We start from the raw sequence: 57,671 nt of genomic DNA, 5'->3' as shown, positions 1-57,671 counted from the left end.
CGGTGGGACCCGTTTTTCGAGGACTACATGACGTTGGCCGATGTGTACCGCTTTCCGACACAGCACTTCGACTTTCATCGGCAGCAGTTGACCCTCAGCAGCAGCCCTTGAGGTAGGTCTGGAGGTCGGCGAGGGCTGCGCTGGCACCGTCGCGGTCGGCTCGGTAGAGGACGGTTTTGCCTTCGCGGCGGGAGGTGACGATGGCGCCCCGGCGGAGGATGTCGAGTTGCTGTGAGGCGGTGGACTGGCCGATGCCGGCTTGTTCGGCGACCTCGTTGACGGACAGTTCGGCGCCGCGGGCGAACAGGAGCATGATGCGCTGGCGGGTCGGGCTCGACAGGGCCTTGAGGAAGTCGTGCGTGGCGGTGCGCAGTTCCGCCGGTTCCTGTAGCTCTGCCATGTCACCAGGGTAGCTAATATCGACGTTTCGTCATATCGGGATATTACGATATATTGTCTGTATGAGAGACGACTCCGTGGTGATCATTGGTGGTGGGCAGTCAGGGCTGGCCGGCGGGTACGCGGCGCGGGAGGCGGGGCTGCGGCCGGTCGTGCTAGAGGCCGGCGAGCGTGCGGTCGGGTCCTGGCCGAAGTACTACGACAGCCTGGCCCTCTTCTCCCCCGCCCGCTACAGCGGCTTCCCGGGCACACCGTTCCCCGGCGATCTGGAGCGCTACCCGACCAGGGACGAGGTGGTCGCATATCTCGACAAGCTCGCGGCCGGCCTCGACGCCGAGATTCACACCAACACGCGCGTCAAGACCGTCGAGACCCAGGGCGCGGGCTTCGTTGTCCGCACGGCGGAGAAGGAGTTTCAGGCGGGCGCCGTCATCTGCGCGAGCGGCTCGTTCACCAACCCGTACATCCCGGACCTCCCAGGCGAGTTCACCGGCGAGCTCCTCCACGTTGCGGACTACCGCAGCCCGAAGCAGTACGCCGGCCACCGGGTCGTCGTGGTCGGCGCCGGCAACTCCGCGATCCAGGTCGCGTACGAGCTCGCCGAGGTCGCCACCACGACGCTCGCCGTACGGCGACCCGTCCAGTTCGTCCCCCAAGTCCGCGGCGGTCGCGACATGCACTACTGGCTGCACACCCTCCGCCTCGACCTCCTGCCGCCCTCAGTCCTGAAGCGCCTGATCCGCGGAACACCGGTCTTCGACACCGGCACCTACAGCAACGCCATCAAGTCCGGCCTGCTCGACCAACGACCGATGTTCACGCGCTTCAACGACGGCCAGGTCGAGTGGGCGAACGGCACCCGCGAGCACGTCGACACCGTCATCTTCGCAACCGGCTACCGCCCCAACCTCACCTACCTGCAAGACCTCAAAGCACTCGACAGCACCGGCATGCCGCTCCACAAACGCGGCCTCTCACTCACCCACAAACGCCTGGCATACCTCGGCATCGAGTTCCAGCGATCGTTCTCGTCCAACACACTGCGTGGCGTCTCCCGCGACGCGAAATACGTCGTCCGCGCTATCGCAGGAAAGTAGGCCCCGGCAACAAGGCCCGCAGCGTCTGCAGCTGTTCCGGCACGATCGAGTACCACGACCACAGACCGCGCTTGTCGCGGGCAAGGATCCCGGCACTGACGAGAATCTTCAGGTGGTGGCTGATCGTCGGCTGGCTGAGCTCCAGAGGCTCGGTCAGATCGTTGACGCACGCCTCACCGTTCGGGCTCGCCTCGATCATTGCCAGCAGCTGCAGCCGGGTCGGGTCGGAGAGTGCCTTCAGTACGCCGGCCAGTCGCTCGGCCTCGTCCCGGTCGATCGCGACGCCGGCCACCTGCTGAGCACTCCCGATGCTCGCAGCGCTTCGACGTGGACTCACCAGAGCAGTGTAAGTCGCCCACGCCCCCGGAGGTTGTATCGGTCTCGAAGATGTTCATCCAGCAGACATCATCCTGAGAAGCGGCTGAGCGGGCCCCGGCCGGCTCAGCCGCGACTGATGTCAGGCGCCGATCTCGCCGCCGTCAGGCCGCCAAGTCACGATCACGGCCGGCCGCGCGAAGTCGCCGTTGGGCCAGGTGCTGGCCGGCTTGTCGACCGACGCGCCAATGATCTCGCCGGGGTGCTGCACGGACACGACGACCGACTTGTTGTCCGGTACGACGTACGCCGACGCCTGCTCCGCGCAGCGCGGGTCCGAGAGGAACTGCTTCGCCTTGCCCGTTCCGGTCCCTCGACCGCAACCGCGAAGAGACCGTCGTTGAAGTTCGTCCCGGCGTGCTCGACCAGGGCGTTGCCGTAGGTGGAGATCCACAAGTTGCCGTGCGCATCGAAGTCGAGGTTGTCCGGGCAGGAGATCGGCGACACCTTCGTCTTGTCGCAGCCGACGAAGTACGTCGACGAGTCGGCCGGGTCACCGCAGACGATCGGCAGCGACCAGATGAAGCTCTCGCTGGCGTGGTTGCCGCCATCCTCGACGATCTCGAGGATCTTCCCGTGCTTGTTGCTGTTGCGCGGGTTGGCCTCGTCCGCCGCGGCTTGACCGTTAGGCCCGCGGTTGCTGTTGTTGGTGAGCGCCACGTAGATCTTGCCGGTCACCTTGCTGACCTCGATGTCCTCGGGCCGGTCCATCTTGGTCGCGCCGGTCTTGTCGGCGGCGAGCCATCTTCCTGGTCACCGGCGAGCTGCCGGCACCTCAGTCGGCAACCGCTGTACGAGGAACAGCAGCAGACCCGCGACCGCACAGGCTGCGGCGACCAGCAGAACGAGCGTCCGGTAGCCGAGTGTGGCGGCGAGCAGCGCGCCGCCGAGCGGCGCGATGGCCTTGGCGCTGAGGATCGGCGCGGCCAGTGTGCCCGCGATCGTGCCGTAACCGGTCGCGCCGTACCGCTCGAGCAGGATCGCCGGCGTCGCGATCGAGGCAACACCGAAGCCGAGCCCGAACAACACCAGACAGGCGATCGCGCCGGGCAGCTGGTGCCCCAAGACCGGCAGCAGCGACATCGCCGCGCCTTGCCCGACGAGGATGAATCCGACGATGGTCGCCATGGGCAACCATCTTGTGGAGAGCGTGGTGACGACCCGACCGGTCACCGACAGCAGCCCGAGCAGACCGGCCAGTGTCGCCGCGACCACGGCCGGGTGGCCCAGGCTCATCAAGTACTGCACAAGGTGTACGGCGATGACGGCCAGCGCCGCGCCGTGCAGGACGAAGGTCGCGGCGAGCAACCAGAACGCTGGATCCCGCAGAACCCAGGCCGGCGAGGTGCGGAGCCGTCGTTCGTGATGACGCGCTGTGGAAGCGTGCCGCAGCCCGATGCCGTGCAGTGGAATCGTGAGCGTCGCCAGCAAGATCGCGAGTGTGACGAGCGCCGGCCGCCACTCGATCCGGTCGACCAGCTGCCCGGTGAGCGGGATGAAGATCGAGCTGGCGAATCCCGCGACCAGCGTGATGCCGAGCAGCGCCTTCGCCCGCCGCGCCGGCTCCATGGCCGCTACGACCACCGTGAACGCGGGCTCGTACAGCACCATCGCCGATGCCACGCCGATCAGCACGAACACGCCGTACAGCTGTACGGCGTTGTGGACCTGCGACCAGCCGAGCACCGCCAGCGAGCCGACAAGCGACCCGACCGTCATCAACCCGTGCCCGCCGCGGGCGTCAAGCCAGCGCCCGACCGGGATCGACAACAGACCTGACACCAGAACCGCGACCGTCAGGGCACCCGCGGCCGTGATGTGAGGGATCCCCAGGTCGGCGCTCATCGGGCCGAGGATCACGCTGAACGCGTAGTACAGCACGCCGTACCCGACGGTCTGGGTGACGGCGAGCGCGCCGACCAGCCGTGTGGGGCTGACCGCTGCGCGAGTGGTCAGCCCCGTGGTCATCAGTTGCAGCAGCCGGACTGGGTGGTCGGCTTGGCCTCGACGACAGTCAGGAGGCCACCGCTGATCCCGGTCGCCAGCCCACGGCTCGCCGGCGCCTCGATGCTGACCGGCGCCGGGCCGCAGCAGCCACCCGAGGCCTCGTCGTCGGAGTCGCCGTACGCCAGGTTCGAGGAGCACACACCGGTCTCCGGCAGGTTCAGCTGGACGTCGCGCGCGGCGTCCCAGTCACCGGCCAGCGCGGCCACGACCGACCGCGCCTGCTCGTAGCCGGTGGCCAACAGGAACGTCGGTGCCCGGCCGTACGACTTCGCGCCGACCGCGTAGTACCCCGGCTCCGGGTGCGTCAGCTCGTCCACGCCGTGCGGCGGAACGGTCCCACAGGAGTGCTGGTTCGGGTCGATCAGCGGCGCCAGCGCCCGGGTCGAACCCAGAATCGGGTCCAGGTCCAACCGCAGCTCACCCACCATGTCGTGGTCCGGTCGGAACCCGGTCGAGTTCACCACCGTGTCCGCGACCACCTGCTGGTCGCCTGCCGTCAGCACGATCCGGCCATCCGCCGTAGGCGCCATCGCCTCGGTCCGGAAGCTGCTCACCAACTCCACCCGGCCCGACTGCACCAGTCGCTTCAGCCTCGCTCCGAGCGCACCGCGCGCGGGCAGTTCGTCAGCGTCGCCACCGCCGTACGTCCGTGCCTGGTCCGTGCCGCGAACAACCCACAGCACCTCCGTGCCCGGCTCGTGCTCGGCCAGCTCACCCAGCTCCAGCAGCGTGGTCGCCGCCGAGTGACCAGCACCGACGACCGCCGTACGGCGACCCACGAAGCGGTCACGGTCACGCCCGAACACGTCCGGCAGCGCCCGCGAGATCGCGTCGGCGACCTCGGCCTCGCCACGCGCCGGGATACCCGACGCACCGAGAACATTCGGACGGCGCCAGGTCCCCGCCGCGTCGATCACGGCAGATGCCAGCACCTCCTCACCGTCGGCCAGGCGCACCAGGAACGGCGCCGTCTCACGGCCCGCCGTACGGATGCGGTCGTATCCGACGCGAGTAACCGCGGCCACCTCAGCGCCGTACCGGATCTTGTCCTCGAGGGTCTTCGCCAGCGGCGCCAGGTACTCGTCGATCAGGTCGCCACCGGTCGGCAACGCGTCCAGGTCCGGCTCGACCCATTCGCCCTGCTCCAGCAGCCGGCGCGCGGCACCGTCGATGTCGTAGCGCCACGGGCTGAACAGCTTCACGTGCCGCCACTCGTCGATCGCCGCGGCCGCGCTCGGACCCGATTCCAGGACCAGGAACTCGAGGCCACGTTCGACCAAGTACGCCGCCGCGGCCAGTCCCACCGGCCCTGCTCCGATGACTACCACCGGCTGTGTCACGCTCATCCTCCGCCACCCATCTGCGCTGTCTAGAAGTTCATCTAATCAGGAAGCTTGCCTCTTGATTCGACAAGAGTCAAGATAGACACATGCCTAAACAGGAACTGCCGGTTCTCACCACCTGCTGCACGCCGATCTCCGAGGCCGCCCTCGATCCGGCGCAGGCGGCTGACGGCGCCGCGGTCTTCAAGGCACTCTCCGACCCGATCCGGCTCCGGCTGATGTCGATCATCGCCTCAGCCGGCGAGGAAGTCTGCGTCTGCGACATCACGCCACACTTCGAGGTGAGCGGCCCGACGATCTCGCACCACCTCAAAGTGCTCCGCGAAGCAGGACTCGTCGACTGTGAGCGCCGCGGCACCTGGGTCTACTACTGGCCGATCCCCGAGCGCCTGACCTGGCTCTCCACCCTGCTCTCGGTCCCGGCGGCTGTCTGATCAGCGACACGTCACCGGCTGTTCATCGATACCTGTCAATCTAGGGCCTCGAGCAACAACCGACGAGCCGAGGAGTACGCATGCCCACGTCCGCGGAGGATCTGGCCCTGCTCGATGTCGACATGGTGCTGACCCGGGCCGCGGAGCGGCTCGCCGACCGGTTCGCCGGAGTCTTCGGTTTCGAGACCATCGACCGGCACGTGCACGAGTCGTACGTCGCGCTGTTTCGCACCGCGAAGATCCGCCGCCATCTCCCGGCGCTCGCCGAGCACTTCGCCGCCGATCGACTGAACGCGCTCGCACATGCCAAGGGCGCGATCATCAGCCCGGTTCCGCAGGTCCTGTTCCTCTGCGTCGCCAACGCGGGCCGCTCACAGATGGCAGCTGCGCTGCTGTCCCACTACGCCGCCGGAAAGGTCGTGGTCCGCTCCGCCGGTTCGCAGCCGGCCGCCGAGATCGAGGAACCCGTCGAGCCGCTGCTGACCGAGCTCGGCGTCATCATGCCCGACGCCTACCCCAAGCCGCTGACCGACGATGTGGTCCGCGCGGCCGATGTCGTGATCACGCTGGGCTGCGGCGACGCTTGTCCCGTACTCCCCGGCAAGCGGTACTACGACTGGGCCATCGACGATCCGGCCGGCCGACCGGAGGACGTCGTACGCCGGATCCGCGACGAGATCAACGCCAAGGTGCGGGCGCTGGTCGCCGAGTTGGTGCCGTCGTGACCTTGCGTGCGGTGGTGATCGGCGGCGGACAGGCCGGGCTTGCGACGGGGTTCTACCTGCGCCGGTCCGGTCTGGTTCCCGGCGAGGACTTCGTGATCCTTGACGCAGCGGCGGAGCCGGGTGGTGCGTGGGCGCGGATGTGGCCGACGCTGCGGACCTTCTCCCCCACCCAGTACTCGTCGCTGCCCGGCTGGATGATGCCGCCGTGGACCAGCGACAGCGGGTACCCCTTGGCATCTCACGTCGTCGACTACCTGACGCGGTACGAGGAGCGCTACCAGCTCGACGTACGGCGATCCGTCGCGGTCGGATCAGTGAGGCGTGGCGTCGAGCATCTCGTTGTACATAGCGACAACGGGGAGCTGCGCGCGGAATACGTCATCTCGGCGACGGGGACCTGGTCGCGGCCGTTCATCCCACGGTATCCGGGCTCGTTCGCCGGACAGCAGCTCCACACCGCCGGCTACCGGCGGGCAGCTGATTTCGCCGGGCAGCGGGTGCTGATCGTCGGCGGCGGCAACTCGGCCGCGCAGATCCTCGCCGAGGTTTCGCTGGTGGCTGCTACCACCTGGGTCACGATGCGCTCGCCACGATTCCTGCCCGACGAGGTCGACGGCCGCGCGTTGTTCGAGATCGCGACCAGACGGCACCAGGCACGTCAGCGCGGCGAGACTGATGCCGGTGGGGTCGCCGGACTCGGTGACATCGTGATGGTGGCGAGCGTGCGCGAAGCCCGCGACCGCGACGTACTGCATGCCCGCCGTCCGTTCACTCGCCTGGTCGACCACGGTGTCCGCTGGGCCGACGGCACCGAGTCGGCCTTCGAGACGATCATCTGGTGTACCGGGTTCCGTCCCGCGCTCGGCCACCTCGCCGGCCTCGGGTTGCGCGGGCCGGACGGCCTGATCCCGACCGATGGCACGCAATCGATCAAGGAACCGCGACTACATCTGATCGGGTACGGCGACTGGACCGGGCCGGCCTCCGCAACACTCATCGGTGCCGGCCGCACCGCCCGGGACCTTGTCCGCGGACTCTGATCAGAGCTTGACGAACAGCTCGGCGACGAGATCCTGGACCTGCCGCTGGATCTGGTCTCGGATCCGCCGCACCTCCATCAGCGACTTCCCCTCCGGGTCCTCGATCGGCCAATCCAGGTAGCGCTTGCCGGCGTACACCGGACAGGCGTCGCCGCAGCCCATGGTGACGACGACGTCAGCCGCCCGGACGATCTCATCGGTGAGCGGCTTCGGATAGGCGGCACCGAGGAACACCCCGACCTCGTCCATCGCCGCGACCACGTTCGGGTCGACGAGTGCCACCGGCAACGAACCGGCCGACCTGACCAGCACGCGATCACCGGCCAGCTGGCTCAAGAACCCCGCGGCGATCTGCGACCTCCCGGCGTTGCGCACGCACACGAACAACACCTCGGAGACGGTTCCGTGTGTCCTGCCCTCGGCCTTCGCCAACGCGGTCAGACGTTCGGTCGCAAAGCTGGCGGTCAGCGACGGGAGGAAGCGGCGCACCCGGGACCGAGACGCCAACATGTCGAAGCTCTCGCCCACGTAACGCCGCACCGTCGCGGGCGAGAACACCCCGGTGAAGCGAGTCGCCAGCTGGTCTGCGATCTGCTCCAGCTGGCGGTCGAGCACCGCCGTACTCAGATCGAGGGCCCGGCTCCCGGCCTCGCTCGGGTGATTCCACACCGAGCAAGGTCGCCAGCTGTGCCACTGCGTGATGGGTCGGCCGGTAGTAGCTGGCCGAGTGCCGCCGCTGTTTCGTCAGCAGATCCACGTCGCAGAGCAGCCGCAGATGCTGAGCGACCACCGCCTGCGGCTCCTCGATCTCCACCGCGAGCTGACCGGCGCTGACCTCGCCGGCCGGGTGCGTCAGCACCAGACTCAGCAGACGTAGGCGCGTCGGATCCGCGACGACGCTCAGCTGTGCTGCCCGTCGCTCGGCGTCCTCCCTGGACAACGGCACGACGGTCCGCTGACCCGCCGGCTTCGACATCACTCTATATTGACAATCGTCTATGTAGACGTCAACGCATCAGGCTGCCTGCAGTTCGCCGACGAGCTTCTCGACCCGGCCGCGGATCTCGTCGCGGACCTGGCGCACGACCTCGATCGGCTGCCCGGCCGGGTCGGTGAGCTCCCAGTCCTCGTACCGCTTCCCCGGGAACACCGGGCACGCGTCGCCACAGCCCATCGTCACGATCACGTCACTGGTCTTGGCCGTGTCGTACTCCAGCAACTGCGGGACGTTGCCGGTGATGTCGATTCCGACCTCCCGCATCGCCTCCACGGCGATCGGATTGATCTGATCCCGCGGAGCGGATCCGGCCGAGCGGACTTCCACACTGCCCCCGGCAAGGTGCCGCAGCCAACCTGCGGCCATCTGGGACCGGCCGGCGTTGTGAACACAGACGAAGAGGACGACAGGCTTGCTCACGAGGTGACTCCAGAGTCGGTGGATTCGGCGGTATCGGCGTGCGGTACGACGACGTCGGCCGCACTGCCGAGAGTGGGGTAGAGCACGACCACGAGCCCGGCGCCGAGGATCGCGCCGAACACCTGGAAGAAGACGAATCCCAGGACGGATGACGGCGCGATACCGGCAAAGGTATCGCTGAACATACGGCCGATCGTGACGGCCGGGTTGGCGAACGATGTCGACGATGTGAACCAGTACGCCGCGCCGATATAAGCGCCGACCGCGGCCGGCGCGATCGCCGCCCGGCCGGACCAGACCAGCGAGAAGATCAGCAGGATCAGACCGGCGGTGGCGACCGTCTCACCGATCCACAGGTGCGGCTCGGATCGGTCCGTCGTCGACCACGAGACGGCTGCCTCGCTGTACATCAGGTTGGCCAGGACGGCACCGACGATCGCGCCGATGATCTGGGCCGGAACGTACGCCGCGAGTTCGCGGAGGCTCAGTCCGCTCCCGTCGCGCTGTCCGAGCCACCAGTCGGCCGCGGACACGACGGGATTGAAGTGCGCACCCGAGACCGGTCCGAACATCAGGATCAGCACGGCAAGGCCGAGCGCCGTCGCGAACGAGTTCTCCAGGAGCTGCAGGCCGACATCGTCGGGTGACAGCTTCGCCGCGGCGATACCCGATCCCACGACGACGGTTACGAGGAGACCGGTTCCGGTGCCCTCGGCAACCGCCCGTCGCCACAGGGGCGTCGCGCTCACCGGCCGCTCACCACAGGTACGGCGAGTTCTCCGAGCAGACCGCGTACGCGGCGCTCGATCTCGTCACGGATCGGGCGGATGTCGGCCACCTCCAAGCCAGCGGGATCGTCCAGATCCCAGTCCTCGTAACGCTTTCCGGGAAAGATCGGGCAGGCGTCGCCGCAGCCCATCGTGACCACGGCGTCGGCGGCGCGAACCACCTCGTCGGTCCACGGCTTCGGGTACTCCGTCGAGATGTCGATGCCGCGCTCGGCCATCGCGGCCACCGCTGCCGCATTTACCTCGATGCCGGGCTCCGAACCGCCCGACCAACCGACCGCCTGGTCACCAGCCAGGTGCTCGAAGAACCCCAGCGCCATCTGGCTGCGCCCGGCGTTGTGCACGCACAGGAACAGCACCACCGGCCGTCCGTCGTCGTGGTGCCCCTCGACCTTCGCCAGCGCGGTCAGCCGCTGGCGCGCGAACCGCTCGGCCAGCAGCGGCAGGAAGTTCGGGATCGTGCTACCGGTCGCGAACTGGTCGTAGCTCGAGTGCAGGAAGCGCTCGATCGTCTCGGCTCCGTAGAACTCGGCGAACTGCTCCCGCAGCCGGGTGGCCGCCGTACGCAGGGCCAACTGCTGATCGATCGACAGGTCCTCGCGGTGATACCTGATCTCGGTCATGATTTCCCCTTTGAAACCAGCGGCGCCAGCCGATCGATCCGGCCGGCGATCTCGTCGTACGCAGCCTCGAAAGCGGCGTCCGTGTCCGGCGGCGCCGGATCCGGCACCGACCAATGCACCCGCGGCCGCGCCTCGGCCGGCAGATGCTCGTACGCGATGTCGCACACCGCGATTACCAGATCGTCCGGTTCCACCACGTCGGCAACCTGGGCAGTCCGCCACTCCCGCGGATCCAGGCCCCGCCGACGCGCCACCTTCACCGCCCGCGGATGCACCCGCTCTGCCGGACGCGTCCCGGCCGACACCGCCGGCACATGACTACGCCGCGCCCAGATCGCCGCCGCCAACTGCGAGCGCGCCGAGTTCTGCGTACACACGAACACCACTCGCGGCACGTCCTGCAACGTCGGACTCACCACCGAGGCCAGCCGCTCCGGCACAAGCTGCACGTACGTCCGGCGATGATCACCCTCCGACCGGCCCCGCACCACGAGCCCGGCCTCCTGCAACACCTTCAGGTGATGCGCCACCAAGTTCGTCGGCATCTCCAGCAACGCACCCAGCTCGCCCGGCGCCGCATCCCCGACCATCAACGCGTCCACGATCGCGAGCCGCGCCGGATCCCCGAGCGCCGCATGCACCCGCGCCCGCTCCGCCAGAGATATCCGCTCAACGTTCATTGCCTCAACCATCACTGAGGCAATCGCGCCTGTCAATCCGGCGGACTGTCGCAACCTCTCAGGGCACTCAAATCGGCGGAACAGATGCCTACCGACCGGGCCGTTGACTACTGACAGCGATGCTGGCACGCTGCTGGGGAGCCCGTTCACGGGGTCTGTCCGGCAGGGGTGGCCGGGCACGGGGCGGACGTGACACCACAGTGCTCCGGTGGCGTCACGGATGGGGGGAGCATTGAATACGCATGCACGACGGCGCCGATGGGGCGCCGTACTCGTCGTTGTCGCGATCCTGTTCGGCATCGCACCTGTAACCGCCGCGGCGCAAGGAAGCGCTGCGGCGCCTGTTGTTCTCACACCGTCGACTGCCACCGCCGGCGAGTACGTCAAGTGGTCTGGCACTGTTCCAGGCAAGTCGCGGCGTGTCTCGCTGCAGCTTCGGCCCACGAAGAGCTCACGGTGGCTTGCGGTGGCCTCTCTGACGAGTTCGTCGTCCGGCACGTACAAGACGCAACTCCGGGCGCCGGCCGAAGGCCGCTATCTGGTGCGTGCCGTCGCGCCGGCGAGCGGGTCCGTTCTCGCGTTCGTGTCAGCGACGTGGCAACTCGACGTCGTTCGCCGGCAGGCGCTTCTTGAACTACCTGAGTCGGTCACGGCGGGCGAGGCTGTCACGGCGCGGCTCCAGTTCAGTCCTGCGAGAACCAGCCGTCCAGGCTATCTGCAGGTACTGCGAGCGGGCACTTGGCGAAACGTTGCCAATGGCCAGCAGAACACTGCGGGCGTGGTCTCGCTAAACCTGAGCGCCGGTGCTCCCGGCATGTACCTCTACCGGGCCTACACACCTGCCTTCAACGGCGCCGCGGCTGTGGTGAGTGTGCCTCGAGTCCTTCGTGTCACTCCTGCCGCGGTCAGCACGTCGCCCGCCGCCGAGCCGCTGACCGCCGCGGAACAGGAGCGGCTGGTGACATTCGACGCTACGACCGGGACAGTCGCCTTCACCGGTACACCGCTGGCCGGAGTCGCCGTCGGGGACGTGATCGTGGCCGGTCCATCGACCGTCGCGCCGGACGGGCTGCTGCGGAAGGTGAAGTCGGTCAGCACAGCCGGCGGGAGGTCGACGTACCAGACCTCTCCGGCGACGATGCCGGATGCGATCACGAACGTGCCAGACGCGCTGTCGACGGTTCCGCTGAGCGTCGTCTCAGAGAACATCACGTACGTCGATCCTGGCGTGACGGTCCAGAACGCCGTGTCTTCGAAGTTGCCGGCGCCGGGTGAGCGCACGACGGAGGGGCTCACGGCAACTGCCCAGGCGCTGCGGGTCAACAGTGTGGACCTCGTCGGCGAGATCAAGATCCCCAAAACCGATCGCAAGGCCGAAGTCGCGTTGAGTGGGACGATGAGCGTCACGCCGACGGCCGCGCTCGAATTCGACATGAACTGGGGTCAGGTGACCCGGGCCGAGATCCGCGCCGGCGCGGTGGTCGACAGTTCGCTGAAGACGACCGTCAGCGCGTCCGCCGGGGGTCTCCTCGAAGCGGGTGACCACGGAAAGGTCTCGTGGGATCTCGTGAAGGGGCAGTGGATCTACTGGGGCACTGTCGGACCGGTGCCGGTCGCCGTCCGTCTGGACTTCGCCCTGGTTGCCGTGCTCGACGTCATCGGAAAGGTCACCGTCGAGTGGCGATCGACGACGGCAGGGACATTGGCCGGTGGCGTTCGCGCGACGGCGCCCAACATGGCATTGGTCAGTCCGGTCGTCACCATCCCTTCATCGGTCAACGCGGTCAGCCTCGGTCTCGAGGGATCGGTCAACGCCTTCGTCGGCATCGACGTGGCCGCCTTCCTGTACGGCGCCGTCGGCCCGTACTTCAAGGGCGGCGTGAAAGGCAGTATCGCGGCGTCGATCGACACAGCCGGCCGACGGTCGTGCGCGGTCACCGTTCGCCCAGACATCGAAGTGGGTCTCAAAACGGCGTTCACCATCCTGGGCGCTGAGTGGAAGGGCTTCTTCCGACCGAACTTCGACCCGTACTACCGACTGAACCTATGCCCGACAGCTCCGCCACCACCTCCACCGCCTCCGCCTCCTCCGCCACCACCACCTCCGCCGCCGCCGCCGACCGGGCCGGAGCTCGACATCACGCCATCGGCCGGCCTGGCCGGATCGACCTACTACGTCGGGTCGTCGACACCATGCCCGACTCCGCCCGCGGGCTACGTCCAGCAGGTCGACGCATGGCTCAAAGCCGAGAACGGAGCCATCCTGAACTTCAACGGCTACGGAGTCCCCGATGCCGAGGGGCGGTGGTTCCTCGGCGAGATCGTTCCCTACCAGCGGCAGCTGGCGGGCGGCCGATGGGTGTACAACGACCCCACCCCAGGCGTCTACGACGTCGTCGTGGAATGCCAGATCTACCCGCTGTCCGATCCGGAGGCACTCGAGACCGTCCTCACCTACAAACCAGGGAAGTTCGAGGTCACAGGCCCGTCGATCCAGATGAGCGTCGAACCTGCCAGCGTCGCGCCCGGTGGAACCGCACACGTGTCGAGCCTTCAGCCGTGCACCGCCGGCCAGACAGTCAGGATCTTCGCCCCGTGGCTGCTGGGCGGGAGCAATGAGGGGATCGGCGCGGACACAGGTCCCGACGGCTCGTGGACTATCGACCTACCCGTTCCGGCATCCGCTGCGCCCGGGCAGTACGAGGTCCTCGGCACCTGCGAAGGAGGCAACAACTACGCCTCAGCTGTTCTAACCGTGACCTGATCTCGCCGACTCGACGACTCACCTTCTCTCACCCGACGATCTACTGCGCCGGGTGAGAGAAGGCCACACGGCCTGATTCACGAATCGGCTCCTTGCCTGGCGATTCCTCCAACAGCCTCTCCTGCGACGACGACATGCAACCCCGAACAACACCCGTGGAATACCGCTGTTCCGCGCCCTCTCGCTCATATGCGTCCGAGGGTCGGGCAGACCACCGCTCAGTCGCTGGTCGCGTCCGGTAGGCGCTACACAGTCGGAGGTCGTCCGGGGGCGCAATTTACCCATACGCAACGGCTCACAGGTTCGTGGCATAGTAATGGCGAATCGAATAGGTTTGACACTCCGGAAATGGGTGGGGCAGATGCCGCGGATCGTTGCGGTACATGGGATCGGCCAACAAATACGCGGCCGCGAGGTTTTACAGCAGGCCTGGGTGCCGGCGCTGCGCGACGGGATCGCGCTGGCTGGCTGCAGACCGCCGTCCGAGGCAGACGTCGAAGTTGCCTTCTATGGCGATCTGTTCCGTAGACCGGGAAAGAAGGGGCCAAGCCAGACGCCCTACGGAGCCGACGACGTCGAAGCTGGATTTGAGGCGGATTTGCTGGAGACATGGTGGTTGGAGGCTGTCAGCACCGACTCATCGGTCACGGCCCCAAGCGACCGGAGCAAGTTGCGGACATCCCGATCGGTGCAACGGGCGCTGAACGCCTTGAGCTACTCCCGCTTCTTCACCGGGATGGCTGAGTCGCTGCTGATTGGGCTCATCAAGCAAGTGCATCTCTACCTCACCGACGACACAGTTCGTTCCAAGGTCCAAACCCGTGTATCAGACATGCTGAGCGATGAGACGAGGGTGGTAGTGGGCCACTCGCTTGGATCAGTGGTGGCATACGAGATGCTGTGCGCCCGCCCTGGCGCGGATATCGCGCTGGTAACGCTCGGCAGCCCGTTGGGCATCCGGCACCTTGTGTTCGACAGGCTGTGCCCGGGCCCGGTAGACGGACATGCCCCCTTCCCGGCAGGCGCTGGCTCATGGACCAACATCGCTGACGGAGGTGACGTCGTGGCCTTGGTCAAGAAGCTCAGTCCTCTGTTCGGAGACCAAGTGCACGACGTGGCAGTTCACAACGGCAGCAAGGCGCACGACGTATCTCCGTATCTGACGGCGGTTGAGACCGGGCGAGCGATCGCCGCAGGACTCAGATGACGGCCGAGCTTGATCGCCGGTTCGTCATCGCGTCAGGTACTGAGAACTACAGGGTGCCAGAACATCGGCTCGAGTCTGTGCCTGCGGATTTGCAGACGATCGTCGACTTCCTCATCGGTGAGGGATACGTCGAGCAGCTTCCTGAACTACGTCACGACCCGACCAGTGATGAGTTACGGACGTCGCTAGATCGATGGCTGAACGACGCGCAGCGTCAGGACTCCGATGTTGCGGTCTTCTACTACTCCGGTCACGGCGACACCCAGGCCAATCTCCATTACCTACTTGCGGCCGACACAGAGGAGGGTATGTATGAGTCGACTGCGTTGCCCGCGGACTTCCTGGTCAGGTCACTCGGAGGCCGTCCGCGCGTCCGACGACTTCTTATCGTCCTAGACACGTGTTATTCCGGGCAAGCTGCATTCAACGCGGCGGAGGTCGGCGCTCGGATGGCAGCCGTACAACGGCTCGACGGCCCGTATGAAGGAGTCTGGGTCTTGACGGCTTCACGCACGCGAGAGGAGGCCGATCAAGCGGCTTTTGCGTCGGCCTTCGTGCGGGCAGCTCGCGATTTGCAGAGCGCTACTGGTGGGCTTCAGCGCTACATCGCCTTGGAGGCACTGGTCGACCGGATCAACACAATCCTGGAAGGACAGGGATTTGGGCAGCGGGCCAGTTTCACAACTGCGACCCTATCCACCGGTCTGGCGCCATTCCTCCCTAACCCGGCATACGACCCGACCGCGCCTGCCGGCGTGCCTCTGGAGACTAGGGCCCGGCTGCAACGCCGAGCCGAGGAGTTGGCCACCCATTGGGGGCCGAAGGCCCGCGGCGTCGAAGTCGCCGCTCAGGCCGGGTGGTACTTCACTGGCCGCAACAAAGCCCTGCGGGACCTCTCGGCCTGGCTTGCCGATCCTGTGGACGACACTCGGCTTCGGGTGGTGACAGGAGACCCGGGCTCGGGCAAGTCTGCAGTGCTGGGCCGGTTGGTGACGCTGTCCGATCCTCAGTCTCGATCGATCGCGCCCGTTGACGATGATGCATCTGACGCAGTCCCTCCGGAAGAGTCGATCAGCACCGCCTTACTCGCCCGCGCGAAGACTGCCACTGATCTCAAGACCGAACTCGCGGACATACTCGGTTGCGGCCCCGGAGACGATCCGATCGAACTTGTACGGTCCCGTAGCCCGCAAGCTGTGATTGTGCTCGACGCCCTGGATGAGGCAACGGACCCGAACGAGGTCATCGCTGACTTCGTCAAACCGCTTCAGGCCGCCGCAAGCACGGGTTCTGGTCCGCGGCTGATCGTCGCAACTCGCCGACCATTGCTGGCGTCGCTACCGGTGGACCGCGCGGAGATCGACCTTGACGATCCAGAGCACCTCGACGCCGATGACATCGCCGAGTATGTGAGCCGTGTCCTGCTGGCCGTCGACGACCCGGCGTCGTCTACGCCCTATCGCGGCGCGCAAGAGCTGGCCCTGGCTGTCGGCACGGAGGTCGCAGCTATAGCCGGCCGAAGCTTCCTCATAGCTCAGATCGCCGCCCGCACCCTGGCCAACTCCTCCCATGCCCTGACCGCGAAGCAGGTGTCGGCTGACAGACATCGGTGGAGCGATGTCGGCACGGCCTTCGACCGCGACCTCGAACGCTACAAAGAACAGCAAGAAAAGGTCCGCGCCCTTCTGACGCCATTGGCCTGGGCTGAAGGAGCGGGTTTGCCTCGGGAGCTGTGGTCGTCGGTCGCTAGCAGCCTAACCGGCCAGAGCTTCACAGATGGCGACGTCGCATGGGCACTTGACCATGCGGGCGCATACATCGCAGAGGCTGTCGAACACCGCCGTTCCGTCTACCGGCTGTACCACCAGGAGTTCGCCGAACATCTGCGTGTAGACGACACAGCTGGCACGCAGCGGGCGATCACTGCCGCCTTGCTGCAGCATGTGCCCGTCTCGCAGCCGAAGACCGTTCATGACTGGACCGCTGCCCATCCGTACATCCGTACTCACCTGGCCGCCCACGCTGCCGCCTGTGCCCAACTAGACCGCCTAGTCGAAGATCCCGGCTTCCTGCTGACCGCCGCACCCGAACGACTTCTGTCCGTGTTGCCCTCTGTGTCTGTTCCGTCGGCGGAGTTGGCTGCCACCGCGTATCAGACCGCCCTCCACCTATTGCATGGCCAGCCACCGGGGAGGGCTGCCGCCGAACTGCAACTCGCTGCCCGGCAGTGCGGCGCCACTGCCCTCGGAGACCGTATCAATGAGCTGCCCTACGTCATGCCATGGACGATCCCGTGGGCTCGCTGGTCGCCGGGGGCCCGCCATCTGCTCCTCGGCCGCCACAACGAGAAGGTGGGTGCGGTTGCGGTAGGGCAGCTGGACGGCCGACCAATCGCTGTGACCGGTGCGACGGACGGAGTGCGGGTGTGGGACCTGAGGACGGGTCGCCATTACGGCAACGCACTCAAAGTTCACCTCGGAGAGGTAAGAGCAATAGCAGTGGGGCAGCTCGGCGATCAGCCGATCGCGGTCACCGGCGGATCGAGTGGAATGCGGATGTGGGATCTGCGCACGGGGGAACAACATGGCCAGGTAGTGAGAGCCAACTCCGGAACGGTAGAGGCTGTCGCGATCGGAGAGCTCGACGGTCGGCTGATCGCGGTTACAGGCGGTCAGCACGGAGTGCGGACATGGGATCTACGCACTGGTCACCTACTCCGCGGCTCATTCATGTCAGGTGTGAAATCGGTTGGGACCGCTGACGCCATCGCGATTGGACACCTGGAGGATCGACCCATCGCTGTCACCGGCGGCAAGCGCGGTATGCGGATGTGGGATCTACGGACCGGGCTACAGCACGGTGGCGTCCAGCAGGATCACCTCGGAGCTGTAAGCGCGGTCGCGGTAGGAGAGGTCGACGGTCGGCCCGTGGCGATCACCAGCGGCATCGGCGGGCTTGTGCGGATGTGGGATTTACGCACCGGTCATCAACACGGGCACACCCTCCGAGACCCTGCCCTAGCCAACCAAGGGTCGGTTCGTGCAGTCGCGATCGGTCAGCTCGGTGGTCGCCCGATTGCGATCACCTGCGGTACCAGTGGCATGCGGATGTGGGATCTACGATCAGGTCACCAGCATGGCGACGCTGTAACCGGCCAAATCGGGCCGAGAGATGCGGTCGCAGTCGGCGAACTGGACGGTCGGCCGATCGCGGTCACCGGAGGCACGGATTCGAGCGTGCGGATGTGGGATCTGCGGTCTGGTCACCGGCATGGCAACACTGTGAAGGATCAAATGGGCCTAGGAGATTCGGTCGCGATCGACGAACTGGACGCTCGACTCATTGGGGTCGTCGGCGCTGCGGACCCGGCAACGCGAATTTGGGACCCTCGGCAGAGCATAAGCTCTACGGGCTCTCCCGGACCGGTCGCCGCAGTCGCCATCGCACAACTGGATGACGAGCAAATCATCTTTACCGGCGGATCGAGGAGCCTGCAGGCGTGGCAACTACGCACCGGCTCCGAGTTACTTCATGCATTTAGGGATCAGTTGAGCCCAGTGAGCGCAGTCGCGATCGGACACTTGGACGGCCGGCCAATCGTAGTCAGCGGCGGAACGGGCGGAACGCGACTTTGGGATCCGTCGCTCGGCCTCAGCTTCGGCACTGATCTAGCGGCAGTGCGTGCAATCGCAGCCGGAGATCTGGACGGCCGGGCAATCGCGATCACCGGCGGAAGGGGTGGGTTGCGGCTGTGGGATCTTCGCACCGGCCGCCAGTTTGGCGAGGGCCTAACCGATCCCGTCCTGTCGGGTCGCGTGGCATCGGTGCGTGCCGTCGCACTCGGACAGCTTGACGGTCTGCCGATCGCGGTGACAGGCGGCAGTGACGCGGCTCTGCGAGTGTGGGACTTACGGACGGGACGCCAGCTCGGCAATGCCCTCATGGGTCACGTCGGACAGATTGACGCACTCGCTGTTAAGGAATGGGGCGGCGAGCCTGTCGCAATTACCGGCGGAAATGACGCGACCGTGCGAGTGTGGGATCTGCGGACAAGACGCCAGCGCGGCCAGGTCCTCGCTGGCAGCGTGGGTCCAGTGCGTGCGGTCGCGCTTGGGGACCTGCTCGATCGACCGGTCGCCCTGGCTGGCGGCAACGACGCGATTCTGCGAGTGTGGGCGCTCACCTCGGAGGCCGAACTGGTGATCAAAATGGATGTCGGAGGTCCCATCACGGGCATTGCCGTCGCGCCGGGAGGATCCATCGTTGTGGCTAGTCCTCGAGGGATGTTCACTGTACAGATCAAGCTCTAGCCAGCCGGCAAGGCACAACTTCGAACGCAGACAGGCGCTCATCGATAGATGAAGATTCAATGACCTGCTAGAAGTTCACCTGACTGGACACGCTTTTGCCTGCCAAACAACCTCATCCTCACTGGCACACATCTGGCACTTGAGGAGGCAGGTGTCGAGCACCGTGGGATTCGGTTCTCTGGCGGCTGTCTCGTTGAACCGCCATGGAACGTAGAAGGCGTCGCCAGAATCGCTCGTGCAGTCGAGGGCGAGCATGCTGACCATCCACCGATTGACTGCCGGAGATGGCTACAAGTATCTGCTGCAGCACATCGCGTCTGGCGATGTGGACCGCAGCAGAGCTACCCCGTTGACGACCTACTACACGGCGTCCGGATACCCGCCTGGGCGGTGGTTGGGTGGTGGGCTTAGTGGGCTTGGAGCCGGTCAGCTCACACCGGGAAGCGAGGTCACCGAGGAGCAGATGGGGGCGCTTTTCGGCCGTGCCCATGACCCGCTGACGGACCGTCCTCTGGGTCGTCCGTTCCCCATTTTCAAGGGGCCGTCAGAAAGGATCCACGACCAGATCGGCGGGCTCGACCCTCGCCTGAGCGACTATGAGCGGCAAGTCGAGATCGAGCAGATCCGTCACCGTGAGATGCGACAGAAGTCGCGACAGGCGGTTGCCGGATTTGACCTCACCTTCTCCCCCGTCAAGTCGGTTTCTGCGCTCTGGGCAACCACCGATGTCGGTACCCAGGAACAGATTGTCGCCGCGCACCGCGAAGCGATTCGCGACGTCCTGGGGTTGATCGAGCAGCACGCAGCCTTCACCAGAACTGGTGAACATGGCGTTGCCCAGATCGACATACAAGGTCTGATCGCCGCGGCCTTCGACCACTGGGACACCCGCAGCGGCGACCCTCAGCTTCACACCCATGTGGTGGTCGCCAACCGCGTGCAGGGCCTGGACGGCAATTGGCGCACGCTCGACAGCCGAACTCTGCATCACTCGACCGTGGCGATGTCCGAGATCCACAACGTGCTCCTAGCCGACAACCTGAGCGGGCGGCTCGGCGTCGACTGGGAGCTCCGAGAACGAGGGCCTCAGCGAAACCCGGCGTTCGAGATCGAGTCCATACCCGATGAACTGATCCGAGAGTTCTCCGCCAGAACTGAGCAGATCGAAACCAATCTCGCGGCTCTGCTGGACGAGCGCGGCGACCAGATCCACCCACCCAGCCGTGGCGAAATGTACGTCCTACGTCAGCAGGCCACCCTCATGAACCGCCCGCCGAAACACCTGGCCCGCCCGCTTGCAGCACTCATGGCCGAATGGCGAGCTCGAGCTGATCAGGCAGTCGGCTCCGATGCCGTCATCGCCATTCAGCGTTCACTCGAACAGGTCGGGGGCCGCCTACTGGCCGCCGCCGACCTCAGTCCCGAGACCATCGAGGCGTACGGCACCGCGACCGTCCTGACCATCCAGACCAAGCGCGCAACCTGGAACCGCTGGAACCTTCTGGCCGAAGCGGCGCGCCAGACCCGACTGCTGCGCATCGTCTCGTCCAACGAGCGTCTCGCCGTACTTCAATCCATCGTCCGGTGCGCCGAACGCCACTCGATCAGCCTCAAGGCGCCAGACCTCGTCGCCGCCCCAGTGACGCGATCAAGTGGCGAGAGCGTGTTCACGATTCACGACACGCAGATCTTCACCTCCCCCGTCATCCTCGGCGCAGAGTCCCTCCTCCTCGAGCTCGCCCGAGACTCCGCAGGACCGACTATCCCGGCACCCCCGAGCGTCGGCCTGAGCGCCGACAAGATCCGGGCTCTCCACCGGATCGCGACAAGCGGGCAGAGACTCGAGGCACTCGTCGGCCCTGCCGGAACCGGCAAAACCAGCCTTCTATCAGCCCTCACCACTAGTTGGGAGGTCGCTCACGGCGAAGGCTCGGTCGTCGCGCTCGCTCCGTCCTCTGCCGCCTCGACGATCCTGTCCGACGCGATCGGCATCCCGACTGAGAACATCGCGAAGTGGATCTACGAGTCCGCCGGCCTCGGCGCCGAGCAACGCCGAGAGGTGATCCAGCGGACTGAGTATGCCGCGAGGCTCGCCCATCGTGCCCGTCGTACACGTCGCCACCAGCGTCTGACCACCCAACTGGCTGCGCTGTGTGCAGACCACGACAAGTGGAGCTTCCGCGCCAACCAACTCATCATCGTCGACGAAGCCTCCATGGCGAGCACCATGGAACTCGCCACTCTTGCCCGCGCGGCCAACACCGCCGGCGCCAAACTCCTGCTCGTCGGCGATGACGCCCAGCTCTCTGCGGCCGATACCGGCGGCGCCTTCCGCCTGATCGCCAAGGACACCCAGGCTGCCGAACTGACCGACGTCTGGCGCTTCACGAACACGTGGGAGCGCGACGCGAGCCTCACCCTCCGCCGCGGAGAGCTCGCCGCGATCGACGCGTACGACGGCCAGCATCGGCTGGTTGCCGGCTCCAGCGAAGCGATGGAAGATGCTGCCTACAAGGCGTGGCACAACGACACTCACCGCGGCCGAGCGAGCCTGCTCATCGCCTCAGACAACGCAACCGTCGCCCGACTCAACGCCCGCGCTCGCCTCGACCGCATCACCAATGGTGAAGTCGACCCTGAAGGCATCGAGCTGCACAACGGCAACCATGTCGGCCTCGGCGATCGCATCGTCACCCGCCTCAACAACCGCCGCCTCTCCTACGGAGCCAAGAACTACGTGAAGAACGGGGACCACTGGACCGTCATCCAACACTGGCCTGACGGCTCGCTCACCGTCGAGAATCACACAGGCGAATCCGTCACTCTGCCCAGCGCCTACGTCCAGAAGTCGGTCGAACTCGCCTACGCCACCACCGCGCACCGAGCCCAGGGCTCAACCGTCGCCACGGCCCATCTAGTCGTCACCAACCAACTCACCCGCGCCCTGATGTATGTCGGCATGACCAGAGGCCGCGACGCCAACCACGCCTATGTCGCCACCCACCAATCGACCACAGACCTCCACGAACCGCACCTCGAGCAAACCATGCAAGACGTCCTTGAAGCCGTCCTGAGAGACCCCGGCGTCGAACAATCCGCCCACGAAGTCATGCGCGAAGAACTCGACAACGCCATGCGCCTGGACCGACTGGTCCCGATGCACGAGTACCTCTGCCAACTGGAAGCTCGAACGCGGTACCGCCCAGCAGTCGCCGCCTGTGGCCTCGACCCGGCCGACCAAGCGGCTCTCCAGGCGTCCGCGGCCTTTGGGGCACTCGTCGCGGAACTTCGCCGCGCGGAGTCGATACAGCTCAGCGTGGCCGACGTCCTGCACCGCGCTGTGATGCAATCATCCGTGTCCGACGCCCATGACATCGCGGCAGTGCTCCATAGCCGAGTCGAGCGCCTCGTCGCGAGATCACAGATCCGTGCCGGCCGCCGGCCTGGGCTCGTCGCCGGGCTCGTCGTACCTGCAGCAGGCGCCACCGATCCGACGCTGCTCCCGGCGCTGCGCGAGCTAGAGAGTCAAATCTCCGACCGCGCCGACTGGCTTGCACGCCAAGCCTCCACCGAGCGTCCGCGGTGGTACGACGCCTTCGCCAGCGCTACCGCTCAAGATGCGGAGTCGCTCCAATTGCTGCGCGAGATCGCCGCTTACAGAGACCGGTACCAGATTCGCGAGCACACAGTCCTCGGCCCTGCTCCCACGCAGACTCAGACGGGCAAGCACCAACATCACGCTCGCCTGGTCGCCCGGCTTAAGGAATCATCGCCGAACGAGACCAAATCAGCCTCACACTCCCCCGACCATCACTACCGGGAACTGCCGAAGCTGACACCACGCGACTTGTAGCGGGCTGCTGTCGATCCTCCATGTTGCCCAGGCCATCGGGTCCAGTGACCGGCAACGAGCGCATATTCGAAGTGTGCGCCGTCCGGCTACGCGTTGAGCGAAGGCTGCGGGCCAGTCCTCACTGACATCACCGACCGCTGACCCACCCGACCGCCACCCGAGCCCAGCCGGGAGCTCCTACCCTCCTGCCTGTCGGTTGGGCTGCCGGATTTCAGGCCGGGGTGATCGTCGGGTCGAGGAGGAGTAGGCCTTTAGGGAGTGTGTCGGCCCAGACGGCCAGTTCGGGGGTGACTCGGACGGGTTCGGCTGTGGCGAAGGGTTGACCTTGGGGGTCGGAGTTTCCGGTGCCGAAGGACTCCAATCGGCACTCCTGGAAATGGGCAAGGAGGAAGTCGCCGACCTCGTCCAGCTGGGCGCCGGTGAAGCGGCTTCGGACTACGCAGAGCTGATCCGGGAGGCTCGGGGACAGCCTGCGGGTGACCGCTTCGACGTCGGTGGCGGCTACGACGAGAACTTCCTGGTCTTCCGAGGGACGGAAGATCGCCCGATGGACCATCGCCCCGGACGATTCCAGGTCGCGGATATCCAGGTCCAGATCCGAGACCGCGCTGTGCGGCCTGCCCTCGTTCCAGACCACATTCTGTGGCCAGCCCCCGGGAGGTGGCGGGCATGGTGGATGGGTCCTGTCCGCACGTGGGCGTGGAGGCGGGCCGTCCGGAGTCTGTGTCTCGACCTCGATGCTCTCGTCACCGAGCCATACCTGCTCACCGGGGGCAGGGGCATGCCACCTCCCGACCACCGTGATGTGGCCCAGGACCTGATTCGGGCCGAACTCGGAGGGGACGGCCGCTGCGTCGGCACCGATCAGCCGGATGGACAGATCCGACTTCCAGCCGGGCGGTTTGATCGTCAGATCGTGGACGCGTTGCAGGTCGAGCCAGTCGCCGTCCGGGCCGGAGACGAAACGGCCGGAGGTGCGGACTCTGTCGCCCGGCTGGAAAACCAAGTCTCTGGCCGCCATGCATCCATGATGACCAGAAGTCGCTGAGAAGTTGATCATTTGCCCGAGTCACACCTCGGATGCCGGTCGCACCTGCCGATGTGCGCCGTTGACACGGGGCGGAAGTGGTCCGGTTTGCCTGTGCAGTTCACCCAGATCAATAGGCACCGCGTAGTCGATCTGCCACGGGTCGTCGACGGCAGTCTTAGCGCCAGGCACGCAACATGGCCGCGCGGCCGCCAGGAATCCTTGTGCTGGATGAAGCTACAAATTGCCTGGTCGTCGATAAGGCTGGCCGTTACATCGACGCTGCCTGGCCGCCAGGATGGTCCGTAGGCCTCCGCGATGGCTCGATCGCACTGATCGACGCTGACGGACAGACGTTTGCCAAACTAGGTGACTCGGTGTCACTCGGTGGCGGCCATTTCCTGGCATCGGTCGCCCACGCGACATCATGCCTCGGCACCGAGAAGGTCTGGGCAGTCGCCGCGGGCCCTTGGTCCCGGCTCTGTAGTTGGGAGCTGACCACCGGTCGAGCTCGGCCAGTCGGACCATCAGGCGGAGGCTGCCGCTTCCAATTCCGGGCCGTGGGCTGTCGCCTTCTTGATGTCAACCGCCGTTCGCCTCTGGTCGGTGCGACGTTCGGCTGCAGCCTAGAAGCGAACTCCAGTCACGCAACCGCCGTACCGCAAGAGTCAGATCTCGGTGGAAGGCGACGGGTTCTGCGGGGGCGGCGTCGGGTTGGTAGCAGGATTCCCAGAAGGTGCGGAGGGCGGAGAGTTCTTCGACGATGGCGCCGTGGTGGGGCCAGCAGGGTGGGATGACCTTGTGGTCGAGGTTGTAGCGGGTGGTGGCCCAGGTGACCCATTCGGCGAGGCGTTCTAGTTCTTCGGTGGTGCTGGTGGGGTCGAGGTCGCGCCAGCAGACGACGTACGGGTCTGTGGGCGGGCCGAAGGCCAGGGCCCGGGCGAGGTCGTCGTCGGGGTTCATCGGAGGAGAGCTCGGCCGATGCTATTTCGGATTCGGTCGGAGTCGGGGCGGTCGGTCCATGGTGTCATCGTCAGCAGGATGGGTGGGGCGGTCCTGGCCAGGAGGACACCGGTGCCGAAGGGAAGGGTGCGGATGACGTCGGGCGGCAGGATGGGGATTCGGCGGGTGCTGGTCGATGTGGTGCGTCCGCCGTCAGGGCCGCGGCTCCAGTTGCGGATCTCTTCGTCGCGTTCGCCGCAGACGGCGGCGAGGTCTTGGAGGTCGCGGGGTTGGGCGGAGCCGCCGAGGATCAGGCGGAGGGTGGCGGCGTCCCACATGGCGGCTGCGGCTTGTTCTCCCCAGCGTTCGCGGGCTTGCGCCAGGGATTGGATGACGACGTGGGTGGAGATGCCGGTGCCGCCGCCGTCGGCCATGAGGCCGGGCAGTGAGGGTACGGCGCAGAGGTTGGCGATCTCGTCGAGGACCAGTCCAAGGGGCGGTTCGAGCCGGCCGCCGGGGTTGTGGGCGGCGAGTTGGCGGGCTGTCTCGGTGATGTCTTCGAGTAGGGCGGCGATGAAGGATGAGGTGGCGCTGGCGCCTGCTCCGGTGCCAAGGAGGTAGATCGTGCCGCGCTCGCGGATGAACGAGGCAGGTTCGAGGCCCTGGCCAGGTGGTGGGTCGAAGGAGCGTCGTACGGCGGGGTCGGCGAGTGCGGACAGTGCCGAGCGGACGCCGGCCCAGATGGCATCGCGAGTTCGGCCGTCCATGCGGACAATGCCGTCGAGGGTGTCGCCCCAGCCTTCGGCTGCGTTGTCGGATCTGTTGAGGATGGTGACGGCTTCGGTGGCCGAGGCTGGTTCGAGGCTCCAGCGGTAGAGCTGGTCGATGCCGCTGTCGTCGAGGGCAGCGGCGTGCAGGAGTCCGCGGAGTGCCATTTCGGTTTGGCCGTGCCAGAAGGCTCCGTCGGTGACTCCGCCTTTGGTGAAGCCGGCGCCAGCGGCGAGGCCGCTTGCGCGGACCATGGCGGTGGTTGGGTTCTCGCAGCCGCGGACCGGCGACCAGCGGATGCCTTCGGCACGGCCGAGGCCTTGGGGATCGAACACGGCGACTGGGCCGATATCGCGACGCAGCTCGAGCGTGGCAGCGAGGTTGTCCGGTCTCGTCGACGTGGTGACGACCGCGCCTGGCGCGTCAATGATGCCGCCGATGATTTGGTGGAGACCCTTGCCCGAGCGGGGTGGGCCGACGTCGATGCGTGAGTCTTCGACGGATGCCCAACACTCGCGTCCGCGGGAGCGGCCGAGCAATGTGCCGACTTCGCCAGGCGACCTCGAGGGCGCCTGCGGCCTGGCCGAGCGTCCGCGTCGAACGACTTGCCGGCGACCGACCGCGATTTCGACTTCTGCTCCAGTGGCCAGGCCAGGTCGTGCAGCGAGCGCGCGTCGCCGGCTCGCGTGGCTGGAGCGTCCCCGCCACAGCCGAGCGACGAGCAGCCCGACCCCGGCCGGGACAGCGATGACAACCGCCAGGGTGGTCCAGTAGGGCACCGGAGCGATCTGCGCTGCGGTTAGTCCGAAGGCGGTCGCTGGGTTGCCCGGATCTAGCACGACCCACAGGGCGTCGATCCACGGTGAATTGACCCAGTGGCCAGTTGTGAGCAGGCAGACCAGGCCGCCCGCGAGGTAGAGGATGCCTGCGCAGAGGAACAGGATTCCCGCGCCGACGATCAGGAGCTCGTTGAAGTCGCGGGGTGGTCGTTGGTTCATGTCTCTACATCCGAGCGTCGGTGTCGAAGAGTTCGACTTCGCGGGCATGACGGACGAGCTGGACGACGAAGGACCGGTTCGGGAGCCGCCAGAGCGCGCGCCCCTTCGGCAGCTTGGCGATCGTTGCTATCTCGACGTCGGTGAGGCCGAGCAGACTAGCTGTGCGGGACAGCTGATCAGGCTCTTGTCGAAGCATGATCCTGGTCGAGCAATCGGCTAGCAGACCTTCGGCGAGCGCGCGAGCTTCGGAGCCAAGGTCACCGACGGCGGCGAGGTCGGACAGACGGTGGACGATCAGGACGTTCGAGACACCCCAGGCCCGCGACAGCTTCCACTGCTCCTGCATGCGGCGCAGTAGGGCGGCGTCGCGCATGACACGCCAGCCTTCGTCGTACACGATGTAGCGGTTGCCGGCGGCCGGGTCAGCCACCGCGGCTTCCAGCCACGACGCCGCGCAGGCCAGGGTCAGACGGAGAGCCTCGTCGTTGCCACCGCCTCCGAGCCAGGACGTGTCGAGCGTGACCATCGGCAAGGCTGGGTCGAACTCGGTCGTCGAGGGACCGTCGAACATTCCGGACAGGTCGCCGTGCACGAGGCGGCGGATCGCATGCGCGACCTCGCGGCCATCGTCGACCAGAGTGGTCCGGCGTAGGCCCGCGCGCTCTGCGAAGGCCGAGTCCGGGGTGAAGAGCGCGACGACCATGTCGGGGATGGTCGGCGTCGCGACCTGGCTGCAGACGGTGTCGAGTGCCAGATCGAGCGCGGTGTGCTCCACGGCAGCCAACGGGCGACCGAGCGTGGACTCGGCGAGTGTCCCGAGCAAAGCGCGACGCCGAGACCAAACGATTCTCAGCCATTCGTCGGGCTCGACTGTCGCGGGCTTACGGCCGGCGTCGAGGGGGTTGAGCCGGGTCGCGAGTCCAGGTCCGAGTTTGATCGTGGCTCCCCCCATCGCCTCGGCGACCGCAGTCCACTCCCCCTTCGGATCGCACGGGACATACGCCTTGTGGCCGAGGGCAAGGGAACGCGTGATGAGCGCCTTGGCCGTCGACGACTTGCCACTGCCGATGACCCCTGCCAGCAAGACGTTGGGATTGGTGATGACCCGGCTCTGATAGAGCACCCACGGGTCGTAGACGAAAGACCCGCCGCTGAAGACGTCCGATCCCATGTACGTGCCGTCGGCACCCAATCCACCTTCGGCCAGGAACGGATATGCGACTCGAAGCACCCGGGTCGTGGCCCGATGCGTGTCGACGCGCAGCCTTCGACCGCCGCCGGTCCCCGTCTCGGCCTCGATCGCACTGGGCTGCGGTCGCGCGGGCACGTCGTACCTCGCCCGCCGATTCGCGCGCCTCGTAGCGCGGTCGGCGCCCTCGCGCTCGTAGTACACGGAGTGTCGAGCCATCACAGGCCGACCCCGAACGGCAGCGCCGCAGCAATAAAGCCTTCCAACTGCTGTCCGACCAGCCGGCGCAGATCGAGAAGTGCCTGCGAGGCAGCGATCTCGATCTCCATGCAGGCGTCGTCGAGCGCCTCCTCGGTGTCGGCCGAGACGACGAGCAGGCCGAGCCACCGCACGTCGCCGTGGCCGGCCGCGAGGTCGCGTTCGCGTTGGGCCACGTCGGCGTCGAGCTGCCGGTCCTGTTCGGTCTCCAGTTGCCCGATCCGTGACCGTGTGGCGCGATCGCTGACGCGCTCGACCTGATGTCGTCGCGCATCCCGCAGCGCCTTGGCCATCGGGATCGGCTGCAAGACCAGCGTGAACGTACGCCGGATGCCTGGCTTCAGCAGCAACGGACTCAGGAACGACGGCGTCGCGCGGAGCCGCGGCCACTCGGTGACGACGTACACCCGATGGAGCGAGGAGTCGGTCCGGAGCCGATCCCAGGTCGCGTCGACGGCCAACGGTCCGGCGTCGACCGGGTCGAGTGCCTCCGGGTTCGGCACCGTCCTCGTCGCCGCCGGGTCGAAGGCTGTTCGCACGCTGGACGCGATGTCGCCGGCGGCAAGCCATGAACCAGCGACTCCGGCAGCGGCGAGGGACGTCTGGAAAGCGCGAGCCTCGGACTCGAGCACCGCCGCTGCGCCGATCAGGCCACCGCCATGTTTGCGGACCTCACGTCCGACGGTGTCGAGATTGACCGCGAAGCTGAATAGGGTCTCGTGCTTGGCCGCGGTCGGCGCGGCCTGCGCGAGCAGATCGGTGTAGATCGCGCCGGCGGGCGTACTGGAGTCGAGCTTGCGTGTCTTGGCCCATTGACCCAGCTCATCGGCGGGATCGGGGAGTGTGCGTTCGAGGATCTGTGCTCGTGCGATCCGGTTGCTCTGGCACAGACCGGCGATCAGGCGCCCGTACGCCGCAACACGACGGTCCTGCTCGTCCGCGTTCTGCAGCAGATGTGCCGGACCTTCGATTCGCGCGACCGCGACCAGGCGTCGACGCCGCGGATCGTGGACGATGCCGACCCCTGCGACCGTCGTCAGAACCCGCATCGTCCCCGTCTCCCCCGGCAGCTGAAGCCTGCCATGCTGGCGCGGCTCGATAACGCGAGCCCGGTATGACTGCTGACCGCGAAGCGATCTCCACACATGCACAACACGGAGTACGAGCCATCGATACATCGGAAAGTCTTCTGCTCGACCGAACGCGACTGCGACACAGGTCGCTGCCGTCAGCAGTCCGCCGAGCCTCGCGACCGGAGAAACCTGACTGACGAAGGACAGCGTGACGACGCCGATCGCTGTCAAAAGCAGAGCGATCTGCACCGGTCGGAGTCCGAGCAGCACGGCGTGCTGCTCGGGGCGGGGGAAGCGGGTCGAGAGCGTGTCGGGGTTCGTCATCGCGCCCCACCGTCCTGGCCATCACTGTGGTCGGGTCGCCGTTGCTCATGTTCCTGGCCCGGTCGAGCAGATTGGTCGACCCACTCCTGGGTAGTGGAGCCGGCATCGGCGGGCGCTGTTGCAGGCGACGAGTCCGGCTCAGCGTCCGTCCCGGGCGGCTGATGGTGAGAGGAATCCTCGCCCGCAGTGTCGGGCGTCGCGTCACGAGACTCGTTGCTTTCACCGACGACAGGACCAGGCCCTGACTGGCCTCGCGATCCGGCGAAGTCGAACGCTGCCCAGCGCTGAGCCTGTTCCAGGCGGTCCTTGACTGCCGACGCGCCGGCTGATCCTTGTTGTTCCGCGTACAGCGCGCTTTGCCCTTGATCGCCTGCCCAGTGAATGAACGAGTAGGTCGCCAGCGGCGCGAAGGCGGCCATCGCGAACAACAGCGTCCCGACCAGGAACGTGCCGAGACTCGAGTCGCCGGCCTCGTTCGTGTTGCCGATGGCTGACAGTCCCAGGGTGAAGATGACCGCCATGACGATCTTCGAGAACAGCAACGCTCCGACGACCTCGATCCAGCGACGCAGCCAGTGCCGGGTCGCCGTCCAGGTCCAGCTGGCCAGCGCGATCGGCGCCAGTACGACGAACGCCACCAGCGCCACTTCCCGGATCAGCATCACGAAGTACAACGCCATCGTCGCGAGGATCGCGAACTCGATCGCCATGATCAGGAATCCCCCGTTGGTGGCGTGACCGAGCACCCTGGTGATGTCGACGATCCGCCGGAACCCCTGAACTGTTGCCGGATTGTGGCCGAGGATCGCCGAGGAGATCTGATCGACCATCCGACCGCTGGCAACGACCACCGCGATCGCGAACGGCACGCCGGCGGTCCCCAGAAGGGCTCCGAACACGGCTGATCCGAGGCGGGCTGGCTCTCGTCGAATCGCGGCCGCCGCACACTGCAGGACAAACGCGATCACCAGGAGGGGCAGCGAGATCGTCACGATCAGGTCCAGGTTTTCTCGCCACCACTTCTGGTTGAAGTCAGGTGTCGTACTCGCGCTGAACTTCTCGAACACGTTGATCGCCATGTCCGTGAGTCCCTTGGCCAGCCAGTTGGCGATGAAGTTCCACGCCGTCCCGCCGGCCGCCTCTCGACCAACCGCCTCGACGCAGCCTGCTGGATCCAACAGGCAGTCTTTCCAAGCCATCGATTCGTCCCCACTCAGCCGAGTCTGATGCCGCTGAAGAAGCCGATCAGGGCATTGGCCGAGCCGATCAGGATCGCCGCGGCCAGCGACGCCAGGACACCGGTCCGGCCCTTGCTTGCGAAGTGGGCGTTGCCGTTGATGTTGCCCAGAGCCCATGCAGCCGCGGAGATGATCAGAGCAACCACGCACGCGATAAGCGCGAACGTGATGGTCGCGCCGGCGAGCGTGCGTACCGCGGGTAGGCCGGGCAGGCCGTCGATGTTCGGGGTCACGCCGGGGTCCTGCATGATCACCAACTGACGAAGTATTGCGTTGCCTGCTAACACGTCGATGTCCTTCAGGTTGTCGAGTAGATGGGCGGTGCCCAGCCGAGGTACGTGACACCCCACTGGGACTCGATGCGGGCGAAGTCGACGAGGTAGACCCCGCCCTCGCCGGGGATGGTGTCGCCGATGTCATTGGAGACGATGCGGTCCTCGCCGACATACACCGCGACGTGGCCGTACGGCCCGCCGGTTTCCCAGAACACGAGCGCTCCGGTTGGCGGTTGACGGTCGCCGGGACGTGCGTTGTTGGTCGCAACCATCTGGCGCCACTGTTCGGCGGCCGAGAAGTATCCAGCGCGAGGGCGGCCCCAGATGTTCGCGGCCAGCCGTGCACAGAGTTGGTAGTAGCCGTGACCGCCGACCAGGCGCAACGCGCGGGCTACGGCCTCGTCTGCACCCGGAAGCTCGCCTCCGACGTCAGCGGGCGTCTCGCAGGTCCTTTGCGCCGGTGTCGCGGCGCAGGTGTCATCGGTGCCGCCGACCGCGAGGGCGATCGGCGCCATCACACCGACGGAGCTCGCCAGCAAGGCGGTAGCGAGTGTCGCCCTGATGATCACGGCGAGACCTGTGCCGTCGCAGACCAGAACCTGCAGGTTGGTGTGCAGACCACGGCGACTGCGGCCTGCCGGTCAAGGAACCTGGTGTCGGCATTCGTGATGACGGTCTGCGTGCCGTGGACGACATACGCGTGCCAGCCGGTTGGAACCCGGCCGTTGGTGGCCATCGCCTCGAGCTCGGGCGTCACCTGAGCGGTGACCCCGTTTACGACGGCGCGAGCCTTCTGCGACTCCAGTTGGTCCCACTCGGTCCGCTGCGGCAGCAGGCTCCGGGCAACCTGTGGTGAGGTCGACGCCGGATCAGCAAAGGCGCTGACGGCTTGCTGCCAGTCGGCGTAGCCGTGCAAGGAAGTGTCGTAGGTCCAGATCGCCTGGGCATAGGCGATGGCGAACTCCTGCGGATCGGTCGTCGCTGGCGGCGTCCAGACCTCCAGCTGCGTCGGTGCCCCAGCGGTGAGCGTTTTGCCGCTCGACTCGGCCGGCTTCTCGTCTGAACGCTGCCGGCCTGCGACGAGGATCGCGAGCAGCGCGACCACGCCAACGACAGCCAGGATCCCGACCAGGATCCTGGAGCGGCTCGATGACTTCACCTGGGTTCCTCTCTTGCAGATCTCGGTACGGCGCAACGCCGCGGAGCCGACGACCGCGATCAGCTGCGGGACGATCCACGCCGCCATGAACAGGTGGGACGCGAGTTTCACGGGCGTTCGGCAACACTGGACGAGCAGGTGATGGCTGGGCCGCCGGAGATGGATGTTGGTCATGCCGGGTCTCAACGGTTGAGGCCGGGAGACTTTTCGTCAGGCGGCTTGCGGTGCTGACTCGAGCCACGCGACACCGGCCGCTCGGCGGTGGCCGAGGCGGCTTGGTCCGCCGAAAAACCGCTGGTCACGACCCGATGCAGCCTGGATCCAGCGCCGTACGAGGGGATCGTCGAAGACCTCATCCGGAGCTTGCCCCAGAGCGAGCCGAGCGAGCGCAGACGGCCTACCGGCTCCACCTCGTAGCAGCCAGGCCATGCCTTCCGCCTGTGCCGCCGTCGCACGCGCTCGCTGGAGGCGCTTGATGATGGCCGCGCGATAGTACGGCGGCCCGTCGGCTGCCACCCGGATAAGCCGCCGACCAACCGGTGCCGGCAGTCCCGCCGCTTCGAGCTCGTACGCGATCTTCTCGAGATGGGGCCCGAGAGACCAGCGCTGCGCCGGAGGCTGTTCGGGGAAGCGGTGGGTCAGGTGGTGCCGCCGGCCATGCAGAACGTCGGAACGGACCGCGTCCATCAGGCGCCACCGAACCAGGTTCGCCAGATAGCCCCACGACACACCGTCCGGCGGCGCCGCGGCCGCCAGCTCAAGGCACCGCTCCCAGGCGATCGCTCGTGCCAGCTGCTCCGCTTCGTCTCGACCAAGCGCAGCTCGCAGCCGGCTCGACAGCGGTACGACGATATGCGACTCGATCTCCTCGGCCAATCGCCGCGAAGGCTCCGTCGCCCACCCCGAACGAGCCGCCTCCGCGATCAGTTCCTCCAGGTCAACGTCCATGCCTCAAATCTGCAGTCAGCTGCCCCGATCCAGAACCTGGATCCCGGAATCAAGGACTCCTGGAACAGCCCGGCGGATCGACCTCGACCTCTGTCATCTCGCAACCTAGGCTCTGCCGACGGCGCGGTCGATGCTCTCGGCATCGACCAGCCACTGCTACGACCTCGTCAGACACAATCCGCGCATCCAGATCGACGGCGCGTGCGAGCCGCGCTATCGCGCCGGCGACGCGCCTCGACGGCATGCTCGCGACCAGCGGAGCGACGGCTCGCACGGCGTTCACCTGGCCACTGAGATGATCAAGCACGTTTGCCCACCTCGACAGCTCGACCTCGACTGCGTAGTCCACCAGCGGGCGCGCCGACGAGAGCACGTCCCGCAACCCGGCTTGACCGGCGGCATGCAGCGCCGCTGGATCCTGCCCGTCCGGAAGGCGTGCGAACAGCACCTCGTCGAATACCTCCGACAGCGCCGGAAGGCTCCGCACAGCACCCATGCGTCCACCGAGGTCGCCGTCTAGCGCAACGATGGCCGCACCGGATCGCGAGTACGATCGCGCGATTAGGGCCTGTTCCCGCGTGATCGCCGTACCGCAGCTGGCCGCGCCCGCCCACGCTTCTCCGGCCAGGTCGACAGCCGCAGCATCCATCGTGCCCTCAACGAACACCGGAACCGCACCTGCCTGTAACCGGTCGACTTGAGCGTCAACCCCGATCAGCGTGCGCGCCTTGGAGTAGATCGCCGTGTTCCGGGTGTTCAGGTATCGCAATCGATCGCCCGCGGCCCGTCCGATGAACCCGGCCACGCGAAGCGTCTCGTCGTGCGCCGCGAACATGATTCGGTCCCGAAACCGGTCGACCAGGTAGCCGTTGCTGGTAACGAATGCCAACCCGGCCGCCAGCATCTCCCCGTCTCCGAATCCTGCGCGGCGCAGATGGTGGACCAGCCGGGACCAGCCGTCAGGCGCGTAGCCCACGCGCCAGCGAGAGTCAGGGGCTAGAAGCGCGCCGAGGCTACGGACCCGTAGATGGCCGGCGGCCCAGCCGCCAGGCAATTCGTTGAGTTGGTGTCGATAGAACGTCGCGGCTTCGGCATGAGCGGCGTACAGCCGATCCTTCACAAGCCTGGTCCATCGTCTGGTGACTCTGGATCACGGGCGCGCTCCGTGGTGGGCACGTCACCGACCCGATAAGTAAGTACTGGCCGAGCTGTGGTCAGCACGTGGTTGATGATCTGAGGACCGGACTTTGCTGCTCCGATCGCGGTCAGGCTGTGCGGCAGAACGACCGCTCGCACCCGGTCGTAGTACAGCGCCAGATCGAACAAGTAGCCCGTCGTCAGCTTCTGACGATGCTCGCACCCGCTGGCGATCACGATCGCTGTGTCGCCCAGGCTGAACTTGCGCAGCATCCTCACCTGAGCCGTCGACAACCCGTCGCCGAGAACTGGAATCGCCGCCCACTGGCCTCCGGAGTGCCGACTCATGCGCGACATGGCGATGGCGTCCATCGGGTCGTCCACAATCACCGGAGCCGCGCCGCCTCGCAGAAGGTCGATCTGCTCCTCTACGCCGGTCAGGGCCATCGACGCCTGGTGGATCGCGGTCGGAGGACTCGCTGTCTGAACCTCACCGTCGCTCGCGATCCCGATGAACCCCGTTGGATGCAGGTGCGCATCTCGGGCCACGAACATCAGCTGGTCGCGGAAGCGATCCGCGACACTGCCATCGCCGGCGCGGACGGCCAGTCCTGCTGCCTCCATCGTCGAGTACGCGACGTTCTGCGCGGCCAGGTGATCGACCAAGCTGGTCGATGCTTCTGGGGCGTACCCGACCTTCCACGGCGAGTCCTCCGACAGGACCTCTTCGGTCCGCGATTCCTTCAAATAGTCCAACGGCCACCCCTCTGTTGCTCGAAGCAACTTGCCGCGGAAGAATTGCGCCGCGCTGACAACGGCCTCCAGCGACCGTCGACGCTCTTCCTGCGTGATGACAGACCCAGGACCATTCACCGAAACCTCCGAAGCCGAACCAATTCGGCTTCGAAGGTCCTCTCGGAGCGCTCACGATCGAACCCGGATCAGGACTTCCAGGAAGTCACTCAGAGCCCAGGTCCAGACCCGGGCGGATCGAGACCGACACTCCTCAATGCGGAATAGCCGCTGCCACTCACCCTGTACGTCATCAACGGCCGCGACCTCAGCAGTAACTCGTTGACCCGTACCGCGCCAGAGTCCTTCTGCGCCATGCCAGCTAGCGACTCCCCCTGAGGCAGCGCGACCGCCCTCACTCTGTCGAAGAAGAACGCAAGATCCAGCAGATAAGCGGCCGATTGATTCCGTTCCTTCTCACTGCCAGCCAAGACGACCACCACCCTGTCGCTCGTGCTGAACTGGCGCAGCATGCTTGCCTGAGCCGTCGACAGGCCGCCACCACACACCGGAATCCCAGCCCACAATCCACCCGTCTGCATGCTGACGTTCGAGATCGCGATCGCGTCGACAGGTTCGTCGACGATCACGGGAACCGCGCCGCCGGCGAGCAGATCAAGCTGCTCCGCCGTTCCGACCAGCACATTCGACGGTCGATGAATCGCCGTCAGACCGCTCGCCGTCCGCGCGACACCATCCGATCCGATCCCGACAAACCCGACCGGCGACAAGCGGCGGTCGTGCGCGATGAGCATCAACTTGTCGCGATGCTGATCGACCGCATCACCATGCTCGTTCCAAGTCAGCAGCCCCGCTCGCGCCAACGTCCCGTATCCGAAACCCTGCTTGTGCAAGTGGTCAACCAGATTCGACCAGGTTCGCGGCGCGTACCCCACCATCCAAGAAGAGTCCGTCGACAAGACCGACTCTGCCCCATGCGCCTTCAAATACTCCAACGGCCAACCATCTGTTGCCCGAAGCAACTCCCACCGGAAGTACCGCGCCGCAGCCGCATTCGCCTCCATCAACCGCCGCCGCTCGTCACCCGACAGCCCAAACCCCTGAGAATTCACCAAAACCTCCGAAGCAGCATCCACTACTGACTGCCTCGAAGCTCACCGCCGCCGTACGATCACCAGAACCCGGAACCCGACATCAAGGACACCGGCCACCGACGCAGATCACATCGCACTCAAGCCATGATCCTTGTCAGGCTCATCCAACATCGCATGCGTCGACACAGCGTCGCGCTGCCCGCGTGCGACTGGACGGTCGCGCTCACCGGGCCTCGGCGGCGAGTCCGCCCACAGGCCCGCCGAACGCGCCAATTGCGCTCCGGCCGAATCGATTGCCTCGTCGATCAACTGAATGAGACGCCGAACACTCCACGCACCATCCTCAGGCACCTCGTCAGGCCGCGAGAGCGGCACACCGCCAGCCACATCTCGGTCATCCATGCGACCGAAGATCGCGCGCGGGACTTGGCCCCGGAACCTGGAAAGCAGATCCCAGGATGCGGCACCGCCCTCTGGACGACCTCCACGTAGCACGGAGTCGGTGCGTGCAGCCGTGCCGGCGACAATTTGCAGCGCACCGGAGGGTCGTGCAGGCGCCACGATCGATGAGATCGGCCCAGACCACCTCGTACGTTGCCAGATTCGCCAGAGCGTCGTCGTACGCTTCCCGACAGGCTCGCTGTTCCTCCACCGCCTGCCGGGTAAGCGACAGACTCGTTTGGCTGTGTCAAGGCGACTTGCTGTTGCGATGTGTCCACCTTGTAAGTGAGTTCGACCGCAGAGACCGCTTGGTCGGTGTACTGGAATGGGGCCTCAGCCGGTCAAGGGGACTCTCAGCCGGACGGCCTCTTGCCGGATTGTGGCCAGGTCGGCCGCGTCTGCTCTGCCGTACAGGACACTCACGATGCCTGGTAGTTCGTGGAGGCTCCAACAAGGTCCCTTCGTGCCCTTGAGCAGGTGGGCGATGAGCTTGCCGAACGCCCGCGGAGCCCGCTGAAGCCGGTCGTCGGCGAGGCGATCCAGTACGACGTCGTGCTCGAACAGCCCGGCCGGTCTGGAGGTTGCGAGGACGACGGCTTCGTCCGCCGACTCTGTCAGGTAGACGGCCCAGCCGGCCATCGCCGACGCCTCCGCCTGGGTCAACGGCAACGGGATGTCGTTGAGCCGATCGTGCCAGTACTGCCTCATCCAGCGCTGCCACTGTTGTTCGACGGCAGCCGGTTCAAGCGTCTCGAGCAACCAACTGATCCGGTCTACCCATTCGCGGCGGAGCTCCGCGCCAGCCCGCCGCACGAAGACACGCAGCCAACCAGTCGGCCTGATCTTGCTGTACAGGGCAATACTGGCGATGTGGTCCGCCAGCTCGCTGGACAGCTCGGACGGGAGCGCATCGAGATGAGATGCGGTGTCGAGATAGCCGTCCAGAAGTCCGTGGTCGAGAAGCTCGTCGGTCCATTGTCCGGCATGCAGGAACACTTCCCACAAGCGCTGGGCCCGGGCCTGAGTCGACCACGCGAACAGCGGAAGCAGCTCTGACTCACACCAAGTCCAGTCTGCTCTTGAGATGAATCGCAGACGCGACGCCAGCACGACTTCTGCCATCACGCCAGGTGCATCGTCCGCCTCGAGCATCAGCTCAAGCTCCAGCCGTGTCGCCTCGGGGATCCCGGCCCACTCTTCGCCAGCAGCCCGCCAGTCACTCGCGATCGCGTGCATCCAGAACTCAGCCAGTCGTCCGTGCGTGTTGTTGACGGCTCGCTCCAGCCATCTGCCCGCAGGCGGCTGTGTGTCATCAATCGCGAGTTCGGCGGGGGAGGTGTGCCAGATTCGATGAGCGAGCGTCCTGGCCTGTGAGAACCGGTGCCACTTCGTTGGATTCAGCTCGCTCTGGCCGCCGTCGGCCAGCATGCGGCTCAGCTCATCGGCAACCGCTGTGACGTCGCACTCGCCGAGTCGGTGCAAGATTCTTTGCGCTGTCGCATCGTCGGCATCGGCGATCGACCATCCGCCTACCACGGCGGACACGATCGCAGACGGCATTGTTACTTCGGCGTCCAACAGGACGAAGCCATCGCTCGGCCACTCTCGCACCGTCTGAACCAGCAGCTGTCTCGCGTCACTCCAGGTCGGACCATCGTCGGGAAAGACGATGTCCTTGTACCGCAGCATGTCGGTGACAGCGTCCACGGCGTCTGCATCGAGTCGTTGGTGGAGTTCTGACGGCCTCATTGGCAGCTGTTGTTCGACGCGACTGAACTCAAACCGGGGTGTTGGGGCGGGCGACTCGCTCAACGCCAACTCTGGGAACTGTCGCTCCACCTCCTCGAAAGCGCTCCTGGCGGCTGCCATCTCCGCGAACTGCTCGGCCGTCCAGCCCAGCAGAAAGAAGCGGGACTGCCCGTCAAGCTCATCCCCTAGCGCAACAATCTGCGACACCAGCAGTTGCGCCGCGTCCGCGGTCGCCGAAGGCAGCGCTCCCGCGACCAGGCTCAGCACCTCTACCCGAAGGTGACGGTCCTGAAGACGATCCGCGGACAGCAGCCACTGCAGTTTCGATGTGCCATCGACATCAACGCGCGCACCCCAGGTGTGAGCAGCGATGCGACGAAGGATCGGCACCTCGGACGCAGCGAAAGCTCGCAGTACACCTCCGCTGTCGCCGGCGCTGACACACGCCGCGAGTGCGTCCCGCGCGACGTCGATGAGCACGTCCATCGGCTCCACGGGACGCGACGGTCGGTCGTCCTCAGCAATCGTCGCCCGGCGCAACGACACCGGGTCGAACCGCGGTGGACCCGAATCGGTCGCCGCATATAGGTGGTATGCCCGCCGAAGATGTCGTTCAACGATCAGTAGAAGATCCGACGCCGCAGCCGACAGCACGGGCTCGAACAACTTCGCGAAGGCCTCTTCGAGCCAGTAGCCGCTACCCCGGAAGTTCAAGTCGGCGCTGAAGGGCCCGCCCAACCCGTACGACCTTCTCGATCGCACGATCGGCTCGGACAGGTAGTCGAACAGGAGCAGCGCAGCGGACCGCTCTGCGGGCCAACTGGACGCCACCAGCGCGTACTCGAGGAGCGTGAATGTAGCGTCAGGGGGTGCGGTCTCCATGAGCAACACTGGCCACTTCCGGAGCCACGTCGGACGAGGGCCGCCGGGCCCACCTGCGCGATGAAGTGCCTGCGCCAGAGCGGTCCAGAGCGCAGGTCCGATCCGGCCGCCGAAGCTCGTGATGACGCGCAACGCGTCCCCACTGAGATCCTCCTCCATCGCGTAGTACGTCGCGAACCAGTACGCCAGCACATAGGTGCACTCGTTGGCGGGCGACGAGGGGTCAAACAGCCGCCGGAATTCGTCGTGCGCAGTGATCCAGTCGAGCCACGCCTTTCCTCTGGCGAAATCGGTGAACAAAACGACACGCTGTGGGTCAGCAACCACCGCGCTGAGATACGACACGTCCTCCGGAATCTCAGTGGGTGCCGCGGAGAGCAATCGTCGGAGACGATGCTGGTGCCCGAGACTGCCCATCGCGGCGAGCTCGGTCCATCCTTCCAGCGCGGCCGGCAGTGCCGCGAAGGTTCCATCAGCGTTCGGGTACTCCAGCGGCGTGATGCCCAATGTCGTCCACTCGGGCGCACTACCGTTATCCGTGAGTAAGTAGCGTTTCCTGCCAGGCCCGAGCGCACGTGCCAGGTACCGCATCACAACGTCGCTGTGGCTGTAGCCGACGAAGAGCACGGTGAAAGTCGCGAACATCCGCTCGAGAAACCTCGCCGCCCAGGCATCGCGGAGATAAGCGCGGCCGAAATCCTCGGCGGTCAGCACGAGGTGACGCGTCGGCGCACCCAATCGTCCGTGAAGGTAGACGATGCCCGTGAAGTCGTCGCCCATGGGCAGAGCTGGCCCGACATACTCGGCGAAGTCTGCACCCGTGGCCTTGAGCGCCGAGGACAGGTGTAAGTCATAGTTCGTGGTCACGATCCGCACTTCGTGGCCCGCCAGCGCCAACTCCGCGACAGCGCCGTGCAGCCGGTTCGGTCTCGAAGTCCAGAGCTTGAGATGGTCAGCGACACGCCGGTGAACCTCGACGCCCTTGTCTGCCAGGTCCCCGAGGAACCAGTCAAGCTGCACCCCGGGCGGCGGCGCGGAGCGCTCAGCCTCGAGCGCGACGTCCGTAGCAAGGGTCTTGAAGTCGGGGAGTGACGAAGGCGCGCCCATCGACGCCCCCGCGCCGACAAAGATCACCAACTCGCCGGCTCGGTGCGCATCGATCAGCTCGGCCGGGAACTCAACATCACGGATCCTCATCGGCACCGATCCTATTGCTCCAACCTCCATCCGTCTGGCATGTCGCCGACCGCGCTGCGGGCGTCAGGTCGGCAGGCGGCAGAGCCGCGGACGCGCGGCGACGAACTCGACAAGCAGCCTGGCCGGTCATGCTCGACCTGCGCGCCTTTACACCCGCCTGGATCAGCCCGCGAAAATGGCAGCGACGACGTAGCTGAGCGACGCAGGAGCAGCCGATCGCGTGGCGGGACTGGGCCTGACAGCCGCCAAGTCATTTCTTCACCGGGTGAAGTGCAATTGAACTTCGCGATGGCGAAACTGAGTGGCTGAGCCCGACACACGGAGGACGCCTGCTCGATAGGCCCAGTCGAGAAAACCCAACAGGTCCACCGGGAGCTCACCTGACTTGACCTTCGCGCGGATGTAAAGACGGTGCTGGACGTACCAACGTCCAGCACCCGACGCAAGGAACCCGAGCGGCACCCCCTGGAACAGCCCGACGGCTAACGCGGACGAAAGAGTGGCCAGCATGGCTTCTGTCAGCCCGACAACGACTCCACCCAAGATTGACATGAGCAGCACCGCTGTGAGCGCCTGCCGATGCGGCTCGCTCGGCGTGCCGGCCGACTCGTGAATCGCCGTCAACCCACGCGCCAGCCCAATGACCAGACCGGCCAACGCGCCGAGCGCCAACCCTGCTCCGATCCCAACCACTAGGGCACCGACCGCACTCGTCAGGATCGCCCGCCTCCCGGATGGCGCCTCCGGCCCGAGAAATACGACGCCGAACATGAGTAACACGACCACAAACGGCCCGGCCTTTGTGCCTTCCCACAAAGCAGACCGCAGCGTCGGCCGGAACTGCGGCGACCTAGCCTGCCGGAGATCGACCCGCGGCGGAATCCTCCAACTCTTCGACAAACCGAGGTACGCCGCACATCCCAGCGCGCAGACCGCGATCCCAACATTGAACGTCGAATTCAAGATCGTTGTGCGGGCCCCAGCGTCGAGAACGCGGCCGCAGACCCAAAGCACCACGATCACGAGCGTGAGGAGCGCAGCGGCCTTGAAGCGAATCCTGCGACCCGGCGGGTCGCCGTCGAACCGCCACATCCCGTCCGGCGTGATATCCGTCGCAGAAGCCCCCGACCCAGATGAACGGACGAGGAGAAGGGCAAGCGTTCGCAGCCACTGTTCAACCTGTGCCGCCTCGTAGTGGGAGCCATCCTGGCGGGGGTGATGCCTCACAACTGCAGGGACGTAGCGGTCGATGAGATGGCGATCGAGCTCGGCTTCATCCAACTCGCACAGCGCCTTCGGTCTGGTATTGCCATCCTCGTAGATGGTCAGCGCGAGGAACAGCCGCAGCGGCGAGGAGAGGCATCTCGCGAGCCGGCCGTTCGGATGCTTGCGAAGAACCGCGAAGACCGACCGCCAACGATCGCGCTGATCCGGTTGCGGTAGCCGATGCTCAAGCCATCCAAGGATCTGGCCACATTCAAGCGGCTGCACGGCAACCGCGGTCGCATCCTCTAGTGCACATCCATCTGCTGCCAGGCACCTGTACCGTTCTGTCCGGCAGGTCAGGACCACTGTCGCCGGCGACGATCCGACTGGCAGATTGAGGGCGGCGAGAAGCTGGCGTGCTCGTACGTTCACCCCATCGTCCGGATCCATCTCGTCAAGGCCATCAAGTATCGGAAGCACCCAGCCACCGGCAACCAAGGCATTGGCGGTCGTTGGACGAACGCCGTGTACCTCCACCAACTGATCAGCGATCCAGCGATCGAACTCAGCGCGGACCTCGGTTACCGCCGATGCAGTCGTCGTGAAAGACGCGAGACTCAGCCGCACTGGGGTACGGCAGTGATCTACCGTGCCACTGGACGGTCGCTCGGCTGCGAGATCGAGCAACATACGCAGGACCAGGACGGTCTTGCCTGCCCCAGCTTCTCCGAGAACGACCAACCTGCCGCGCTGAAGGCTCTGATAGTAGTCGGCAATTGTCGACAGAGAGCCTGACTCGCCGCCTCCATCGTTGCGCCATCTGACGAAGGTCGCGTCCGGCTGGTTGAAACCAAGGTCCGCTGGTCTCGGATCTCCGGTGTCGCCGAGCAATTGCACAAGGGCTCGCGCCTCAGCCGTCAAGATGGCGGATGTCAGCGCTCGGGCCTGCTCGGCAAGCCATCCGGTATCTCCGACTCGCGGGCGAGATCTGAACTCATAAACAGCGACGAGGACAGCGGCCAGGCTGACTGGGAGCGCCAGAACTCCGGCGATACCCGGGCCGTCTGACGGGCCGGTTCGCAGGAGTAGCAACCACGCTGGAACCACCAGCAGAGTCGCAACCCCGACGGCTACCGCTGCGGAGAGATACAACCGCCCGCGTCTTCCCACCGAGCCCCCCGACGTTCGCCAACAAACAGACGTCAATATATTCGGCGGCACCGACAGGCGCCCGTCAGCGGCAATCATCGACGCGCCTTTGGTCCGCCACTGGCGGATCCCGTCCTGGGTGTTCCGGATCGTGCCGGCGAGCCGTGCGACGGGCTGAGTGCCGAATGCGCCGAGCAGTCGGGCCTAGGCGCATCGCCCGCGCGACTCAAGCGCTTGACAGAACATATCCCCGCGGGGGGCCCGCCGGACCACAACATGTTGTGGTTCAGTCGCCACCACGTGCTAATCTGCTGAAATTACAGAAGCGTAACTTTGGTTAGCAGTCTCAAGACCAGAGTGCTAGCAAACTGTCGACCGTGGGCGGTAAGCTAGCTCGGCAGTACCAGACAAGACGAAGGCCCTGAGTCGACGTGATGTCTGATCTCAGGGCCTACGCGTGTTGCTTCGACACTTCACAGTGTAGGACCTAGAGGTGCATGCAGACAGTCCTGCGTGCCCTCGAAGACGAGATCATTCTCACTGCGACTCCTCGGCCCAGTCACGCCTTGACCGGACAACCTGAGGAGAACCAATGCATGAGCAGGTGACGCATGCCCACCTGGCGACCTACGCGAGCGAAAAGGTCAATGTTCCGCCAGAGAAGGCGAAAGCCCGCCGCAGTCAGACTGCCTACCTGCGCTCCCGGCTCGAGAGCTATATCGCAGCACATCCCGACTACGACCTGGTGAAGATGCGAGCCTCGGGAAGCGTTGCCAAACACACCGCGATTCGCAGCAGCTCCGACACTGATGTTGCCGCCTATGTGCGAGCCGCGGCGGTCGGTGGCATCGGCGTCAACGAGTCCCAGCTACTCGAGTGGCTGCGGGACCGGTGCATCGAGGTGTACGGCGCGACCAAAGACGCCGAGGACTTTCAGATCTCCAGGCATGCTGTTGGCATCACCATGCGCGGCAGCGGGCTGAAGATCGATGTCGCGCCTGTGCTCTACGAGGGTGAGCCGAATGACCGTGGGCACCTCGTGACTAGTTCCGGCGATCGAGTGCTCACCTCGGTCACGCAGCACCTCGAGTTCCTGAACAAGCGCAAGAACGTTGCTGGTTCGGAATACAAGGAGTTCATCCGGCTCGTCAAGCACTTCATCAGCAGGGCGAAGCACGAATCTGCCGCTGTGCAGGAACTGCGATTCAAGAGCTTCCTGGCGGAACTGATCGTCGCTCACTTGTGGGATCAGGGATGGAACGGTGAAGGGCTAGCTGTGAAAGACTACCCGCGCGCGTTCGAGCAGTTCCTGGGCTACATCGTCGCCACTCAGCTACAGACCCCGGTCGTCTTCACCGACTACTACAGAGCAGGGGATGTTGCCGAGTCCTCGGACCCGATCCAAGTGTGGGATCCGGTCAACCCGACGAACAACGTCACAGCCGATTACAACGAGGCAGACCGCCAGCGGTTGGTCGAGCGTTGCGCCGACGCACTGGACCAAGTCACTTGGGCGGCGATGACGACTTCCAAAGGAGCCGCTGTCGAGGCATGGCGCTCACTCTTCGGTCCTACGTTCTCGGTGGCCTGACATGACTACCTCGATGACGCGAACCTCAACGTTCACCATCACCGACGCACGTTACGTCTCCAGCAAGCTCGGCGCGGATCTTCGAAATCTGAACATCCGGTATGGCCAACCGGCCCTTTCAACGATCGACGACTTCGTCGAGGAGACAGCTCAGTACTTGAAGGCCGGCTACCTGGAGTCGGTGGACTTCGGTTTCAAAGATGGCGATCGATGGATCCTGCGGCTGCGCTACGTCGCAGCCGCAGGCGGCCAGCTGCGTGATGAGGCGCCAGGTCGACTTCCGAGCGCCACACAGGTCAGAGGCTACACGTTCCATAGCTATCTCAAGCGGAACGGCGCCTTCAACGCTCTCGGGTCTGCTGCTCAGGTCGCCTTTACGGACGGTCTACCAATTCAACGCAGCGCCGGTCTCGAGCCATCAGCGTTTGGTGGGCAGCACGGCAACCAAGCGCAGTACGCACGCAACGGCGCCGGCCTCGACCGGACTGTCTACAGCGTCTTCTAGCAGCTCTGCGTGGGCCATCCGGCCGGCACGTACGTCTTCTACGCTCCCCTGTTCTGGAGAACGACTAATGACCGACGACAACGATCTCTTCCATCCCGTCATCAATCTGCCCGAGGAAGTGCGTGAACGGCGTTATGCGAGGCTCGTAGGCGTCGACGACATCAAGGCCCGCCTCCGCAAGGAGGCGGCCGTGCTCGCTGACCCATCGGTCCTGAATCGTTGGGCAGCTGAATTCCACCCCGCCCTCCCGGCCGATCCCGAAGGCTTCGTCCTCTTGCAAGATCGCGCGCCGCTGCTCTTGTTTGCCGGTGACGTCGGGTCCGGCAAGTCCGCGCTGGCCGAGAGCTTTGGTTGCGACCTCGGAACGTACCTGGGAGTCGATGTCACGCTCTTTCGCCTGAAGCTGACTGCCCGTGGTACCGGCCATGTCGGCGAGATGTCGGCCTTGATCGGCGAGGCGTTCCAAACGGTCACCCGGGAGGCCAAGCTCGGCCGCGGAGCCGATGGGTCACTGCGGGCGGTGACCGTCATGGTCGTCGACGAAGCTGATGCACTCCTGCAGTCGCGCGAAGCCACGCAGATGCATCATGAGGATCGTGCCGGCGTGAACGCGTTCTTGGCTGGCATCGACGAGTTCGCGGGCACTCGCATCCCGCTGCTCGTTGTCATGTGCACCAACCGCCTTGGATCGATGGACCCAGCCGTCCGGCGCCGCGCCGCGGCGATATTTGAGTTCGGACGGCCTAACGCTCATCAGCGCAAACAAGTGCTCAACGACGCGTTCGCGGGATTTGGGCTGCCTGAGGAGTCCATCGACAAACTGGTTCTCGCGACTGGCGAGCAGACGGACGGCCGAGTCGGATTCACCTACTCTGACCTGACTCAGCGATTGGTCCCTTCGGCGATCCTCGCGGCATATCCGGACTCCGCAATCACCGCAGACGCCCTCCTCGCGTTGGCCGAGGACCTCGGGCCGACACCCGAATTTCGGGACCGGGCAGCATCGTGAGACTTCCTGCGCGAGGTGCAGCGATCCGAGGCGACGACTACCAGCACATCATCGGGCTTTACTACGCTGCATGCGTCCTGACCGACCCCAACCTCGAGTCGGTCAGCATTGAGGACGCTGACGGAGGCGCGTTCGACGACATCGTCGTCCGGGCGACGGCATCGTCTGGGAAGCCGCACCTCTACATCCAAGTCAAATCAGGCGTGCACCGCGACACTGTCATCGACCATGAGTGGCTGACCAGCAAACGCACACAGCGAAGTAAAAGCCCCCTCCAACGCCTCCATCAGACCTGGGCAGCGGCCGTTGTCAGACAGGAAGACGCTGTATTCAGGCTGCTGACCAACAAGAACTTCGACCACGCTGACCCAATTCTTGGACTGATCGACAACCAGACGGACAAGATCCCCCAGCGCACGCTGGATGGGCTCACACCGACGAGTGCAGGCGGTCGACAAATCCAGTCTTGGGCAGATCAGCTGGATGTTTCCGTGGACGAACTAAAGCGCTTCGTGGCTGCGGTCGAGTTCGTACACGGCGAAGCCGACCACTCCTGGGCAACCCGAGCAGGCGCGTACCTGCGCAACGCCGGCCTCCGAAGCGACGACGACGCCATCGCACGAGGGCGCGAGATGGTCCGAGGCTGGGTCACGTCGGGGGCTGGCATCCGAACAACTGACGACATCCGCGCCGAGGTTGCGACCATGGGGCTGCTCGCGCGTGACGGCGAGCTTGTCCTGGCAATACATGCCATCGATCGAACCAGGTCGGCAGACCGGCCGAATGCCCAGATCGATATCGTCGACCTGTACCCAGACGTCGATCCGTTCCAGCGCAGAGAACTCTTGGATCCATCCGCATGGGACGAAGTCGTTCTTCCGAAACTGACTGCAGCCAAGCGAGACCTCGAAGGCTTCAACAGTCGACGACTTCACATCGCCGCCAGCATGCGCCTGCCCCTCTACTTCGCCGTAGGCAGAACGTTCCCTGATGTCGGCAGCTGGGTCCTCTCGACGGATCAGCGCGGCGTCGTGTGGGCCACCGCCGTCGAGCATGAAGACGCGATCCTCGACGTTCGCTCGGACGAGCACCTGGGAGACGGTCCGGACCTGGCCGTCGGCATCGCGCTCACCCACGACCCGGCGCCCGACGTTCGTAAGTACATCTTGGCCTCCGGACTCGCCGTTGGACGGCTTCTTTCGTTGTCGACTCCTGATGGCCCGAGCAGCACCTCGGTTCCAGGCCCTGGCTGGGCCGCCAGTTGGGTGCGTAGAGCCCGCGAACACGTACGCGCAGTCGTTCGTGAGATGAACGCCGCCAAGGTCCACCTGTTCATCGCCTCACCCGCCGGTGTTGCCATGTTCCTCGGCCACGATTGGAACCTCTTGCCGACGACCCTCGTCTACGACCATGTCGGAACACCGGGCTATAGCCCGACTATGACTCTTCTCGGGTAGCAGCGTCCAAGAACTCGTGCAGGCATCACCCAACGCTTGGCGCACTGCAGGGCACGCACCTCTTTACGCACCCCAATCAGCGGGAGAAGATGGTGAGCGATGAGAGCCGATGCGAACGTGACCTTCCCAGATTCCCTTACCGGTAAGGGATTTCGCGCATCATCGATAACGATGATCAGGCTCAGCTGGAATTCAGTAGGTATAGGATTCGACGGTCGCGGTGACCTCCGGTCTCTCGCCTGGCCGCGGCCACGCTCGGCTTGTTCGTTCGCAGGCCGGCGCTGAGGTCTTCGGGGCTCCAACGTTGATCTCGGTCTGGATTGGCGAGCCGAGGAGAATTTCGTGGCGTTCGCGAAGAATCAGTGGGCCAGGTCGATGACGTAGCCCGACCGGGGTGTGAAGCGGGAGCGAAACGAGAAGCGGTGAGCGCCCAGGGAAGCGGCGGCTGGGGCTTGGATCGATCCCCACTGGACGAGAAGTCGAAGGCTTCGAGTCCAAGACCGAGGCGCTCCCGTACGCGATTGGCAAGGATCGGGATCGGGATGACCATCTGGATCCGAACGCCGGCAAGGTGCGACTGTTTGGGTTCCTCCAAGATGCCCCTCTGATCTTGGGCGACTCACTTCTTGAGCCGCCCAGGCCGATGACCAATATTCGTCCCGTTGACCACCGGTTGCTGGGCTGTCACAGAGCAGTGACGGAGTAGGCGGAGCACCAAGCCGCCGGCCGGTCGTCCTGATTCGGACAGCGACATCCGCCTCAGCTCCTAACGCAGTCGAACAAGCCGCCGAGGCGGCGTGGTCAGGGTGTGTCCCGACAACCCCAGGGCCCGACTGACTGCGGACATGCTCGAGTCCGTCGGTTACAGGCGAACGTCCGAATTCCTTTGCGGGAAACGGGACCTCCTAGCGCCACAAGCCGGACGATCGACAGGCACGGCGATATCCGGTCAATCGCCAGATGCCGCCGCGATCGGATCGCGCCTACGGTCCGATCATGGCAGAGAGAATCCAAGTCATTCCTGAGGCGCCTGAGGCGTACGAGTTGTTGCTGGCTCTCAACAGTTCCGCCGACAGGTCGGCGGCCGGTGCGGGTATCGAGAAGCAGCTGGTCGAGCTGGTCAAGATCAGGACGTCGATGCTGAACGGTTGTGTGTTCTGCGTCGATATGCACACCCATGCGGCGCGTCATCTCGGCGAGACCGACCGGCGGATCGATCTGCTCGCGGTCTGGCGAGAGGCCGACCTCTACACGACGCGGGAGCGCGCCGCCCTCGCACTGGCGGAGGCGCTGACGAAACTGTCCAAGACACAGGAAGTTCCGGACGATGTCTACGACCAGGCGCTGGCCGCATTCACTCCCGAGCAGTACTGCGCCATGGTCTGGATCGTCACGGTCTACAACGCCTTCAACCGGCTGAGTGTGTGCAGCCGGACGCCGCTGCCGCCGACGCCGATGGAGGTTTGAGCGATGTCTGCATCTGAGACTGCCGCACCGGCCAAGAGGCGCCGGATCCAAGCGGTCGTGACCTGGACGACCTTGTTCGGTGCGGTCTTCTTCATCGTGTTCGGGGTCTGGGCTTTGCTCTGGCCGCACAATTTCTACGACACGGTCGCGGAGTTTCCACCGTTCAACCTGCATCTGTTCCACGATGCCGGCGCATTCCAGCTCGGCATCGGCGCTGCGCTCGTGGGCGCGGTCCTCTGGTCCGATGCCGTCTTCGTCGCCTTGCTCGGCGGATCCGTGGCTGCGGTCGTCCATGCCATCTCGCACGTCGTCGATCGGGAGCTCGGCGGCAATGCGAGTGGGCCGTGGTCGCTCAGCGGGTTAGCCCTTCTGCTCGTGACGGCCACTGCGCTGCGCGTTGCATCCCGCCGCTGATCCTCACGAATGGTCCTCACCAAGAACATCCAGTTGGCCGAGCTCGACCCGAGAACGGATGCCGAGCTTTCGGAAGATGTTCTGCAGGTGGTATCCGACCGTGCGGGGACTCAGGAACAGCTGCGCCCCGATCTCCCGATTGCTTGATCCGTCCCTGGCCAGCCGCGCCACTTGCAGCTCCTGCGGGGTCAACTTTGTGTTCGGTGCCGCGGCACCAGCACCGCTCCGGCGGGTACTCCCAGCCGCTCTGAGTTCGCTCTCGGCCCGGCGCATCCACGGTTCGGCCCGCAGTTGCTCGAATGTGTTCAGAGCGGCGCGCAGCGGGCGCCGTGCCTCAACGCGTCGCCGCTGTCTCCGCAGCCATTCGCCGTACAGCAGCTGAGTACGCGCACGATCGAACGGCCGTGACTGGCCGGTGTCGTCGGCTTCGCCGTGCAAGGCGAGCGCCTCGGTGTAGAGCTGGTCGGCCACGTCCACGTCGTCGGCCACCAGCGCACGGCACCGCGCATCGAGCGCCCTCGCGTGGACGAGACCGCTCGATGCCGCCCAGGCACTCAGCTGATCGAGGTTCTCCTTCATCTCGTCGGCGCGACCGAGCCTTGCTGCGGCCTCGACCAGATCGGGGGTGCGTATGACCGCCACCAACGGATGTTCCGCGGAACCGCTGGCGAAGGGCCGCGACTGCTCCAAGGTCTCGGCGGGCCGACCGAGCCCGAGGTCCAGCAGGCTCAACGCCCACCGGCCGAATGCGACGGTCGGAGCGATCCCTCGAGCCTCGGCGTGTCCCAATGCCAGCGCCGCGAGCTCATGACACGACTCGGACTTGCCGGCCACCGCATCGAGCCATGCAAGGAGGGCTTGGAAATGACAGCTGCGGTTGGTCAGACCGAGAGCATTCGCCAGCTCCAGTCCTTCTGTCGCATTCGCTCTCGCGAATCGGTGCCGCCCGACCAGTACGTCGAGCGTGGCAAGCACCTGCAGGGCCAGCACCAGGAGGTCCAGGCGGCCAGTGCTACGGCATCTCTGAACGGCGGCTTCGACTGCCTCGATCGCAGCCGCGTCGTCGGCAGTCGCCATCGACGCCACGGCGCGAAGCACGAGCTCCAAGGGCTCCTGCTGCTCACCGAGTATTGCCTCGGCGGCACCGTCCATCGGCCTGTGGCGCGAGCCCGTCCCGGAGAGCTTCTGCAGCTGATCGGTGAGCTTCAGAACTGTGCGAACCAGCGGGAGACGCTGGCTGCGCCGCGGGAGAACGACGGCAGACAGGGCCTGCGACGCCTGCGAAGCCCGCTCCAGGTCGTTGCTGAACCAGGCGTTCTTCGCAGCATCGACCAGCATGAGCGCGGCCAACTCCGAGTCCTCGGCCGCGACCTGTTCCCAGTCCGTCATCAGCAAGCGGTGCACCGTCCCCTGCTCGCCGCTGTCGAAGGCTATGTGGGCCCGGAGGAGCCGAATTCGTGCCCGGGTCACAACACCCTCAGCCAGCTTTTCGGCCTCGTCGGCCAACGCCTCCGCCCGCACCGGATGACCGGCCCTGTTGGCTGCATCGGCGGCCCCGACCAGCCGACGCGCTCTTGTCTCGACCAAGCAGGTCAACCGTGCGGATTTCTCCATCGCCACAGCCGCGGACGAAGGGGCGCCGCGCTGCAGCGCCCGGAGGCCGCTGCGTTCCAGCTCATCAGCGGCGACCTCGTCGGGACCGACAGCGGAGGCGGCCAGCTGCCACGCTCTCCGGTCCGGCTCGAGCTCTGGGTCGAGAGCCTCGGCCAGCGCCCGGTGGATCGAGAGGCGCTCGCTCAACCGCGCCGACCTGTATACCGCCGCCCGTAGCAGCGGATGCCGGAAGACGACTCGTGGCCCAGCAATCGTGTCTTCCGTCCGCACCAGGCCGGCTTCCACCGCACTGTCGAGCGCCTCGATGCCGACCCCGAGAGCCCGCGCGGCGCGCAGCGCCGCGGCAAGGTCCCCAGCATCGTCCGCGGCGAGCGTCAAGAGAAGCCGATGTGTTGGCTCCTCGATCCGCGCCAGTTGCTTCGCGTAGTGCTGCAGGATGCACTCGGGCAGCGGCAATGGACCGACCATCGGATCGATTCCCGCCTGTTGTCCATCGGACAGCGCTCCAGGTAGTTCAGTCAGCGCGAGAGGGTTACCGGCTGTCTCCCGGACGACCCTTTCGGCGATCTGTGGCGACAGTTCCGGGTGACACTGCGACAGCAGTTCCATCGCAGACTGCACATCCAAACCCTCGACACGCAGCTCTGTGGCACCCGGCAGCGACACTCCGTTGGACGGACGTGTTGCCACGAGCAACATCACGGACTCGTCGTGAATGCGATTGGCGACGAACGACAGAACATCGACAGACGGCCGGTCCAGCCATTGGATGTCGTCAACAAAGCACATCACCGGTTGCTCGCTCGCAGATTCGGAGAGCAACGTCAGCGCACCGAGGGTCACCTGAAGGCGATCGGTCGGCCGCAGCGGCATCAGCCCGAAGGCTCCGCGAATGGCTGTGGCCTGCGCGAGAGGCAGGTCACCGACGCGTGGCAGCAACGGACGGAACAACTGGTGAAGCGCGGCGAATGGCAACTCCGCCTCGCTCTGTAGGCCGGTGGTACGGAGCACTGTCGCGCCAACTGTGTGCTCGGCCGCGAAGTCCAGCAGCGCTGACTTGCCCACACCCGGTTCGCCGGAGAGCATCAACGATCCGCCGTGACCGCCTCGTGTCTCGTCAATGAGACGCTCGATCGCAGCCTGCTCCACTTGTCTGCCGTACAACATAGGTGAACGCTACGTTCCTTTACCGACACGGGAGGGTCCAAGTTTAGTCACACGGGTTGACGGCGGCATCTGTCATCCGACCTGGTTGCCGACGCGCCGCGGCAACGCCCTGGCCCGGTCATCTGACGGATCCGGCTCAGTGTCCGGCTACCTACGCTGACGATCATGAAGATGCGAGCATTTCAGCAACGCGTGTGGGGCGACGACCCGGACGGTTGCGGTCTGATCGAGGTTGACCGGCCGGTGCCCGCCCCGACCGAGGTCCTGGTGAAGGTGCAGGCCGCCGGGGTGAACCCTGTCGACCACTACACCAGGCTGGGTGTGGCCTATAACCGGGTACTGTCCCTCCCCTTCGTCAACGGCTGGGATGTGGCCGGCGTGGTCGAGGAGATCGGATACGGCGTCACGCTGTTCCGGCCCGGCGACCAGGTCTTCGGTATGCCCTGGTTCCCTCGGCGAGCCGGCGCGTACGCCGAGTATGTGACAGCGCCCTCGCGCCACTTCGCGCTGATGCCCGCGAGCCTCAGCTTTTCGGAGGCGGCCGCGTTGCCGCTGGCTGGGCTCACGGCATGGCAGATGCTAGTAGATGTCGGTCAGGTCCAGGCTGGCCAGCGAGTCCTCGTCACCGCGGCCGCAGGCGGTGTGGGGCATCTGGCGGTACAGATCGCCAAGGCTCATGGCGCCCACGTCATCGGCACGGCGCGTTCCGCCAAGCACCGGTTCCTCGACGACCTAGGAGTGGACGAGGCGATCGACTACACGACAACCGACGTCCCGGAAGTGGTCAAGGACGTCGACATCGTGGTCCAGATGTTCGGCGGTGAACAGGCGCTGCAGACGATGGCCTGCCTCCGCCCGGGCGGAGTCATGGTCAACAGCCAGGGTGCCTGGACACCCGGGATGGATCTGCGGGCGGCAGAACTCGGCGTCCGCGCCACCGCCTTTCTGGTCGAGCCAGACGCCGCGGGACTCGAGAACCTGAGCGAATTGATCCAAGCAGGTGACCTCCGTGTCCACGTCGACCGCGAGTTCCCGCTGATCGCCGCTCTCGAGGCGCACGAACTCATCGCAACGGCGAGAACCATCGGAAAGGTTGTGCTCACCATCGACCATGAGGAGGGACGATGAGCAACTTCGTGCTCGTGCACGGCGCCTGGTACGGCGGCTGGTGCTGGGCCCAGGTAGCGCAGCGTCTGCGTGACGCGGGGCATGAGGTCTTCACACCCACGCTGAGCGGTCTCGGCGAGCAGGCCGGGCCCGGCGCGGAGATGATCGACCTGCGGACCCATGCCGTGGACGTCACGAACGTTCTGCTGGAGCACGACCTCGAGGATGTCGTGCTCGTCGGTCACAGCTATGGAGGTCTGGTGGTCCGAGAGGTCGCGGACAGCCTCTCCGGGCGTATCAAGGAGCTCATCCTGGTCGATGCGTGGGCAGGCGGCGACGGCGAGTCTCTGGACTCGCTCGCACCCGCCTTCTTCAAGGCATGGGTCGATTCGGCAACGTCCGAAGGATTGATCGCCGTCCCACCGGCGAGCTCGGTCGGCGTCGTCGACCCCGAACAGGCCGCTTGGATCGAGGAGCGGCTCAGGCCACAGCCACGGCTGACGTTCTCTCAGCCCACCCGTCTGAATGGAGCTGTCGAAGACATCCCCTGCCGTGCGATCGTCTGCACACCCGGCGGACCCATGCCATTCGCCGAACTGGCCAAGGCCTTCGGCTGGCCGACGACGGAAATCGCGTCGGGCCATGACGTGATGACCTTAGCCCCGGACGAACTCGCCGAGATGCTGCTGAAGCCGTGAGCTGACGCGTTCAGTGGTCGAGCCCCAGGGACCGAAGTGCGGCCCTGGCAAGGACCCGTGCCCGGGCACGCGTGGGCGCCGACTCGAGCCCGAGCAGCCGGCGCCGGTGCGGTTCGCCGAGAAGGAGCGCAAACAGCTGCTCGGCCGTGGCTGCCGAATCCGGCATGTTCTCGGCGATCACATCCGACAGCCTGGCCATATACCGCTCCGGTCCGCTCGCGTAGAACCCGGCTGCGAGTTCTGGAAACTGCGATGCCTCGGCGATCACCATCCTGTGCAGGCCAATCGCGATGTCCGAATGCAGCGTCATCACCAGCCGGATTGCCAGCGCCTCGAGACCGTCGGAGCGGCCATCCGGCAGCACCTCCAGAGTCAGCCGACTCACGACTGCCTCGAACACGGCCGCCTTGTCACCGACATAGGCATAGATCGTCCTCTTGGTCACTCTGGCCTGCGCCGCTAGGGCGTCGAGCGTCACTCCGCCATAACCGGACTCGAGGAACAGGTCGATCGCCGCATCGAGAATCTGCTCTCTGCGCACGGCCCGTTCGTCCCCCGTCGGCCGACCGCGCTTGCGCCCGCCCTCCGCCACTGCCTTCTTCATCCATCACCTCTCGAGCTGTTCCAGCAATCATAAATGATACGCTCTCGTGTCATTACGACATGGGCACCGACGCCGATCGGCGCACGGCCCACTTCTACGAGGAGGACCGATGATGTCCCCTGCCGCGAACCGCCCACCCGCGCGTAGCCGGCGCAAGCCACGATCCGAACCGTCCGCCGACCACTCCGAACTCCTTGCCTACTACCGCGAGATGCTCCTGATCCGGCGGTTCGAGGAACGCGCCGCGCGCTCCTACACCGAGGCCGCGATCGGTGGCTACTGCCACCTCAATCTCGGCGAAGAAGCCACCGTCGTCGGGCTGATGAGTGCGCTGGCACGCGACGACTACCTGTTCACCAACTATCGCGAACACGGGTACGCACTCGCGCGCGGCATCGACGCCGGCCGGGTGATGGCTGAGCTGTACGGCCGCCGCGACGGCGTCTCCAAAGGCTGGGGTGGCTCGATGCACCTCTTCGATGCCCAGTCCAGGCTCCTTGGAGGCTATGGGATCGTTGGCGGCCAGCTCCCCCTCGCGACCGGCGCCGCTCTGGCCATTGCTTACCGCGGCGATCACGAAGTGGTGATGTGCCACATGGGCGACGGGACCACCAATATCGGCGCCTTTCACGAGTCGCTGAACCTCGCCGCACTCTGGCGCCTGCCGATTGTGTACGTCGTGGTCAACAACCAGCTGGGTATGGGCACGAGCGTGGAGAAGTCGTCCGCCGAACCGGAGCTCTACAAGCGCGCGGCGGCGTACCGCCTGCAGGGCGAGCGGGTCGACGGCGACGACGTCCTCGCGGTCCGGGAGGCCGCCACCCGCGCGATCGCAGCGGCTCGCGAAGGCCGCCCTTGCTTGCTGGAGACAATGAGCTCACGGCTCCGCGGCCATTCGGTCGTCGACCCCGCGGCGTACCGGACGAAGGACGAGATCGCGGCACTGCGCGCGTCGGACCCGGTGCTCGCGCTCGGCGACAGGTTGCTCCGGATCGGCGCCCTCACGGTCGCGAGTCAGCAGGAGCTGGACGAGTCCGTCGTGGCGGAGGTGCAGGCAGCAGTGAACTTCGCCGAAGCAAGCCCCGCGCCAGATGTCGGCACCCTCTTCGACTACAACTACGCAACCCCGGTGCCGAACGACCTCGAGCGCCTTCCCGCACAACCACTGTTCGGGGCGGTCGGCGCATGACCGTGCTCTCCTACCGTCAAGCCATCCGTGACACCCTCCGGGCCGAGATGGTTCGCGACGAACGAATACTGCTGATCGGCGAAGAGATCGGCGTCTTCGAAGGCTCGTACAAGATCACGGCCGGACTGCTTGCCGAGTTCGGCGAGCAGCGTGTCCGGGACACCCCGATCTCCGAGGAGGGTTTCACCGGAGCGGCGGTCGGTGCCGCGATGCTCGGTCTCCGGCCGGTGGTCGAGCTGATGACGATCAACTTCTCCCTGCTCGCGCTGGACCAGATCGTCAACCACGCGGCCAAGATCCACGGGATGTTCGGCGGCCAGTGCAGCGTGCCGATGGTGATCCGTACGCCGGGAGGCGGTGGCCAGCAGCTCGGCGCCACGCACTCGCAGAACGTCGAGCTGTACTACGCCTTCGTTCCCGGCCTGAAGGTCGTTGCCCCCAGCAATCCGGCAGACGCGAAGGCACTGCTGCTCGCCGCGATCCGGGACGACGACCCCGTGCTCTTTCTCGAGAACCTCTCCCTTTACAACACCAAGGGTGAGGTGCCGGACGGCGACGAACCCGCGGAGATCGGCCGCGCGGCAGTGACCCGAACCGGCCGCAGTATTACTGTGATCGGCTATTCGCGGATGGCCGCGGTCGGCCTCGACGTCGCCGAGAAGCTGGCGCAGGCCGAGGGCATCGATGCCGAAGTCATCGATCTGCGGAGTCTACGCCCGCTCGATCGTGACACCATCGTTCAGTCGGTGCGCAAGACGCACGCGGCGGTCGTCCTCGAGGACGACTGGCTGACCTACGGGATCGGTGCCGAGATCGCGGCGACCATCTCGGACGGAGCCTTCGACCAGCTCGACGCGCCGGTGCGTCGAGTCGCGATGGCCGAGGTACCGCTCCCCTATGCGAAGAACCTGGAGCGGGCGGCGCTGCCGTCTGCCGAGGACGCCGCTACCGCGATCCGCCAGACCCTCGCCGCGGTCGGCCGGATGCCCTGAAATCAGACGCGCTGAATCAGATGCGTTGAGAGGAGTAATACCCATGCCCGAGATCCTGATGCCACGGCTGTCGGACACGATGGAGTCCGGTGTCATCGTTCGCTGGCACAAGCAGGCCGGCGACCAGGTGACCCCCGGTGAGACGTTGGCCGAGATCGAGACGGACAAGGCCGTCATGGAGTACGAGGCCTACGAAGCCGGCGTACTGGGACGCATCCTGGTGCCCGAGGGTGAGGAGGCAGCCATCGGCGCCCCGATCGCGATCCTCGGCAACGAGCAACTGGGCGAGCACCAGGCGCCCGCGCCCGCCCAGCCGCCTCCGTCCGTACCGGTGGATCTACCAACTCAGGCGGAGACGGATCGGCCACCAGCCTCCCCGCTGGCCAGGCGGGATGCTCGGCAGTACGGCGTCGACCTGAGCGAACTGACCGGCAGCGGCCCCGGTGGAAGGATCATCCGCGCGGACGTACGCGCAGCTGCCGCGAAGCCGACGGCACCCCAACTCCCGCCTGAACTCCCGGTCCCAGCCTTACCCACCGCGGCTGCCGAGGTGCAGCTCGGAATGCTGCGCAGAACAAGCGCTCGCCGACTGGCCGAGAGTGCCCGGACCGTACCGCATATCTACCTCACCGCAGTCGCGGACGTAGAAGAGCTCGTCAGGTATCGCAAGGAACTCAACGAGCGGTTGCGGGCAGCCGATCGCCGGGCGGTCAGTCTCAACGACCTGATTGTCCGCGCCTGCGGGCTCGTCCTGCGAAAGCATCCGGACATGAACGCCTCACTCGCCGATGATGTTGTGCACCTGCATTCGCAGATCAACATCGGCATCGCGGTCGCTGCCGACGACGGCCTCCTCGTACCGGTGCTGCGTGCCGCCGATCGCAAGTCCATCACCACGATCGCCGAGGAGTCACAGGATCTGGCCGGACGAGCCCGGCAGCGTCGCCTGCGAGCTGATGAGATGACCGGAGGAACCTTCACGGTCAGC

The 57,671-nt window shown here is 65.8% G+C and carries 48 protein-coding genes and 1 pseudogene (1 of these 49 running past the window's edge); 20 read left to right on the top strand and 29 right to left on the bottom strand.

From position 1 onward, the window contains the following. Nucleotides 1–111 carry the end of a DinB family protein gene (locus tag AB0L64_RS39795; RefSeq protein ID WP_363718148.1) on the top strand. 411 nt of this gene lie to the left of the window's left edge, so 111 of the gene's 522 nt are visible here — the last part of the coding sequence; its start codon lies off the left edge, out of view; its stop codon occupies nt 109–111. Here AB0L64_RS39795 and AB0L64_RS39790 read toward each other — a convergent pair. Beyond that, on the bottom strand, nt 95–400 hold the full coding sequence (locus tag AB0L64_RS39790) for a metalloregulator ArsR/SmtB family transcription factor (RefSeq protein ID WP_363718147.1): 306 nt from the start codon (nt 398–400) through the stop codon (nt 95–97). The genes AB0L64_RS39795 and AB0L64_RS39790 overlap by 17 nt on opposite strands. Before the next feature lie 61 nt (nt 401–461). On the opposite strand from AB0L64_RS39790, the gene AB0L64_RS39785 reads away from it, so the two are divergent. Then, nucleotides 462–1,496 (top strand): NAD(P)/FAD-dependent oxidoreductase, encoded by a 1,035-nt coding sequence (locus AB0L64_RS39785; RefSeq protein WP_363718146.1) that lies wholly within the window; start codon nt 462–464, stop codon nt 1,494–1,496. On the opposite strand, the gene AB0L64_RS39780 is transcribed toward AB0L64_RS39785, so the two are convergent. The 4 genes from AB0L64_RS39780 to AB0L64_RS39765 form a co-directional block, all read right to left on the bottom strand. After that, a complete protein-coding gene (locus tag AB0L64_RS39780) occupies nt 1,480–1,833 on the bottom strand; it encodes a metalloregulator ArsR/SmtB family transcription factor (protein ID WP_363718145.1) in 354 nt (117 codons plus the stop codon). The genes AB0L64_RS39785 and AB0L64_RS39780 overlap by 17 nt on opposite strands. A gap of 161 nt (nt 1,834–1,994) precedes the next feature. After that, entirely contained in the window at nt 1,995–2,582 is a 588-nt protein-coding gene (locus tag AB0L64_RS39775) for an alkaline phosphatase PhoX (RefSeq protein WP_363718144.1), read from the bottom strand. A 42-nt stretch (nt 2,583–2,624) separates the two neighbouring features. Then, nucleotides 2,625–3,839, bottom strand: a complete 1,215-nt coding sequence (locus tag AB0L64_RS39770; protein ID WP_363718143.1) for an MFS transporter — start codon at nt 3,837–3,839, stop codon at nt 2,625–2,627. Continuing rightward, the gene (locus AB0L64_RS39765; RefSeq protein WP_363718142.1) at nt 3,839–5,224 is read right to left on the bottom strand and encodes an FAD-dependent oxidoreductase; all 1,386 of its coding nucleotides are present in this window, start codon (nt 5,222–5,224) and stop codon (nt 3,839–3,841) included. Before AB0L64_RS39765 ends, AB0L64_RS39770 begins: the two co-directional genes overlap by 1 nt. A gap of 83 nt (nt 5,225–5,307) precedes the next feature. Between AB0L64_RS39765 and AB0L64_RS39760 the strand changes: the two genes are divergently transcribed. From AB0L64_RS39760 to AB0L64_RS39750, 3 genes are all read left to right on the top strand, one after another. Next, on the top strand, nt 5,308–5,655 hold the full coding sequence (locus tag AB0L64_RS39760; protein ID WP_363718141.1) for a metalloregulator ArsR/SmtB family transcription factor: 348 nt from the start codon (nt 5,308–5,310) through the stop codon (nt 5,653–5,655). A gap of 80 nt (nt 5,656–5,735) precedes the next feature. After that, a complete protein-coding gene (locus tag AB0L64_RS39755; protein ID WP_363718140.1) occupies nt 5,736–6,380 on the top strand; it encodes an arsenate reductase ArsC in 645 nt (214 codons plus the stop codon). After that, entirely contained in the window at nt 6,377–7,420 is a 1,044-nt protein-coding gene (locus AB0L64_RS39750) for an ArsO family NAD(P)H-dependent flavin-containing monooxygenase (protein WP_363718139.1), read from the top strand. The genes AB0L64_RS39755 and AB0L64_RS39750 overlap by 4 nt, the downstream gene beginning before the upstream one ends. On the opposite strand, the gene AB0L64_RS39745 is transcribed toward AB0L64_RS39750, so the two are convergent. The 6 genes and pseudogenes from AB0L64_RS39745 to AB0L64_RS39720 all read right to left on the bottom strand — a co-directional run bounded on the left by AB0L64_RS39745 (nt 7,421) and on the right by AB0L64_RS39720 (nt 10,928). After that, complete coding sequence (locus tag AB0L64_RS39745) at nt 7,421–8,089, bottom strand: arsenate reductase ArsC (RefSeq protein ID WP_363718138.1); 669 nt, start codon at nt 8,087–8,089, stop codon at nt 7,421–7,423. It abuts the gene before it with no gap. 130 nt (nt 8,090–8,219) lie between these two features. After that, nucleotides 8,220–8,396: pseudogene (locus tag AB0L64_RS39740) on the bottom strand (ArsR family transcriptional regulator); the annotation flags it as partial. Nucleotides 8,397–8,435: 39 nt separating this feature from the next. Continuing rightward, on the bottom strand, nt 8,436–8,837 hold the full coding sequence (locus AB0L64_RS39735) for an arsenate reductase ArsC (RefSeq protein WP_363718137.1): 402 nt from the start codon (nt 8,835–8,837) through the stop codon (nt 8,436–8,438). Further along, on the bottom strand, nt 8,834–9,586 hold the full coding sequence (locus tag AB0L64_RS39730; RefSeq protein ID WP_363718136.1) for an MIP/aquaporin family protein: 753 nt from the start codon (nt 9,584–9,586) through the stop codon (nt 8,834–8,836). Before AB0L64_RS39730 ends, AB0L64_RS39735 begins: the two co-directional genes overlap by 4 nt. Then, nucleotides 9,583–10,248, bottom strand: a complete 666-nt coding sequence (locus tag AB0L64_RS39725; RefSeq protein ID WP_363718135.1) for an arsenate reductase ArsC — start codon at nt 10,246–10,248, stop codon at nt 9,583–9,585. The genes AB0L64_RS39730 and AB0L64_RS39725 overlap by 4 nt, the downstream gene beginning before the upstream one ends. Next, nucleotides 10,245–10,928, bottom strand: coding sequence for a helix-turn-helix domain-containing protein (locus tag AB0L64_RS39720; protein ID WP_363718134.1), 684 nt, complete (start codon nt 10,926–10,928; stop codon nt 10,245–10,247). The genes AB0L64_RS39725 and AB0L64_RS39720 overlap by 4 nt, the downstream gene beginning before the upstream one ends. A 778-nt stretch (nt 10,929–11,706) precedes the next feature. Between AB0L64_RS39720 and AB0L64_RS39715 the strand changes: the two genes are divergently transcribed. From AB0L64_RS39715 to mobF, 4 genes are all read left to right on the top strand, one after another. Then, complete coding sequence (locus tag AB0L64_RS39715; protein WP_363718133.1) at nt 11,707–13,692, top strand: hypothetical protein; 1,986 nt, start codon at nt 11,707–11,709, stop codon at nt 13,690–13,692. 361 nt (nt 13,693–14,053) lie between these two features. Then, on the top strand, nt 14,054–14,899 hold the full coding sequence (locus AB0L64_RS39710; RefSeq protein WP_363718132.1) for a hypothetical protein: 846 nt from the start codon (nt 14,054–14,056) through the stop codon (nt 14,897–14,899). After that, nucleotides 14,896–19,209 carry a caspase family protein gene (locus AB0L64_RS39705; RefSeq protein ID WP_363718131.1) on the top strand — a complete coding sequence of 1,438 codons (4,314 nt, stop codon included), beginning with the start codon at nt 14,896–14,898 and terminating at the stop codon, nt 19,207–19,209. The genes AB0L64_RS39710 and AB0L64_RS39705 overlap by 4 nt, the downstream gene beginning before the upstream one ends. Nucleotides 19,210–19,462: 253 nt before the next feature. Continuing rightward, nucleotides 19,463–23,062, top strand: a complete 3,600-nt coding sequence (mobF, locus tag AB0L64_RS39700; RefSeq protein ID WP_363718130.1) for a MobF family relaxase — start codon at nt 19,463–19,465, stop codon at nt 23,060–23,062. Nucleotides 23,063–23,273: 211 nt separating this feature from the next. Here the strand turns inward: mobF and AB0L64_RS39695 are convergent, their stop codons facing one another. The 16 genes from AB0L64_RS39695 to AB0L64_RS39620 all read right to left on the bottom strand — a co-directional run bounded on the left by AB0L64_RS39695 (nt 23,274) and on the right by AB0L64_RS39620 (nt 42,617). Next, complete coding sequence (locus AB0L64_RS39695) at nt 23,274–24,122, bottom strand: hypothetical protein (protein WP_363718129.1); 849 nt, start codon at nt 24,120–24,122, stop codon at nt 23,274–23,276. Nucleotides 24,123–24,671: 549 nt separating this feature from the next. Continuing rightward, complete coding sequence (locus AB0L64_RS39690) at nt 24,672–25,052, bottom strand: hypothetical protein (protein WP_363718128.1); 381 nt, start codon at nt 25,050–25,052, stop codon at nt 24,672–24,674. Beyond that, nucleotides 25,049–26,797 carry a TraM recognition domain-containing protein gene (locus tag AB0L64_RS39685; protein WP_363718127.1) on the bottom strand — a complete coding sequence of 583 codons (1,749 nt, stop codon included), beginning with the start codon at nt 26,795–26,797 and terminating at the stop codon, nt 25,049–25,051. The genes AB0L64_RS39690 and AB0L64_RS39685 overlap by 4 nt, the downstream gene beginning before the upstream one ends. Nucleotides 26,798–26,801: 4 nt before the next feature. Continuing rightward, complete coding sequence (locus tag AB0L64_RS39680; RefSeq protein WP_363718126.1) at nt 26,802–28,205, bottom strand: ATP-binding protein; 1,404 nt, start codon at nt 28,203–28,205, stop codon at nt 26,802–26,804. After that, the gene (locus tag AB0L64_RS39675; RefSeq protein ID WP_363718125.1) at nt 28,205–29,641 is read right to left on the bottom strand and encodes an SCO6880 family protein; all 1,437 of its coding nucleotides are present in this window, start codon (nt 29,639–29,641) and stop codon (nt 28,205–28,207) included. Before AB0L64_RS39675 ends, AB0L64_RS39680 begins: the two co-directional genes overlap by 1 nt. Continuing rightward, a complete protein-coding gene (locus AB0L64_RS39670) occupies nt 29,638–30,840 on the bottom strand; it encodes a hypothetical protein (RefSeq protein WP_363718124.1) in 1,203 nt (400 codons plus the stop codon). The genes AB0L64_RS39675 and AB0L64_RS39670 overlap by 4 nt, the downstream gene beginning before the upstream one ends. A 14-nt stretch (nt 30,841–30,854) precedes the next feature. Beyond that, nucleotides 30,855–31,166: a DUF6112 family protein gene (locus tag AB0L64_RS39665; protein ID WP_363718123.1), complete on the bottom strand. Its 312-nt coding sequence runs from the start codon at nt 31,164–31,166 to the stop codon at nt 30,855–30,857. An 11-nt stretch (nt 31,167–31,177) separates the two neighbouring features. Beyond that, a complete protein-coding gene (locus AB0L64_RS39660; protein ID WP_363718122.1) occupies nt 31,178–31,723 on the bottom strand; it encodes a CHAP domain-containing protein in 546 nt (181 codons plus the stop codon). Beyond that, nucleotides 31,720–32,424: a hypothetical protein gene (locus tag AB0L64_RS39655; RefSeq protein WP_363718121.1), complete on the bottom strand. Its 705-nt coding sequence runs from the start codon at nt 32,422–32,424 to the stop codon at nt 31,720–31,722. The genes AB0L64_RS39660 and AB0L64_RS39655 overlap by 4 nt, the downstream gene beginning before the upstream one ends. A gap of 99 nt (nt 32,425–32,523) precedes the next feature. Beyond that, nucleotides 32,524–33,261: a hypothetical protein gene (locus tag AB0L64_RS39650; protein WP_363718120.1), complete on the bottom strand. Its 738-nt coding sequence runs from the start codon at nt 33,259–33,261 to the stop codon at nt 32,524–32,526. Nucleotides 33,262–33,310: 49 nt separating this feature from the next. Next, nucleotides 33,311–34,381 carry a toprim domain-containing protein gene (locus AB0L64_RS39645; RefSeq protein WP_363718119.1) on the bottom strand — a complete coding sequence of 357 codons (1,071 nt, stop codon included), beginning with the start codon at nt 34,379–34,381 and terminating at the stop codon, nt 33,311–33,313. After that, entirely contained in the window at nt 34,378–35,271 is an 894-nt protein-coding gene (locus tag AB0L64_RS39640; RefSeq protein WP_363718118.1) for a hypothetical protein, read from the bottom strand. Before AB0L64_RS39640 ends, AB0L64_RS39645 begins: the two co-directional genes overlap by 4 nt. 89 nt (nt 35,272–35,360) lie before the next feature. Continuing rightward, nucleotides 35,361–36,215, bottom strand: a complete 855-nt coding sequence (locus AB0L64_RS39635; protein ID WP_363718184.1) for a hypothetical protein — start codon at nt 36,213–36,215, stop codon at nt 35,361–35,363. Nucleotides 36,216–36,371: 156 nt separating this feature from the next. Then, the gene (locus AB0L64_RS39630) at nt 36,372–36,647 is read right to left on the bottom strand and encodes a hypothetical protein (protein WP_363718117.1); all 276 of its coding nucleotides are present in this window, start codon (nt 36,645–36,647) and stop codon (nt 36,372–36,374) included. 372 nt (nt 36,648–37,019) lie between these two features. Further along, nucleotides 37,020–40,514 carry a DUF4020 domain-containing protein gene (locus AB0L64_RS39625; RefSeq protein ID WP_363718116.1) on the bottom strand — a complete coding sequence of 1,165 codons (3,495 nt, stop codon included), beginning with the start codon at nt 40,512–40,514 and terminating at the stop codon, nt 37,020–37,022. A 258-nt stretch (nt 40,515–40,772) separates the two neighbouring features. Then, nucleotides 40,773–42,617 (bottom strand): NACHT domain-containing protein, encoded by a 1,845-nt coding sequence (locus AB0L64_RS39620; RefSeq protein WP_363718115.1) that lies wholly within the window; start codon nt 42,615–42,617, stop codon nt 40,773–40,775. An 844-nt stretch (nt 42,618–43,461) separates the two neighbouring features. Between AB0L64_RS39620 and AB0L64_RS39615 the strand changes: the two genes are divergently transcribed. The 6 genes from AB0L64_RS39615 (at nt 43,462) to AB0L64_RS39590 (ending at nt 49,312) form a co-directional block, all read left to right on the top strand. Next, complete coding sequence (locus AB0L64_RS39615; protein WP_363718114.1) at nt 43,462–44,460, top strand: CBASS oligonucleotide cyclase; 999 nt, start codon at nt 43,462–43,464, stop codon at nt 44,458–44,460. A gap of 1 nt (nt 44,461) precedes the next feature. After that, nucleotides 44,462–44,965 carry a hypothetical protein gene (locus AB0L64_RS39610; RefSeq protein WP_363718113.1) on the top strand — a complete coding sequence of 168 codons (504 nt, stop codon included), beginning with the start codon at nt 44,462–44,464 and terminating at the stop codon, nt 44,963–44,965. A gap of 67 nt (nt 44,966–45,032) precedes the next feature. After that, on the top strand, nt 45,033–45,974 hold the full coding sequence (locus AB0L64_RS39605) for an AAA family ATPase (protein ID WP_363718112.1): 942 nt from the start codon (nt 45,033–45,035) through the stop codon (nt 45,972–45,974). Continuing rightward, the gene (locus AB0L64_RS39600) at nt 45,971–47,431 is read left to right on the top strand and encodes an SAVED domain-containing protein (protein WP_363718111.1); all 1,461 of its coding nucleotides are present in this window, start codon (nt 45,971–45,973) and stop codon (nt 47,429–47,431) included. The genes AB0L64_RS39605 and AB0L64_RS39600 overlap by 4 nt, the downstream gene beginning before the upstream one ends. 996 nt (nt 47,432–48,427) lie before the next feature. Next, complete coding sequence (locus AB0L64_RS39595) at nt 48,428–48,898, top strand: carboxymuconolactone decarboxylase family protein (protein ID WP_363718110.1); 471 nt, start codon at nt 48,428–48,430, stop codon at nt 48,896–48,898. Between the two features lie 57 nt (nt 48,899–48,955). Then, nucleotides 48,956–49,312 (top strand): hypothetical protein, encoded by a 357-nt coding sequence (locus tag AB0L64_RS39590; RefSeq protein ID WP_363718109.1) that lies wholly within the window; start codon nt 48,956–48,958, stop codon nt 49,310–49,312. 3 nt (nt 49,313–49,315) lie between these two features. Here the strand turns inward: AB0L64_RS39590 and AB0L64_RS39585 are convergent, their stop codons facing one another. After that, entirely contained in the window at nt 49,316–52,093 is a 2,778-nt protein-coding gene (locus tag AB0L64_RS39585) for an AAA family ATPase (protein ID WP_363718108.1), read from the bottom strand. A 192-nt stretch (nt 52,094–52,285) separates the two neighbouring features. Here AB0L64_RS39585 and AB0L64_RS39580 point away from each other — a divergent pair, with 192 nt between their 5' ends. Continuing rightward, nucleotides 52,286–53,221, top strand: coding sequence for an NADP-dependent oxidoreductase (locus tag AB0L64_RS39580; RefSeq protein ID WP_363718107.1), 936 nt, complete (start codon nt 52,286–52,288; stop codon nt 53,219–53,221). Then, nucleotides 53,218–53,898, top strand: a complete 681-nt coding sequence (locus AB0L64_RS39575; RefSeq protein WP_363718106.1) for an alpha/beta hydrolase — start codon at nt 53,218–53,220, stop codon at nt 53,896–53,898. Before AB0L64_RS39580 ends, AB0L64_RS39575 begins: the two co-directional genes overlap by 4 nt. A 10-nt stretch (nt 53,899–53,908) precedes the next feature. On the opposite strand, the gene AB0L64_RS39570 is transcribed toward AB0L64_RS39575, so the two are convergent. Then, nucleotides 53,909–54,502: a TetR/AcrR family transcriptional regulator gene (locus AB0L64_RS39570; RefSeq protein WP_363718105.1), complete on the bottom strand. Its 594-nt coding sequence runs from the start codon at nt 54,500–54,502 to the stop codon at nt 53,909–53,911. Nucleotides 54,503–54,611: 109 nt separating this feature from the next. Between AB0L64_RS39570 and pdhA the strand changes: the two genes are divergently transcribed. From pdhA to AB0L64_RS39555, 3 genes are all read left to right on the top strand, one after another. Next, on the top strand, nt 54,612–55,691 hold the full coding sequence (gene pdhA, locus AB0L64_RS39565; protein ID WP_363718104.1) for a pyruvate dehydrogenase (acetyl-transferring) E1 component subunit alpha: 1,080 nt from the start codon (nt 54,612–54,614) through the stop codon (nt 55,689–55,691). Continuing rightward, nucleotides 55,688–56,683 carry an alpha-ketoacid dehydrogenase subunit beta gene (locus AB0L64_RS39560; protein WP_363718103.1) on the top strand — a complete coding sequence of 332 codons (996 nt, stop codon included), beginning with the start codon at nt 55,688–55,690 and terminating at the stop codon, nt 56,681–56,683. The genes pdhA and AB0L64_RS39560 overlap by 4 nt, the downstream gene beginning before the upstream one ends. A 43-nt stretch (nt 56,684–56,726) precedes the next feature. Then, on the top strand, nt 56,727–57,671 hold a 945-nt coding region (locus tag AB0L64_RS39555; RefSeq protein ID WP_363718102.1), incomplete at its 3' end, for a dihydrolipoamide acetyltransferase family protein.

The sequence above is a fragment of the Kribbella sp. NPDC051936 genome (assembly GCF_040680955.1).
GTDB lineage: Bacteria > Actinomycetota > Actinomycetes > Propionibacteriales > Kribbellaceae > Kribbella.
Note: the sequence above shows the minus strand (reverse complement) of the source record. Positions and strands in the feature narration are given on the sequence as shown.

What these genes read in the sequence shown, in the direction of transcription:
- AB0L64_RS39790 (WP_363718147.1), bottom strand. Translation starts at nt 400, where the DNA reads ATGGCAGAGCTACAGGAACCGGCGGAACTGCGCACCGCCACGCACGAC.
- AB0L64_RS39785 (WP_363718146.1), top strand. Translation starts at nt 462, where the DNA reads ATGAGAGACGACTCCGTGGTGATCATTGGTGGTGGGCAGTCAGGGCTG.
- AB0L64_RS39775 (WP_363718144.1), bottom strand. Translation starts at nt 2,582, where the DNA reads ATGGACCGGCCCGAGGACATCGAGGTCAGCAAGGTGACCGGCAAGATC.
- AB0L64_RS39770 (WP_363718143.1), bottom strand. Translation starts at nt 3,839, where the DNA reads ATGACCACGGGGCTGACCACTCGCGCAGCGGTCAGCCCCACACGGCTG.
- AB0L64_RS39765 (WP_363718142.1), bottom strand. Translation starts at nt 5,224, where the DNA reads ATGAGCGTGACACAGCCGGTGGTAGTCATCGGAGCAGGGCCGGTGGGA.
- AB0L64_RS39760 (WP_363718141.1), top strand. Translation starts at nt 5,308, where the DNA reads ATGCCTAAACAGGAACTGCCGGTTCTCACCACCTGCTGCACGCCGATC.
- AB0L64_RS39755 (WP_363718140.1), top strand. Translation starts at nt 5,736, where the DNA reads ATGCCCACGTCCGCGGAGGATCTGGCCCTGCTCGATGTCGACATGGTG.
- AB0L64_RS39725 (WP_363718135.1), bottom strand. Translation starts at nt 10,248, where the DNA reads ATGACCGAGATCAGGTATCACCGCGAGGACCTGTCGATCGATCAGCAG.
- AB0L64_RS39720 (WP_363718134.1), bottom strand. Translation starts at nt 10,928, where the DNA reads ATGAACGTTGAGCGGATATCTCTGGCGGAGCGGGCGCGGGTGCATGCG.
- AB0L64_RS39710 (WP_363718132.1), top strand. Translation starts at nt 14,054, where the DNA reads ATGCCGCGGATCGTTGCGGTACATGGGATCGGCCAACAAATACGCGGC.
- AB0L64_RS39705 (WP_363718131.1), top strand. Translation starts at nt 14,896, where the DNA reads ATGACGGCCGAGCTTGATCGCCGGTTCGTCATCGCGTCAGGTACTGAG.
- mobF (WP_363718130.1), top strand. Translation starts at nt 19,463, where the DNA reads ATGCTGACCATCCACCGATTGACTGCCGGAGATGGCTACAAGTATCTG.
- AB0L64_RS39695 (WP_363718129.1), bottom strand. Translation starts at nt 24,122, where the DNA reads ATGATCAACTTCTCAGCGACTTCTGGTCATCATGGATGCATGGCGGCC.
- AB0L64_RS39690 (WP_363718128.1), bottom strand. Translation starts at nt 25,052, where the DNA reads ATGAACCCCGACGACGACCTCGCCCGGGCCCTGGCCTTCGGCCCGCCC.
- AB0L64_RS39685 (WP_363718127.1), bottom strand. Translation starts at nt 26,797, where the DNA reads ATGAACCAACGACCACCCCGCGACTTCAACGAGCTCCTGATCGTCGGC.
- AB0L64_RS39680 (WP_363718126.1), bottom strand. Translation starts at nt 28,205, where the DNA reads ATGGCTCGACACTCCGTGTACTACGAGCGCGAGGGCGCCGACCGCGCT.
- AB0L64_RS39675 (WP_363718125.1), bottom strand. Translation starts at nt 29,641, where the DNA reads ATGACGAACCCCGACACGCTCTCGACCCGCTTCCCCCGCCCCGAGCAG.
- AB0L64_RS39670 (WP_363718124.1), bottom strand. Translation starts at nt 30,840, where the DNA reads ATGGCTTGGAAAGACTGCCTGTTGGATCCAGCAGGCTGCGTCGAGGCG.
- AB0L64_RS39650 (WP_363718120.1), bottom strand. Translation starts at nt 33,261, where the DNA reads ATGGACGTTGACCTGGAGGAACTGATCGCGGAGGCGGCTCGTTCGGGG.
- AB0L64_RS39635 (WP_363718184.1), bottom strand. Translation starts at nt 36,215, where the DNA reads ATGGAGGCGAATGCGGCTGCGGCGCGGTACTTCCGGTGGGAGTTGCTT.
- AB0L64_RS39630 (WP_363718117.1), bottom strand. Translation starts at nt 36,647, where the DNA reads ATGGATGACCGAGATGTGGCTGGCGGTGTGCCGCTCTCGCGGCCTGAC.
- AB0L64_RS39625 (WP_363718116.1), bottom strand. Translation starts at nt 40,514, where the DNA reads ATGAGGATCCGTGATGTTGAGTTCCCGGCCGAGCTGATCGATGCGCAC.
- AB0L64_RS39615 (WP_363718114.1), top strand. Translation starts at nt 43,462, where the DNA reads ATGCATGAGCAGGTGACGCATGCCCACCTGGCGACCTACGCGAGCGAA.
- AB0L64_RS39610 (WP_363718113.1), top strand. Translation starts at nt 44,462, where the DNA reads ATGACTACCTCGATGACGCGAACCTCAACGTTCACCATCACCGACGCA.
- AB0L64_RS39605 (WP_363718112.1), top strand. Translation starts at nt 45,033, where the DNA reads ATGACCGACGACAACGATCTCTTCCATCCCGTCATCAATCTGCCCGAG.
- AB0L64_RS39595 (WP_363718110.1), top strand. Translation starts at nt 48,428, where the DNA reads ATGGCAGAGAGAATCCAAGTCATTCCTGAGGCGCCTGAGGCGTACGAG.
- AB0L64_RS39585 (WP_363718108.1), bottom strand. Translation starts at nt 52,093, where the DNA reads ATGTTGTACGGCAGACAAGTGGAGCAGGCTGCGATCGAGCGTCTCATT.
- AB0L64_RS39575 (WP_363718106.1), top strand. Translation starts at nt 53,218, where the DNA reads ATGAGCAACTTCGTGCTCGTGCACGGCGCCTGGTACGGCGGCTGGTGC.
- AB0L64_RS39570 (WP_363718105.1), bottom strand. Translation starts at nt 54,502, where the DNA reads ATGAAGAAGGCAGTGGCGGAGGGCGGGCGCAAGCGCGGTCGGCCGACG.
- pdhA (WP_363718104.1), top strand. Translation starts at nt 54,612, where the DNA reads ATGATGTCCCCTGCCGCGAACCGCCCACCCGCGCGTAGCCGGCGCAAG.
- AB0L64_RS39560 (WP_363718103.1), top strand. Translation starts at nt 55,688, where the DNA reads ATGACCGTGCTCTCCTACCGTCAAGCCATCCGTGACACCCTCCGGGCC.